This window comes from Shewanella sp. SM74 (genome assembly GCF_025653725.1).
GTDB lineage: Bacteria > Pseudomonadota > Gammaproteobacteria > Enterobacterales > Shewanellaceae > Shewanella > Shewanella oncorhynchi.
In genome coordinates this window covers 230,686-288,356 of record NZ_JAKKRZ010000001.1, presented here as the reverse complement: position 1 = coordinate 288,356, position 57,671 = coordinate 230,686, and the positions used below count along the sequence as shown (strand labels likewise).

48 protein-coding genes and 1 tRNA gene (2 of these 49 only partly in view) are annotated in these 57,671 nt (G+C 45.5%); 12 read left to right on the top strand and 37 right to left on the bottom strand.

The window, feature by feature from the left end; translation table 11 throughout:
* Window positions 1-54 carry the beginning of a TIGR03503 family protein gene (locus L5M49_RS01270; RefSeq protein WP_263265300.1) on the bottom strand. It extends 1,320 nt beyond the left edge of the window, so the window shows 54 of its 1,374 coding nt (coding positions 1-54); the start codon lies at window positions 52-54; the stop codon falls past the left edge of the window.
* A 10-nt stretch (window positions 55-64) separates the two neighbouring features.
* Entirely contained in the window at window positions 65-793 is a 729-nt protein-coding gene (dnaQ, locus tag L5M49_RS01265; RefSeq protein WP_263181885.1) for a DNA polymerase III subunit epsilon, read from the bottom strand.
* A 70-nt stretch (window positions 794-863) separates the two neighbouring features.
* On the opposite strand from dnaQ, the gene rnhA reads away from it, so the two are divergent.
* Window positions 864-1,334 carry a ribonuclease HI gene (gene rnhA, locus L5M49_RS01260; RefSeq protein WP_006081489.1) on the top strand — a complete coding sequence of 157 codons (471 nt, stop codon included), beginning with the start codon at window positions 864-866 and terminating at the stop codon, window positions 1,332-1,334.
* A gap of 147 nt (window positions 1,335-1,481) precedes the next feature.
* Here rnhA and L5M49_RS01255 read toward each other — a convergent pair whose 3' ends face one another.
* Together L5M49_RS01255 and L5M49_RS01250 are read right to left on the bottom strand one after the other, a co-directional pair.
* On the bottom strand, window positions 1,482-2,390 hold the full coding sequence (locus L5M49_RS01255; RefSeq protein WP_105252337.1) for a LysR substrate-binding domain-containing protein: 909 nt from the start codon (window positions 2,388-2,390) through the stop codon (window positions 1,482-1,484).
* Window positions 2,391-2,423: 33 nt separating this feature from the next.
* On the bottom strand, window positions 2,424-3,161 hold the full coding sequence (locus L5M49_RS01250) for a class I SAM-dependent methyltransferase (RefSeq protein ID WP_263161009.1): 738 nt from the start codon (window positions 3,159-3,161) through the stop codon (window positions 2,424-2,426).
* Between the two features lie 154 nt (window positions 3,162-3,315).
* Between L5M49_RS01250 and gloB the strand changes: the two genes are divergently transcribed.
* Window positions 3,316-4,107, top strand: a complete 792-nt coding sequence (gloB, locus tag L5M49_RS01245; RefSeq protein ID WP_263171363.1) for a hydroxyacylglutathione hydrolase — start codon at window positions 3,316-3,318, stop codon at window positions 4,105-4,107.
* Between the two features lie 232 nt (window positions 4,108-4,339).
* Window positions 4,340-5,887 carry a LysM peptidoglycan-binding domain-containing protein gene (locus tag L5M49_RS01240; RefSeq protein WP_198573305.1) on the top strand — a complete coding sequence of 516 codons (1,548 nt, stop codon included), beginning with the start codon at window positions 4,340-4,342 and terminating at the stop codon, window positions 5,885-5,887.
* Window positions 5,888-6,011: 124 nt separating this feature from the next.
* Here the strand turns inward: L5M49_RS01240 and L5M49_RS01235 are convergent, their stop codons facing one another.
* The 3 genes from L5M49_RS01235 to L5M49_RS01225 are packed head-to-tail and all read right to left on the bottom strand — an operon-like array spanning window position 6,012 to window position 9,001.
* Window positions 6,012-6,632: a BsuPI-related putative proteinase inhibitor gene (locus L5M49_RS01235; RefSeq protein WP_113939588.1), complete on the bottom strand. Its 621-nt coding sequence runs from the start codon at window positions 6,630-6,632 to the stop codon at window positions 6,012-6,014.
* Window positions 6,632-8,449, bottom strand: coding sequence for an AsmA family protein (locus L5M49_RS01230; protein ID WP_263265299.1), 1,818 nt, complete (start codon window positions 8,447-8,449; stop codon window positions 6,632-6,634). The genes L5M49_RS01235 and L5M49_RS01230 overlap by 1 nt, the downstream gene beginning before the upstream one ends.
* Window positions 8,450-8,506: 57 nt before the next feature.
* Window positions 8,507-9,001, bottom strand: coding sequence for a putative 4-hydroxy-4-methyl-2-oxoglutarate aldolase (locus tag L5M49_RS01225; RefSeq protein WP_263265298.1), 495 nt, complete (start codon window positions 8,999-9,001; stop codon window positions 8,507-8,509).
* A gap of 220 nt (window positions 9,002-9,221) precedes the next feature.
* On the opposite strand from L5M49_RS01225, the gene L5M49_RS01220 reads away from it, so the two are divergent.
* Complete coding sequence (locus L5M49_RS01220; protein ID WP_263265297.1) at window positions 9,222-9,542, top strand: hypothetical protein; 321 nt, start codon at window positions 9,222-9,224, stop codon at window positions 9,540-9,542.
* 251 nt (window positions 9,543-9,793) lie between these two features.
* Here the strand turns inward: L5M49_RS01220 and L5M49_RS01215 are convergent, their stop codons facing one another.
* Window positions 9,794-11,566, bottom strand: a complete 1,773-nt coding sequence (locus L5M49_RS01215) for a DUF885 domain-containing protein (protein ID WP_263265296.1) — start codon at window positions 11,564-11,566, stop codon at window positions 9,794-9,796.
* Between the two features lie 309 nt (window positions 11,567-11,875).
* Here L5M49_RS01215 and L5M49_RS01210 point away from each other — a divergent pair, with 309 nt between their 5' ends.
* The 3 genes from L5M49_RS01210 (at window position 11,876) to L5M49_RS01200 (ending at window position 15,425) form a co-directional block, all read left to right on the top strand.
* A complete protein-coding gene (locus L5M49_RS01210) occupies window positions 11,876-13,279 on the top strand; it encodes a DEAD/DEAH box helicase (protein WP_263265295.1) in 1,404 nt (467 codons plus the stop codon).
* A gap of 61 nt (window positions 13,280-13,340) precedes the next feature.
* The gene (locus tag L5M49_RS01205) at window positions 13,341-13,841 is read left to right on the top strand and encodes a peptidylprolyl isomerase (protein WP_105252328.1); all 501 of its coding nucleotides are present in this window, start codon (window positions 13,341-13,343) and stop codon (window positions 13,839-13,841) included.
* 693 nt (window positions 13,842-14,534) lie between these two features.
* Window positions 14,535-15,425: a DMT family transporter gene (locus L5M49_RS01200; protein ID WP_263265294.1), complete on the top strand. Its 891-nt coding sequence runs from the start codon at window positions 14,535-14,537 to the stop codon at window positions 15,423-15,425.
* Window positions 15,426-15,570: 145 nt separating this feature from the next.
* Here L5M49_RS01200 and L5M49_RS01195 read toward each other — a convergent pair.
* From L5M49_RS01195 to L5M49_RS01185, 3 genes are all read right to left on the bottom strand, one after another.
* Window positions 15,571-15,658 (bottom strand) — tRNA-Ser (locus L5M49_RS01195).
* A 213-nt stretch (window positions 15,659-15,871) separates the two neighbouring features.
* Entirely contained in the window at window positions 15,872-17,866 is a 1,995-nt protein-coding gene (locus L5M49_RS01190; RefSeq protein ID WP_263265293.1) for a methyl-accepting chemotaxis protein, read from the bottom strand.
* Between the two features lie 281 nt (window positions 17,867-18,147).
* Window positions 18,148-18,780, bottom strand: coding sequence for a YchE family NAAT transporter (locus L5M49_RS01185; RefSeq protein WP_006081420.1), 633 nt, complete (start codon window positions 18,778-18,780; stop codon window positions 18,148-18,150).
* 318 nt (window positions 18,781-19,098) lie between these two features.
* Between L5M49_RS01185 and adhE the strand changes: the two genes are divergently transcribed.
* Entirely contained in the window at window positions 19,099-21,702 is a 2,604-nt protein-coding gene (gene adhE / locus L5M49_RS01180) for a bifunctional acetaldehyde-CoA/alcohol dehydrogenase (protein WP_263265292.1), read from the top strand.
* A 277-nt stretch (window positions 21,703-21,979) separates the two neighbouring features.
* Here adhE and L5M49_RS01175 read toward each other — a convergent pair whose 3' ends face one another.
* From L5M49_RS01175 to L5M49_RS01160, 4 genes are all read right to left on the bottom strand, one after another.
* The gene (locus tag L5M49_RS01175; protein ID WP_263265291.1) at window positions 21,980-22,915 is read right to left on the bottom strand and encodes a M14 family metallocarboxypeptidase; all 936 of its coding nucleotides are present in this window, start codon (window positions 22,913-22,915) and stop codon (window positions 21,980-21,982) included.
* 161 nt (window positions 22,916-23,076) lie between these two features.
* The gene (locus tag L5M49_RS01170; protein WP_263265290.1) at window positions 23,077-23,535 is read right to left on the bottom strand and encodes a GNAT family N-acetyltransferase; all 459 of its coding nucleotides are present in this window, start codon (window positions 23,533-23,535) and stop codon (window positions 23,077-23,079) included.
* Between the two features lie 224 nt (window positions 23,536-23,759).
* Window positions 23,760-25,811, bottom strand: a complete 2,052-nt coding sequence (locus L5M49_RS01165; RefSeq protein ID WP_263257045.1) for an alpha/beta hydrolase family protein — start codon at window positions 25,809-25,811, stop codon at window positions 23,760-23,762.
* Between the two features lie 316 nt (window positions 25,812-26,127).
* The gene (locus L5M49_RS01160) at window positions 26,128-27,672 is read right to left on the bottom strand and encodes a fumarate hydratase (RefSeq protein ID WP_263265289.1); all 1,545 of its coding nucleotides are present in this window, start codon (window positions 27,670-27,672) and stop codon (window positions 26,128-26,130) included.
* Window positions 27,673-27,791: 119 nt separating this feature from the next.
* On the opposite strand from L5M49_RS01160, the gene pabB reads away from it, so the two are divergent.
* Together pabB and L5M49_RS01150 are read left to right on the top strand one after the other, a co-directional pair.
* Entirely contained in the window at window positions 27,792-29,204 is a 1,413-nt protein-coding gene (pabB, locus tag L5M49_RS01155) for an aminodeoxychorismate synthase component I (RefSeq protein ID WP_263265288.1), read from the top strand.
* A gap of 31 nt (window positions 29,205-29,235) precedes the next feature.
* Window positions 29,236-29,823: a CoA pyrophosphatase gene (locus L5M49_RS01150; protein WP_219233693.1), complete on the top strand. Its 588-nt coding sequence runs from the start codon at window positions 29,236-29,238 to the stop codon at window positions 29,821-29,823.
* Between the two features lie 64 nt (window positions 29,824-29,887).
* Here the strand turns inward: L5M49_RS01150 and L5M49_RS01145 are convergent, their stop codons facing one another.
* Window positions 29,888-30,223: a hypothetical protein gene (locus L5M49_RS01145; RefSeq protein WP_113939548.1), complete on the bottom strand. Its 336-nt coding sequence runs from the start codon at window positions 30,221-30,223 to the stop codon at window positions 29,888-29,890.
* 150 nt (window positions 30,224-30,373) lie between these two features.
* Here L5M49_RS01145 and asnS point away from each other — a divergent pair, with 150 nt between their 5' ends.
* Window positions 30,374-31,774, top strand: a complete 1,401-nt coding sequence (asnS, locus tag L5M49_RS01140; RefSeq protein WP_105252305.1) for an asparagine--tRNA ligase — start codon at window positions 30,374-30,376, stop codon at window positions 31,772-31,774.
* Between the two features lie 124 nt (window positions 31,775-31,898).
* Here the strand turns inward: asnS and L5M49_RS01135 are convergent, their stop codons facing one another.
* The 8 genes from L5M49_RS01135 to L5M49_RS01100 form a co-directional block, all read right to left on the bottom strand.
* Window positions 31,899-32,342, bottom strand: coding sequence for a DUF1801 domain-containing protein (locus tag L5M49_RS01135; RefSeq protein ID WP_263202870.1), 444 nt, complete (start codon window positions 32,340-32,342; stop codon window positions 31,899-31,901).
* Window positions 32,343-32,474: 132 nt separating this feature from the next.
* On the bottom strand, window positions 32,475-33,062 hold the full coding sequence (locus L5M49_RS01130) for a cytochrome c3 family protein (protein WP_028760143.1): 588 nt from the start codon (window positions 33,060-33,062) through the stop codon (window positions 32,475-32,477).
* Between the two features lie 8 nt (window positions 33,063-33,070).
* Window positions 33,071-33,556, bottom strand: coding sequence for a nitrate reductase cytochrome c-type subunit (locus tag L5M49_RS01125; RefSeq protein WP_263265287.1), 486 nt, complete (start codon window positions 33,554-33,556; stop codon window positions 33,071-33,073).
* A 10-nt stretch (window positions 33,557-33,566) separates the two neighbouring features.
* Window positions 33,567-36,056, bottom strand: a complete 2,490-nt coding sequence (gene napA / locus L5M49_RS01120; RefSeq protein WP_028760145.1) for a nitrate reductase catalytic subunit NapA — start codon at window positions 36,054-36,056, stop codon at window positions 33,567-33,569.
* 2 nt (window positions 36,057-36,058) lie between these two features.
* Entirely contained in the window at window positions 36,059-36,316 is a 258-nt protein-coding gene (locus L5M49_RS01115) for a chaperone NapD (protein WP_263265286.1), read from the bottom strand.
* Between the two features lie 43 nt (window positions 36,317-36,359).
* Window positions 36,360-36,518 carry a nitrate reductase gene (locus L5M49_RS01110; protein WP_028760147.1) on the bottom strand — a complete coding sequence of 53 codons (159 nt, stop codon included), beginning with the start codon at window positions 36,516-36,518 and terminating at the stop codon, window positions 36,360-36,362.
* A 791-nt stretch (window positions 36,519-37,309) separates the two neighbouring features.
* A complete protein-coding gene (gene hrpA / locus L5M49_RS01105) occupies window positions 37,310-41,185 on the bottom strand; it encodes an ATP-dependent RNA helicase HrpA (protein ID WP_411569092.1) in 3,876 nt (1,291 codons plus the stop codon).
* A gap of 122 nt (window positions 41,186-41,307) precedes the next feature.
* A complete protein-coding gene (locus tag L5M49_RS01100) occupies window positions 41,308-41,724 on the bottom strand; it encodes a CBS domain-containing protein (RefSeq protein ID WP_006081403.1) in 417 nt (138 codons plus the stop codon).
* 215 nt (window positions 41,725-41,939) lie between these two features.
* On the opposite strand from L5M49_RS01100, the gene L5M49_RS01095 reads away from it, so the two are divergent.
* On the top strand, window positions 41,940-42,119 hold the full coding sequence (locus L5M49_RS01095) for a hypothetical protein (RefSeq protein WP_263185144.1): 180 nt from the start codon (window positions 41,940-41,942) through the stop codon (window positions 42,117-42,119).
* Between the two features lie 160 nt (window positions 42,120-42,279).
* Here the strand turns inward: L5M49_RS01095 and L5M49_RS01090 are convergent, their stop codons facing one another.
* The 13 genes from L5M49_RS01090 to L5M49_RS01040 form a co-directional block, all read right to left on the bottom strand.
* Window positions 42,280-42,963 carry a response regulator gene (locus L5M49_RS01090; RefSeq protein WP_028760150.1) on the bottom strand — a complete coding sequence of 228 codons (684 nt, stop codon included), beginning with the start codon at window positions 42,961-42,963 and terminating at the stop codon, window positions 42,280-42,282.
* 49 nt (window positions 42,964-43,012) lie between these two features.
* A complete protein-coding gene (locus L5M49_RS01085) occupies window positions 43,013-45,673 on the bottom strand; it encodes a sensor histidine kinase (RefSeq protein ID WP_263265284.1) in 2,661 nt (886 codons plus the stop codon).
* Window positions 45,674-45,675: 2 nt separating this feature from the next.
* Window positions 45,676-46,437: a TorF family putative porin gene (locus tag L5M49_RS01080; RefSeq protein ID WP_263265283.1), complete on the bottom strand. Its 762-nt coding sequence runs from the start codon at window positions 46,435-46,437 to the stop codon at window positions 45,676-45,678.
* Window positions 46,438-46,471: 34 nt separating this feature from the next.
* Window positions 46,472-47,071, bottom strand: a complete 600-nt coding sequence (kdpC, locus tag L5M49_RS01075) for a potassium-transporting ATPase subunit KdpC (protein ID WP_263265282.1) — start codon at window positions 47,069-47,071, stop codon at window positions 46,472-46,474.
* A gap of 9 nt (window positions 47,072-47,080) precedes the next feature.
* Window positions 47,081-49,099 carry a potassium-transporting ATPase subunit KdpB gene (kdpB, locus tag L5M49_RS01070; protein WP_169459007.1) on the bottom strand — a complete coding sequence of 673 codons (2,019 nt, stop codon included), beginning with the start codon at window positions 49,097-49,099 and terminating at the stop codon, window positions 47,081-47,083.
* A 2-nt stretch (window positions 49,100-49,101) separates the two neighbouring features.
* A complete protein-coding gene (kdpA, locus tag L5M49_RS01065; RefSeq protein ID WP_263166414.1) occupies window positions 49,102-50,826 on the bottom strand; it encodes a potassium-transporting ATPase subunit KdpA in 1,725 nt (574 codons plus the stop codon).
* An 8-nt stretch (window positions 50,827-50,834) separates the two neighbouring features.
* The gene (locus L5M49_RS25320; RefSeq protein WP_105252297.1) at window positions 50,835-50,915 is read right to left on the bottom strand and encodes a potassium-transporting ATPase subunit F; all 81 of its coding nucleotides are present in this window, start codon (window positions 50,913-50,915) and stop codon (window positions 50,835-50,837) included.
* A 225-nt stretch (window positions 50,916-51,140) separates the two neighbouring features.
* Entirely contained in the window at window positions 51,141-52,139 is a 999-nt protein-coding gene (locus tag L5M49_RS01060) for an FAD:protein FMN transferase (protein ID WP_263265281.1), read from the bottom strand.
* A gap of 52 nt (window positions 52,140-52,191) precedes the next feature.
* On the bottom strand, window positions 52,192-53,673 hold the full coding sequence (locus L5M49_RS01055; RefSeq protein WP_049821715.1) for a TrkH family potassium uptake protein: 1,482 nt from the start codon (window positions 53,671-53,673) through the stop codon (window positions 52,192-52,194).
* A 12-nt stretch (window positions 53,674-53,685) separates the two neighbouring features.
* The gene (locus tag L5M49_RS25315) at window positions 53,686-54,045 is read right to left on the bottom strand and encodes a DUF4118 domain-containing protein (RefSeq protein WP_411569095.1); all 360 of its coding nucleotides are present in this window, start codon (window positions 54,043-54,045) and stop codon (window positions 53,686-53,688) included.
* A 287-nt stretch (window positions 54,046-54,332) separates the two neighbouring features.
* Window positions 54,333-55,493 (bottom strand): trans-sulfuration enzyme family protein, encoded by a 1,161-nt coding sequence (locus L5M49_RS01050; RefSeq protein WP_263265280.1) that lies wholly within the window; start codon window positions 55,491-55,493, stop codon window positions 54,333-54,335.
* Between the two features lie 18 nt (window positions 55,494-55,511).
* Window positions 55,512-56,516 (bottom strand): isopenicillin N synthase family dioxygenase, encoded by a 1,005-nt coding sequence (locus L5M49_RS01045; protein ID WP_263176353.1) that lies wholly within the window; start codon window positions 56,514-56,516, stop codon window positions 55,512-55,514.
* A 387-nt stretch (window positions 56,517-56,903) separates the two neighbouring features.
* A protein-coding gene (locus L5M49_RS01040; RefSeq protein WP_168824061.1) for an isoaspartyl peptidase/L-asparaginase family protein crosses the window boundary here: on the bottom strand, window positions 56,904-57,671 show its 3' portion. 264 nt of this gene lie beyond the right edge of the window; the window shows 768 of its 1,032 coding nt (coding positions 265-1,032); the start codon falls outside the window, past its right edge — the gene reads right to left on this strand; it ends in the stop codon at window positions 56,904-56,906.

Genomic DNA, 57,671 nt, shown 5'->3' with positions numbered 1-57,671 from the left:
CGTAGTGGCAAGCAGGCAAAAAGCTAAAATGGGTTTATGGCGCGACATCGGCATAGTAATTCTTCTATCCTCTCCAGAGGCATTTACCTGATTTTGCGACTAAATCAAGGCGTTGTTCATGCATTGTCAGTTCATCGGCCGATGCGCCAATCACTTTAAGATTAAGTGATTGCGGATCAAAACGTTGAATCCCCCCCGCTTCCTGCCCCGCTTCTTCGTTAGACAAATTAAACTTTGTCTGTCCGCCAGTCATGATCAGATAAACATCAGCGAGGATCTCGGCATCGAGTAATGCGCCGTGGTACTCGCGGCGAGAGGTATCGACGCCGTAACGCTTACAGAGGGCATCAAGGTTGTTTTTCTGACCGGGATGTAAAAACTTAGCAATCTCTAAGGTATCGAGGATCTGACAAATATCAGCGGTTTTCGGACCACGCGGCTGCAGCAGTGAAAACTCATGATCCATGAAGTTCACGTCGAAGCTCGCGTTATGGGCGACGATTTCAGCACCGTCGATAAAGTTGATAAACTCTTGAGCAACTTGATGAAAACGCGGCTCTTTGGAAACGCGTTCATCGGTAATACCGTGAACGGCGATGGCTTCGGGATCGATTGCTTGACCTGGATTGATATATTGGTGGTAATAACGTCCCGTCAAACGACGGTTCACCACTTCCACACAACCTATCTCGATGATCCTATGGCCTAAATAGATGGCGCCGCTGCCTTGGTTCATACCTGTGGTTTCGGTATCTAAAATAACCTGACGGCTAGCATTAGAGATAATATTCATGTTTTTATGCGCTTCTTATGACAATTTTTAGTTATACTCGGCCGAAATTCCCGGCTATGGTAACAATTTGATGACTGAACTAAAACTGATCCACATCTTCACCGACGGCTCTTGCTTAGGCAATCCCGGTCCTGGCGGCTATGGCATTGTAATGAATTATAAAGGTCATACAAAGGAGATGTCCGACGGTTTTGCGCTCACGACCAATAATCGCATGGAATTGTTAGCCCCAATCATAGCGTTAGAAAGCTTGAAAGAGCCTTGCCAAGTCGTGCTCACCAGCGACAGCCAATATATGCGCCAAGGCATAATGACATGGATCCATGGCTGGAAGAAAAAAGGTTGGATGACATCAAACCGTACCCCAGTCAAAAACGTTGACCTATGGAAACGATTAGATAAAGCCTCACAGATGCACACTATCGACTGGCAATGGGTTAAAGGTCACGCAGGACACGCCGAAAACGAACGTTGCGATGTGTTAGCTCGCACCGCAGCAGAATCTAAACCAACCCAACCCGATTTAGGCTACCAGCCTTAACCCTGTGCCACTCAGTGTAAACTCGCTAAGTGCGAAAAAGTAAGTTCGATGCCATCACGCCTAAGTTAAGCACTTGGGCGTGATGATTTATTTCACTACTCATCTCACTGTCAGCTCACTATTTATGAGCCATTGCTATCAAACGGTTTATTTCAGTTCCACACCTGCAATATTGAAAAAATTCTCACAAAACAGCACAAAAGCTTGACCTAGTGATGTCGCCTGACGGCTCTTATGGGTGATGCGATAAAACTGCCGCTCGAGTACGAGTCCCTCAATCGTGACTAACGCCAATTCTTTACGACTGATTTCTTTCTCCAGCGCCAGCTCAGATAACACCCCAAGCCCAGCACCTTGTTTCACAGCCAATTTAATCGCATCCGGCGTAGTAAAGCAGAATTTAGCCTCTGGCTGCATATCCAACTCATTGGCGGCATTTACAAAATATTCGCGAGTGCCCGATCCTTCCTCACGTAGCACCCAAGACAGGCCTTTAACCGCCGCAGGTTTAACCACTTTCCCCGCCAGAGGATGCGCCGGATGACAAAACACCAGCAGCCTATCCTTATGCCATGCCTCGACACTCAAACGATTGTCAGTGCAATGGCCTTCAATAAAACCCATTTCAGAGCGGAACTGAGCAACCGCTTGGATCACATCTTGAGTATTAGTAATCGCCACATCCACATGGGTTTGAGTATGTTGCTGACAAAATGCCACTGCGGCTTTCGCCATCAGATAATTGCCAATTGTCGAACTGGCACTGATGCTTAAACGCCCAACCAGATCACCACCATGATAAGTAAATGCCTGCTCAATTTGTTCAACACGGTGTAATAGATCCGTTGCCAATGGCAGCAGTAAATTACCCTGCGAGTTAAGCTGTAATCGATTGCCAATACGTTCAAATAGGCGGGCATTTAGCTGCTTTTCTAATTCAGCCAAGGCCATAGATGTCGCCGGTGGTGATAAATTCACTTGTTCAGCCGCCTTCGCGACTTGGCCGCTACGTGCCACGGCCTCAAATACTGCCAGTTGTCTTAAGGTGATCCGCATATAAAAACCTGTACTAAAAATGGAAATGGCTTATCAGTTTTCCGAATGCTCTGATAAATGCCCCGAACGACCCGCAGTCGGTGCCGTGGTCCAATTTGTCTGCCGCACCTTACGTTTATCGCGAATAGGTGTGAGTGGCGACTCGAGTTTACGTGCCACAATCAAATACAAACTGCCCGCGCTAGGAAGCCATGACGCTAAACTCTGTTGAAAAAATCTACCTTGGGTAAACTCGCCCATTAATGGGTGGTAGACCAAACGCTCATCCCCCACCACTTGATAACCTAATAAACCTAACCAATCTCGCACCCTCGAAGGCATAAAAAAACGGCCATTCCAAGGAAGACAATCCTGATATTTAGGCCATAACTTACCCAAAAATACCGGACTCAAGGGATTAAAACCGACGATAAAAAGATAGCCTCCAGCGATGAGTACCCTATCGGTTTCGCGAAGAATACGGTAAGGATCGGGTTCAAATTCGAGCAATAAACTCATCACCACCGCATCTATCGCCGCATTCTGCAGGGGTAGATGGCAAAAATCGCCTTCAATAGAGGTGCCTTTAGATGGCGAGAGTGAAAAATGATGGGCGACTGGCGATGCCATGCTCGACAATTCGGCACTCAAAGGCCCTAACTTTAATAAATGATAACCAAAGACTCTTGGCCACCAATCTTCAAGCTGTTTAGCGACGGCTTGCTGTAGTGCCTCACCATTGGGTAGGTCACTCCATTGTTCGGGCTTGAGCTCAGTACTAAAATGCGACACAGAGTTCCTCCGTTAGCTGGGTAGACAAGTATCCAATGGGGTCAAAGATGACCAACATTCTGCCACAGGGCAAAAGCGGCAAAGGTCGCCAAGGGCCGTTCACTCATGGATAATACCTTTATCTTCAAATTGAAATACAGACATAGGCAGTTCTATGCTCACTATAACAGCGATCAAAGCCTTTAATGACAATTATATCTGGGTGTTACAACAACAGCCCCATACTCAGGTTTATGTTGTCGATCCCGGCGATGCAAGTGTGGTCATTGACTACCTGCAAGCCAATCAACTCACGCTAGCGGGTATTTTACTGACCCACCACCACAATGACCATACGGGTGGCGTAGCAGCGCTTCAAGCCTATAGTCATAATAGACTCACGGTTTATGGCCCAGATAATGAGAAGATCGAAGGCATAACACATCCACTGCACGCAAAATCCAAGCCCAAATTCACACTGGAGTATCTCAGCGCTGATCTGCAAGTCTTAGATGTACCAGGCCACACAGCTGGACATATAGCCTACGTTGTTGAAGATGCCTTATTTTGCGGTGACACCCTGTTTAGCGGCGGCTGCGGACGCTTATTTGAAGGCACGCCAGCGCAAATGCTCAACTCACTACAGCAACTTGCCCAGCTTCCCGCCGACACTCGGGTTTATTGTGCCCATGAGTACACACTTTCAAACCTCAAATTTGCCCTCGCGGTCAATCCCAACAATCGCGAGCTCCAAGACTATAACGAACGCGCGATGCAGTTACGTCGCCAAGACAAAGCGACTGTTCCCTCCACCATCGCTTTAGAGCGTGCCATCAATCCCTTTTTACGCCCAAGCGACACTGAAATTGTCGATAACATAAAACAGCATTTTAGCGATCTAAATCACGCAAATTTAGACGAACTCAGCGGTTTTACCTTACTCAGACAGTGGAAAGATAATTTTTGATCACAAAAGCAATATTATAGATTGAAATTCAAACAGTTTTTCTCATTTTTGATGATGTAAGTCAAAAATGGCCTTACATTATGTACGATAATTAAGGGACAAGATCGAAAAGATCCCATAGAATGGCTCGTTTTGCGTGAAAACTTTGCGCGCTGCGTCGTCTTTATCTTCATATAAAACATACTGTTACTATAAAGAAAAGCGATGCACTAACAGAGGACTACCGTTTTCAATGAGAGTATCACTTTATGTTGTTGTAGGGGGATTTGCCCTACTCACAGGCTGTCAAACATTAGACAACTATGGCGTTAACCAAACAGAAGTTGAAGCCGTCACAACCGAAAATACAGTCCCAGAATATTACCTCGCAACCGAGGCTCCATCGGCGCAAATTACCGATGTGTGGGAGCGAATTCGTCAAGGCATGCAGTTACCGGTTCCAGATCAAAAATTGGTGAATCAATACCGTGATTGGTACATCAAAAATCCACAGCATCTGGCGATCATCTCGGAACGTGCTGCACCTTATATGTACATGATTGTTGAAGAACTTGAAAAGCGTCATCTTCCTATAGAGATAGCTTTGTTACCCATAATTGAAAGCGCCTTTGATCCATCCGCATCATCGACTGGCGCGGCATCGGGTCTGTGGCAATTTACCACACCTATGGCCAGTCATTTCGGTTTAGAAATGAACTGGTGGTATGACGGTCGCCGTGATGTCCCCGCATCAACGACTGCGGCGCTCGATATGCTGGAATACCTCTACGATAAAACCAATAACAATTGGCTTTATGCTATTGCTGCCTATAACTCGGGTGAATCACGGGTGCTCAATGCAATCAAACGTAACGAGAAAAAAGGCTTAAAAACGGATTTTTGGTCATTGGATTTGCCCAGAGAGACAGAACGCTATGTGCCGCAACTGCTCGCACTGGCAGAAGTCATTAAACACGCTGATGAATATGGCATATCTTTAGCGCCAATCGACAACAATCCCACTATTGAAGTGGTTGATATTGATAGCCAAATTGATTTAGCCATGGCGGCAGGTTTTGCTAATATGACCACGCTTGAGTTACAAAAACTCAACCCAGGTTATAACCGCTGGGCTACATCGCCACTTGGTCCGCACACCTTAGTGCTACCAATTGATAAATCGGAAGAATTTAAAAAAGCGCTTGCTGAAACAGAAACCGAAGATAGGATCAGCTGGTTACGTTACACGATCAAATCTGGCGATAGCATTGGCAAGATTGCTACGCAGCACCATACGACCGTTGCCGCTATTCGCGCCGCCAACGGCATGAAAAGCAACACGATCGTCGCAGGCAAGCATTTGATTATTCCTGTCGATGCGCAAGACAAGCAGCTTTATGCCCTGTCAACTAAGCAGCAATTGCCGAAAAAATCACATGCTGCAGTTGAATCAACAAAAATTGCTTATCAGGTTAAGTCAGGAGACACACTCTCAGAAATAGCCCAAGCCCATAAAGTGACGGTGAAACAACTCAGCACTTGGAACAAATTGGCTAAGAATAGCAAGCTACAAAACGGTCAGAAGTTAGTGATCTTAGCACCAAAGGAGCTTGAGCAAACCGCACAAATTCGTACTGTTAGTTACAAGGTAAAATCCGGTGATTCACTTGCCCGTATCGCCAATAAATTTAACGTAACTGTTGCCGAGCTACTCGAGTGGAATAGCCTAGCGCAATCACAGTATTTACAACCAGGCCAAGTGATCAAATTAGTGGTTGATGAAACTAAGTTGAGTGCGTAGGGACTACACTGGCACATAGTTCGAACGGATTAGTGCTATAAATCCTAAGCAAAATTGAGCCATAGATAACAAAAAGGCAGCAACCCTATCGGATTGCTGCCTTTTTCTATTATGAGAGGCGACGTTATTCCATCGTCAATAATAAAACAACAGGCGCCATAACAACGGCATCAGACTCTAATGCTTTAGCGGCAAAATGCGCTTCTAAGCGAGCACCGTCTGCAGGTATTCCTGCAAATGCTTTGGGCGGAATACTAAATGAAGTCGTGATCACTTTCCCTGCCGCCAATTGGCTATCACGTAATGCTTGGGTAAACATCATATCATCCGACCAAGCCCACAGACGTTTGCCCTCTTGCGTTACCAACCACAAATCCGCCGTCATCCCAGAGTTATAACGTAGGCCGACAGCATAGGTTTGTGGATTTGTCACAGTCAATGTCGCCTTAACCGACTGCTTAAAATCGATAAAAGGTTCTAAAGTTAATTCACCGCGAAGCAGGCCTTGTGCCTTTTCTGCCATCACAGGTTCAGCCTTTAATGTCGGAGTGCTTTTAAGCCCAGAAACATCGAGCGCCAGATCGGCAGCGCGAATAATCTCAGGCTGAACGGCCGCGGCTGTTGTAGTCTCACCCTTGGTTGACTGACTCGTGTCAGCGGCTTCAGGCGCCGAGCACCCAACAAGTTGCCCGCCGACAAAAGCACTCGCGCAAACAAGTAATGCGTAACGCGTTGAAGCAACCATTAAAAACCGCCTAGTTTTTTCAATAAGGAGTCTTTTAATTTTTCCTTAGCTTTGTCGGTTTCTTCCTTAAGCTGATTATTCAGTAAGGCTTTAGTATCCAAAGCATATTCAGGTTTTTGGAAAGTGCCGGTAATGGCGAGCGGAATGTCAACTCCAGCCAGCGCATCTTTGTCGCTACCACCCTGACCCTTCAATGAATTCACTAGGCTAGCGGTTAGTCTGTAGTCCAAGGCTTCAGTCAATAAATTCGCAGTGCCTTTACCATCCAAACGCAGTAAAGGCGAAGACAAGGCAAGATCTGGATTCGTGGCAACGCCATTATCCAACGAGAAACTGCCCGTCAGACTCGAGAAGTCAGTTTTGCGCTCCGCCTTCGTTTCTGGCGATAAGTCGCCCTTTAACTTAGCTTGGGCGCTGCGGATCATCTGTGGAATATTTACCCCGTACAGAGCACCGTCATTAATATCAAAATGACCATTCGCTAACAGGTTTTTCTTTAACTGCTCAGGGATCAAACTCTTACCTTTCCCCTTCACATCAAAGTTGGCTGTACCCGCCAGTAAATCCACATCCGCTGCATCTTTGAGCAAAGGACGAATTTGTACGCCCGTCACTTTTTTATCAAATTGATAACTCGCCACTGCTTGACGAGCATCAACCTGAGCGCTCACCAGCAACTGACCTTGATATAAATCCGCATTCAATTTCGTCAGATCTAACACGCCATTTTTAATGCCCACATCCATTAACCAATTTTGAGTCGACAGATTCGCGACCTTAATAGACTTAACAGTCAACTTGAGTTTTACATCAAGCTGCTTAAGGGCTGAGAGATCAGGCTCAACTGCCTGAGGGTTTGCTGCTGGCGCTTGTTCAGCGGTGGCCTCTGTTTTAGGTAACAGTGTATCTAAATCAATATCGCCAACTTGAAAATCAGCATTAATTTGTGGAATTTTCGTACCATAATTAACACCCACTTTACCCGCAGCGGTAATGCTCGCCGCGGTAAGCTGCGCAATATCGACGGACAATTGCTGTTTATCAAGGGCGATTTGAGTTGCTAAGCTGACAGATGTTTCGAGTTTCTTGTTCGGAATACTCTCACCTTCCACCACAGTATCAATTTTCAGCCCATTGATAACGAGTTGTTTAAAGTCTCGACTGAGTTTTAGTTCACCTTTAGCTTCGCTACTTATCGTCATATCCGGCATAGTTGCACTGAATTCAAAGGCGATAGGCGCAAATGTATCTAAAGTAAACTCACCTAAGGTGAAGCTTTTTAAGCTAAAGACTTGAGTTTGCTTTTTCGCTTCATCAATCATATTAATTTGAGTATTGGTGATTGAAACACCGCCAATATTAATATCGTTCAGTTTAGCATTTGAGGACGTTTCGGTCGGTGGAGTTGCGGCTTGTTTGCTATTATCACCACTTAATCCATCAAAACTGCTAGTGCCATTCTTGCGAGTCACTAAATTAATGGTTGCGCCATCGAGACTCAATTCTGCAATTTCAATTTTCTGACTAAACAACGGCATTAGCGCCACTTCAGCAACGGCTTTTTTGACTTCTAACATAGCCTTAGGCGTAAAACCTTCAGGGTTAGATAAAGACACTCCCCCTAAATTAATACCTATAACAGGGAAAAATGTCCAAGATAAATCGTCAGTAATGACTAATTCACGACCCGTTTGTTTTTTTACGGCATCGACTATTTCAGGTTTAAAATCATTAGGGTCGAAAAAGACGGTGAGATAAACGGTGACTAAAAGAATGAGCGTCACCATTAAGGCTAAGAGCAACTTAATGAATTTCATATAAATATCCTTATCAAAAACAACTTGAATTTATAGCAACTAATGCATTTAGAAATGTTAATTTAAAAATGCAAAGTTCAACATTTCATCACTTACTGCAATACCATTTTCATCGGCATAGAGCATCATACCGGGCTTAACCGTCACGCCCCCCATATCGACAGCCACATTAATTTGGCCTTGACCTAACTTTTCGGTTTTTATCGGCATAGCCCATAAAGCAAAGACACCTAAACTGAAAGTATTTAATCTCGCCACATCGCGAACACAACCATTAATCACTATCCCTTGCCAACCATTATCTAAGGCGCTCTGCGCAATGAGATCCCCTAACAATGCGCGGCGCAGAGAACCACCGCCATCGACAACGAGCACTTTTCCATGCCCATCCTGTGCAAGTATCTCTTTTACCTTTGAATTATCCTCAAAGCACTTTACTGTGACTATCTCACCCCAGAAGAGCCGTTTACCACCAAAGGGTTTAAATGCAAGGGGAAGTAACTGTAATTTAGACGGATAGTGGTCGAATAAATCTGGTAGTAGATCAAGCATTTGAATCTCCATGATAGTCTATAACTTTAGACTACTCATAATTGTAGACCCCGACAAGGTCAAAGCAAAAATCAGCGGAATTTTTTATTTCATTTTAACGTGCAAAGGCTTGGTGTATATTGGCATAAGCATTATAATCTGCGATAGTTAACGTCCTATGACACTCTTTAAAGTTTCATACATTTGTTCCCACACCTCTTTGTTATAAAGCGAAAACCAAATGACAACTGATCTTGATTTACAGAGCGCAATCGCAGCTCTTGATGAGTATGGATATGATAAGAAAGTCTCAACGGATCTTGAGCAAGCACGTAACAAGCAACAAATGGGTAAATATATTAAATCTCTCGACTATAGTTTACGTCGATTATTGATATTACAAGAAACCGTTAATGAGTTAGTTGAAGAAAAGAAACATCAATTAGCCCAGCAAGAGAATATTCAAACCTTCAAAACAAAAATCATTAACTTGTCGAGAGAATTTAACATTTCTTACGATGAAGTATTAGCGCTGATGGCATCATCTAAATCTAAGAAGTGAATTTATCGCTATTGTGCTCTATCACCTCGCAGTTAAATTGTTTGATTAACATCTGCATAAGCCATATAACGAAATATATACTTTTTCGGTTATATGGCAGAATTTTCGGCTTTTCATTATTCGCACAGTGTTAACGATTTCATTTCATAAGTAACAATGCCAACTTATGTTAAGCTCACACTATACCTGTCTAGCGATTTGGCATAAAAAAGCAGAGCCTAAGCTCTGCTGATTTATATCAATATGCGAACTTATTTGCTCTGCATTAATTGGCGAATATATTTCACTGGTGCACTACCATAACTCAAGAATGTTTCGTGGAAAGTTTTAAGGTCAAAATCTTTACCTTGCGATTTTTTGTATTCTTCACGGAAATCATAGATTTCTCGATAACCAGAATAGTAACTCGTCAGTTGTACTTGACTAAGAGTCGCACGGCGCCACTTGCCTTCGGCTTCAGCTTGCTGTTGGAACGCTTCATTCATCATCAGGGCAATAGCTTGGTCTTCGGTCATGCCTTTCACATGAATACTGTAATCTAAAATAGTGTTAGAGATAACACGTAAATTCCACTTGTAGTACATCAACCACATTTCAGGCTCAAAATTGCCATAGCCTTCTTCTAACATCATACGCTCGGTATAAACCGCCCAACCTTCGACCATAGCACCATTACCAAATAAACTTTTCACTAAACTCGGAGATTGATTAGAGTAAACGAGTTGAGTGTAGTGCCCTGGGATGGCTTCATGAATATTGAGGATTTGCAGGATCCAGTGATTATATTCACGTAAGTAACTCTCGGCAGACTCATCACTCATGCCATCGAGTGGCGTCACGTTATAATAAGTATTACCTGACTTCTCATAGGGTCCAGGCGCACTAATTGATGCACCGGCATAACCACGCATATATTCGGGCGTTTCACGGACAACGAGTGGCTTTTTAGGATCCAATGTGACTAGTTTTTTCTTATTTACAAATTCAATCAGCTCTGGAATTTGCTTACGCACTTCATTCACGAATTCATCGCGCTGAACATGCTGAGTCGATAATTTATCGATTAATTGGCGAATGGCGAGCTTACTGTCAGCAGGCTTTGGCGTAGTAAAATATTTAGGCCATAACTTATCGGTAATTTTGGCCATTTCTCCTTGAACACGCTCTTTATCGGCTACGGCTTTTTGATATAGCTGTTTCGCCGTCATCCCCGCTTGGATATCAAAGGCAAATTTTTGCTCATATAACGCCTCGCCAATTCTAAAACTACGTGCTCCATCTTTTTTAAGTTGAACCACTAATTTGTCTAACCAAGCAATATGGCCGTTAATCGCGGCAGTTGCTGCATCGAAACGCGTTTTAAATAACGCTTTTTCCGCATCAGTCAGACCTGAGTCGGCGACCTGTTTTAATAAGTCATCGGAAAAAACCGAAAATGCACCTTGATTCTGCAGCACAGCTAACTCAGTGTGCTCCAATGTTGGTTTGCTAATGTTCGCCTGCGCGGCAGCATAATAAGCTGGCACATTTTCTAAACGCGCTAATACCGAACGTAATCTGTCATCTAATGGAGCAAAATTTTCATTGATGATTTGGGCAAAACCGCCCGATACGTTGTAGCTTGAAGGATCCCACTGCCAGGATTTAAAACTGTCAATTTCCCATGCCATGCTACCGAGTAAATTGTCGATCAGATGGTAATCAATCAGCTCATTCGGCGTTAGCGACTTTTGCTCGAACTGAGTCAATTGCGCTTGCTGAGCTTTCACAAACGCTAAGGTCTTTGCTCGACCTGCTGCATCGGGGATTTCAAGGTAACCATCGCTAACATGCTTGCCACTGTATAAGGCCCAAGTCGGTGATAATTCCCACAATGAATCAATAAAGGATGCTGAAAATTGCTCAAATGAGTGGGCTTTAACTTCAGGTGCGACTACGGGCGCGGTTTGACTCGTATGGGATTGACAGCCAGCAAGGCTGGCCAGCGATAGCACTATCGCAAGGGAAATAGCGTTTTTTTTCATTATTATGGGTCCTTTGTTAAGATTTATCAGGCATACAAAAATTACCTCAGTTAATCATATTGCCCCAATAATTGCAGCTATGTTAGCCATGAATACATGCGCGGTTACAAAATTGTAAGTTCTCAATATTTGCCGCCTATCATTCGCCTATTCGACGTATAAGCCCCTCTTTACCAAACACACACAAATAATGATAATCGCCTATTCTGTTTCACCTCCTGCTATAATATCGCCCTGATCTACTGTTCATGCTTTAGCGTAACAGTTTGCTTATACATTATTGACCTGACCCTTTACCTGAGACATTCAATGCCATTTTCCAAACTTGGATTAAGCGATCCGATTTTAAGAGCCATCACTGAGCTCGGCTATTCACAACCTACTCCGATCCAAGAAAAAGCCATTCCGGTGATCTTGAAAGGCAAAAATCTGCTTGCTGGCGCGCAAACAGGTACAGGTAAAACCGCCAGTTTTGTGTTGCCAATACTGCAAATGTTCGCCGACATGCCGAAAATCCGTGCTAAACGCGTTCGTGCATTAATCTTAACGCCAACCCGCGAATTGGCCGTTCAGGTAGAAGACAATATTGCCAAGTACGCAAAATACCTGCCGCTGACGTCTATGGCCATGTATGGTGGCGTGGATTCCGCACCGCAGAAACAACGTCTTATTGAAGGCGTCGATATTCTGGTGGCAACACCCGGTAGATTGCTCGATATGTACACCCAAAGAGCGATTCATTTCGATGAAATCTCGGTATTAGTCCTAGATGAAGCCGATAGAATGCTCGATATGGGATTTATCGAAGACATCAATAAGATCATCGAACGTCTGCCAACAGAACGCCAAAATCTGTTGTTTTCGGCAACCTTATCTAAGCAAGTGCGCTTTTTAGCGAAAACAGCGGTTGAAAACCCAGTCGAAATTGAAATTGCCCGCGACAGCGCAAACGCACCGCAAATCGACCAATGGTTGATCACTGTCGATAAAGATAAAAAGTCGGCACTGTTAAGCAAACTCATCACTGAACAAGCGTGGGAACAGGCACTGATCTTTATCCAGACGAAACAAGGCGCCGCCAAACTGGTTAGTCAACTCGAAAAACGTGGCATTGCCGCCGAAGCCATTCACAGCGGTCGCAGCCAAGCGGTACGCGAGCAATTATTAGTGGATTTTAAATCTGGCAAACTACGCTTTTTAGTCGCGACTGGCGTTGCTTCCCGCGGTATCGATATCGATGCCCTCACCCGTGTGGTCAATTATGATTTGCCCGATGAAGCCGATGATTATATTCACCGTATCGGCCGAACCGGTCGTGCTGGCGCCTGCGGCGAAGCCATCTCTTTTGTTTCTAAAGATGATTTTAGGAATCTATGTGCTATCGAGCGCCGTCTAGGTCACCTCATAGTGCGTAAAGAAATTGAAGGCTTTGTGCCAAACAAAGAAGTGCCTGTGTCTATTCTCGATTTTGTGCCCAAAAATACTACGCCAAAAACCTTTAAAGCTCGGGCACCTGAGGCCAGATCCTCGCGCCCCGCGAAAGAAGGCTCCTTTGAAACCGCCCATGCGAAAAAGCATCGCAGCGCGAAATCAAAACCAGAGGTTAAAGCTAATATAACACGGCCGCAATCTATTCAGACTGACAACGGTAACGAGACAACGGGTCGCAGCGCGCCCTTTAATCCGTGGAATAGCGGCCCTAAAACCAAGTAATGACTCAGTACAAGTCGTGACTTATTAGATATAAAAACTCATTAAGATAGAAGATATTAGCATGATTACATTTAGCACCAATCTAGGCGACATCACTATAGAACTCGATTTTGAACATGCGCCTGTCAGTTCAAAAAACTTTGTCCGCTATTGTGAAGAAGGCTTCTTTGAACACACGATTTTTCACCGAGTGATCAAAGGCTTTATGATCCAAGGCGGCGGGTTTACCGCAAAAATGAAGGAAAAACCGACCCACGAGCCTATCGTTAACGAAGCCAACAAAGGCCTAAGTAACACCATAGGCACAATCGCTATGGCTCGCACCGATGCACCTCACTCGGCCACCGCGCAATTCTTCATTAACACAGCCAATAATGACTTTTTAGACCATACCGCCACCACCAATAACGGTTGGGGCTACGCGGTATTTGGTAAGGTTACGGCGGGAATGGACATTATTCAGCAGATTGAGAAAGTCAAAACCACCACGGTCGCTGGCCACGAAGACGTGCCCCGTGAACCTATCGTCATCGAGAAAGTAACGATTAATATCCAAAGTTAATTTTTAAAACAATAAGACTTTTTCGTTAATATGATTAATCGCGCATTTTTAATTGAGCGATTAATCATTTCCTCAAAGTTATTTAGTGAACTGTCCTGTACAATTCAACGCAAATTCATTTTATATAAACCTAAAAACACTAAATCCCCAATACAAAATCACTTAGTATAAAATCAACTGATGGATTATTTAAGCGTTTCCATTATTTTACTTAAGACTACTACACATCAAATTAACCTCACAATATAGGCTTCTTTCAAACAATATAGACCTCTTTCAAACAATGTTATTCATCATAAAAGCTGAAAAACAGCAGCACATCCCTGACATCAATATCTTAGACTAGCCGCACAATTTGATAATATTAAAATGATACACCAACCATAATCCTCATTGTAAAAAGAGGCTTAACTTGCCATCTGATATAGATAAAAAAACCATTTCTGTATCTATTATCGTTTCTTGCTAATGCTTATTATCCCTATTTATTTTTAAGCCAGAATCATTGTTAACTTAAGCTACGAACCCTATTCAGATAAGCAGAGAAAGCTTGCTATAGTGATCAGAAAATGATGTTTCTATTGGATTCTAATAAGCTATATCGTAACTTCTGTGTCTTTGTTGATGAAACCAGAACTCTCATGACAAAACTTTTTGACTAGAGATAGCGTCTAAGCATTTAGGGAATTTATTTTGAATAATAGAAAAGGTAGTCTGTTTATGGTTGCTGCGATGGCAGCATTTTCTATTGAAGACATGCTGATCAAATCCGCAGCAGAAACCACCTCTATCGGCCTCATTTTAGCGTTATTTGGCCTAGGTGGAATGTTGATTTTTATACTGTTAACCTGGCGAAAGGGTGAAACTGTGCTTCATCCTGCAGTCTTGTCTACCCCCATATTAGTACGTGCACTATGTGAAATCGTCGGCCGATTCTGTTTTGCTTTAGCCATCACGTTAACACCACTCTCAAGTGCATCCGCTATTTTGCAAGCCACACCTTTAATCGCCATGCTTGGCGCGGCATTGTTGTTCGGTGAACAAGTGGATCACAAGAGATGGCTTGCAGTATTGATTGGTTTTATGGGCGTGCTGATGATCATTCGTCCAGGACTTGATGGTTTTGAGGCCACATCTTTATTCGCCGTTATCGCTACCTTAGGTTTTGCAGGACGCGATTTAGCAACACGCGCAGCCTCTCCCGTATTATCTAATATGCAGCTTGGAGTGTATGGTTTTTTTGTGTTGATTCCTACTGGCTTAGCAATACTGATGTACCAAAATGAAGCTATACAGTTTAGTGCAAACGCAGCGATACAGATAATTGGAGCAATCATCTTTGGTGTAATGGCCTATAATGCGCTGACAATCGCCATGCGCACTGGAGATGTATCGGTGGTAAGCCCCTTTCGTTATACGCGTTTACTCTTTGCCTTAGCTTTAGGAATATTTATATTTGGAGAATCCCCAGATTTGCTGACTATTCTGGGAAGCCTACTCATAGTATTAAGTGGCGGCTATACCTTAGTTCAAGCGCGTAAAAGAATGAAGACGAATAACATACCTAATGCGGCAAAAACCTAAGGACTCGCAAAAAATAGCTAATCGAGTGTCAGAAATGCTTGGTTTTACCAAGGACACAAAAGGAGAAAAAACGGCAATTTTGCCCCGTTTTTGCCCCAAAGCAACAAAGGGAACCAGTAAGATACTTATTCCCTTTGCTTTAATTTGGCGGTGAGAGAGGGAGTCGAACCCTCGATACGTTACCGTATACACACTTTCCAGGCGTGCTCCTTCGGCCACTCGGACACCTCACCATATGTCGATTTATGTTAGCGTGGTTAATCTTTCACGTTCAAGAATCACTAACGATTTCGTATAGCCTTGCCGACAGGCTTTCATCGTTAACGGAGCGGTACTGTACGCAAAAGCCTAAAGGGGGTCAAGTAAAAAAGACTCAGTTTCAGGCGGTTGCACAATTGCTAAACAAACCAGCGTCATTTCCTGAATCTTTTCACCGTTTTATGCCGTTAATTGACGGTAAATTTGTGTACTTCTTTTGACATTAAATTTGCGTCAAACGTTAGGGCTTTGGTCAGTTCCCTAAGCTCATCGGAGATCCTTTGGGTATTAAGGTAAATCTCACTGATCTTCAGTGCATTACGATTTACGTCTTCGGATACCGCCGATTGCTCGTGGGTTGCGGTGGCAATTTGCTCGTTCATTCGATCAATGATGTCGACTTGCTCTACAATACGTTTCAGTTCGATACCCGCTTTCTCAGCTTCATGAACGCTGTTGTTTGCCTGTGCCAAGCCCCTTTCCATGGCTTTTACTGCAATGCTCGCCCCCGTTTTTAATCTGTCGGTCATATTTTTAATATCGGAAGTAGAAGTTTGCGAGCGCTGCGCTAAACTGCGGACTTCATCAGCGACAACGGCAAAACCGCGGCCCATTTCCCCTGCTCGTGCCGCTTCAATCGCAGCATTGAGCGCCAGTAGATTGGTTTGCTCAGCAATACTGCTGATCACATCGAGCACAACGACTATACCGTGGATCTCTTTATCCAATTCATTTATCGCTTGAGATGCACCACTAATATCATCTGCCAAAGCCTTAATTGATATACCTGTACGGCCAACTTCAACGTTACCTGACTTTGCCTCACGATTAGCGGCCGAGGACGCTTCGGATGCCTGTACGGCATTGCTGGCAATTTCGGTCACTGTCGCGCTCATTTCTGTCATAGCTGAGGCTACTTGCTCTGCCTCGCTGTGACCCGCCATCACATCTTGCTCCATGGCGTGGGTACAAAGGTCCATTTGGGCTACCGCTTGCTGTAGTTTCGCGCCGCTAGCACGCACATGTAGGATAACCTTTTCAAAATCACTCATCATGTCGTTAAAGGCAATGGCAAGTTCACCAAACTCATCCGAGCTTGTTTGAGTCAAACGCACACTCAAATCATAATTTTTACGGGCTTGTGTAATAGTCGAATACAAATGATGCACACTGTCGTGCAAGTAGCGGATCACAGATAAACTCAGTATCAAGACTATCGCTAATACTGAGATTAAGGTCGTGAGCACTAAGAACATTTTCTCATTTGCTGAGGATAATCTCTCATGGGTGATCTTGAGTAAATCAGCTGAAACCTGTTGCTCATACTCACGTAATAACTCAATCCGCGCGGTTGATTTACTAAACCAATCTTCTGGGCTTTGTTGTTGAATTTTTTGATTATCTTGCTCAAACGCAATTTGACGTAACAGTTCAACGTCATGCATTGCAGCTGAACTCTGTAAACGGTTAAATGCAGCGGATAAATCCATTGAGGCTAAGGCTAAAAACCTTTCTTGGTAGGTATTTTGCTCCGAGACTAAAGTGATAAATTTTGCATAAACCTTAGGCTTAAATCCGGCTTGACCAAAGGTTGAGCTGAGTACCGCCCTTTCAATCCCCGCCCTCTCCTTCAATTGCAAAAAGGCACTAAAGGCTGCGGCTTTGATAGCGATTTCTTGGTTGGCACCCGTTTTTGCGGTTTCATCGACTATCGCCAGTAATATCTTATTTAATTCTGTGTAATAGGCGACTTCGTCGGCAACGCTGATACTTAAACTGTCCACCTGTGAGCGAATTGAATTTAATCGACCTAACTGTGAATTAAGTTCCTTAAGCTTAGGAGCAAATATCGCTGGTAGCTGATTTTGGGTGATAAATTGCTGGTAGAGATTCAGCTGTGTATCCGTAAGCTGTCTTTGACTAGGGATTTTCGCGGCAAAGGCTTTTCCCGCAGAGCCAAGAAATCCAGCGCTCATTCCGCGCTCTTTTTGTAATTCGTGCACTAAATTACTGTTTGTCACAGCCAACTCACTCAATTGTACCACTAAGGTTAAATCCTGCTTATATTCATACTTTTCAATGAGGTAAAGGGAGCCGCAGAGGAAACAAGCTAATAAGGGAGGCAAAACGACCATTAATAATTTTTGTTTTAGACTGAGATTACCAATCCATTGCCATTTCATAGAAATTTCCTTTTAAACGAATTTTTAACTAAATTAGCGAACACTAGGTATAGCATAAGATTATGCATAGGACGACTAAGGTTTGTAGAAAAGTAGTCGCTAATATACTGATAAACGGCGACTTCATGCCTTTCTTTAAAGGTGAAAAAAAGCGCTGACTTATCAAGTGCACTCAGGGTAAACCGATAAAATTCAAAAAAATTAGCGTACAAATAAAAACGCACAGGAATAATACCTGTGCGTTTATTGATAAAAGTACGATGAATCCTGCGGAGTAATTCTTAGCTAAAGAGTTGCGGAAATAATCCCTTAACACCTGCCGCAATCACTTCAATACCTATGGATAGCATTAATAGCCCCATAAGACGGGTAATCACGTTAATCCCCGTCTTACCCAAAATTTTATAAATGATGGATGCCATTCTAAACAGGCCAAAACTGACTAAACCAAACACAATCACAGTGATGAACATGGCAATAATGTTCGACAATGAATTATGCTCGGCGGCAAAGACAATTACTGAACTGATAGCACCAGGTCCCGCCATCAGTGGCAAGGCCAAAGGCACCACCGCCACCGATTCCATTGCCGAGGATTCTCGGTCTTCTTCTTGGTTGCGTTTCACTTCGCCTAATTTACCTTGCAACATCGACATCGCAATAATGGCAATCAAGCTGCCACCCGCGATCCTAAAGGCTGATAACGAAATGCTGAACATATTCAGAATGTGCTGCCCCGCCACAATTGTGACTAAGAGGATCACCACAACCGCAAAGTTGGCCACTTTACCCGTGTGATTCCGCTCAGCCTCCGTTTGATGGCTGGTTAAGCTCACAAACACAGGCAACAAACCAACCGGATTGATGATAGCAACGAGGCCAAGAAAAAATTTAACGTAAAGAGTTAACTCCAAGGGACTATCCTTATGTGCGTGTCACGCCGTCTTCATCAAAATATGCTTGAGGGCAAGTATAGTATCTCAAGCGCTATTGACTGAAAAATGAGATTTTTGAGGTTAAATCACAACTTCGAATAATATTTAGTTATCGAAGCCGATGCATTTTCAGCGCAATTTTAAACAAACAAGTTACCCTAAGTGTAGTTTTATTACATAAAAGCCCGATATTGTCGGTAATATCACACTTTCAACGCGGTTTTAGGTGTAATTTTCTACCATAAAGAGGATTTAGTGAATGACTTGATTCACTAAATCTTTTTAGGAGTATTAATCATGACAGTGACCAATGCACAAGAACTGGATCTCATGGTCGAGCGTGTGGCAAAAGCACAAGCCGAGTATGCGACGTTCAGCCAAGCGCAAGTCGATAACATTTTCCGCGCAGCCGCCCTTGCCGCTGCCGATGCGCGTATCTCGCTGGCGAAAATGGCAGCCGCAGAAACCCGCATGGGTGTCGTTGAAGACAAAGTGATCAAAAACCACTTTGCCTCTGAGTACATTTACAATAAATACAAAGATGAAAAAACCTGTGGAATTTTATCTGAAGATGTCACCTTCGGTACTATCACCATTGCTGAACCCGTCGGCATCATCTGTGGCATAGTGCCCACCACTAACCCCACATCGACAGCGATATTTAAGGCTTTAATCAGCCTTAAAACCCGTAACGCGATCATCTTCTCGCCCCATCCTAGAGCCAAAACATCTACCACAACGGCAGCAAAATTAGTGCTTGATGCAGCCATTGCTGCTGGCGCGCCCAAAGACATTATTGGCTGGATTGATGAACCCAGCGTCGCACTGTCAAATCAATTGATGACACACCCAAGGATCAATTTAATTCTCGCAACCGGTGGCCCAGGCATGGTAAAAGCCGCCTACTCTTCCGGTAAACCTGCTATTGGCGTCGGTGCGGGTAACACGCCTATTGTTATCGATGAAACCGCCGACATAAAACGCGCAGTCAGTTCGATTCTCATGTCGAAAACCTTTGATAACGGTGTGGTTTGTGCGTCAGAACAAGCGGTAATTGTGGTTGATAGTATTTACGAGCAAGTCAAAGAGCGTTTCGCGACTCACGGCGGCTATATGCTATCGAAGGATGAAACCGCGGCGATGCAGCAGGTCATTTTAAAAAATGGTGGCTTAAATGCCGATATCGTTGGCCAAAGCGCCGCCAGTATCGCGCAAATGGCGGGCTTTGAAGTGCCGCACTGGACCAAAGTGTTGATCGGTGAAGTCACCGACATTTGCGACAGTGAGGCCTTCGCCCATGAAAAATTATCACCACTGCTTGGTATGTACCGCGCCAGCGACTTTAACGATGCCATGGATAAAGCCGAAGCCTTAGTCGCGCTTGGCGGCATTGGCCACACATCAGGGCTTTATACCGACCAAGATACCCAAACAGAACGTGTGCATGCCTTTGGTTTTAGAATGAAAACGGCGCGTATTTTGATCAACACCCCAGCTTCACAGGGCGGCATTGGCGATCTGTACAACTTCAAACTGGCACCGTCACTCACTTTAGGCTGTGGTTCTTGGGGCGGCAACTCGATTTCAGAAAACGTTGGCCCGAGTCATCTGATCAATAAAAAAACCGTCGCTAAGAGGGCCGAAAACATGTTGTGGCATAAACTTCCTGCATCTATCTATTTCCGCCGCGGCAGTTTACCCATCGCGCTCGAAGAACTGAACGATAAAAAACGCGCGCTGATCATCACAGACAGATTTTTGTTCAACCACGGTTATTGCGACGAAACCATGCGGATTTTAAAGGCACAAGGCCTTGAAACCGAAATCTTTTACGATGTTGAAGCCGATCCCACTCTAGCCATAGTCCGTCAAGGCGCTAAGGTCGCTCAAAGCTTTAAACCCGATGTGATAATTGCGCTCGGCGGCGGCTCACCAATGGATGCGGCTAAGATTATTTGGGTAATGTACGAGCATCCAGATGTGGATTTTGCCGATCTCGCACTGCGCTTTATGGACATTCGTAAACGTATCTACAAATTCCCCAAAATGGGCACCAAAGCCATGATGGTGGCAATTCCAACTACCTCAGGTACAGGTTCAGAAGTCACGCCTTTTGCGGTAGTGACAGACGAAATTACCGGTAAAAAATACCCGATTGCCGACTATCAACTCACGCCCAATATGGCGATTGTTGATCCAAATCTTGTGATGGACATGCCTAAATCCCTCACCGCCTTTGGTGGCATAGATGCGGTGACCCATGCATTAGAAGCCTATGTCAGCGTGATGGCGAATGAGTACAGCGATGGCCAAGCGCTACAAGCCCTCGACTTACTGTGCAAATATTTACCCGATGCCTACAACTTGGGTTCACAATCACCTGTCGCCCGTGAAAAGGTCCACAATGGCGCCACTATTGCGGGTATCGCCTTTGCTAACGCTTTCCTTGGGATTTGCCACTCAATGGCACACAAACTGGGCGCCGAGTTCCATCTCGCCCATGGCCTAGCCAATGCGCTGCTGATCAACAACGTAATACGCTTTAACGCAACGGATCTGCCCACTAAGCAAGCGGCCTTTAGCCAATACGACAGGCCAAAAGCCCTGTGCCGTTATGCTGCCATCGCAGATCACTTGAAACTAGGCGGAAAGACGGATGAAGAAAAAGTCGAAAAATTGCTTGAGAAAATCACACACCTCAAGAAGACGATTGGCATTCCTGCTTCTATCCAAGAAGCCGGTGTCAACGAAGCCGACTTCCTTGCCAAGTTAGATGAATTAGCCGAAGATGCGTTCGATGATCAATGTACCGGTGCCAACCCACGTTACCCCTTGATTAACGAGCTGAAACAACTATTCCTCGATAGCTACTATGGCCGTAACTATAGCGACAACTACTAGGTATCGCCTACCGATGCTAGGCACGAGCTTAATAAAAGCCGCGCGACAACAACTAGGTTATCGCCTGCCAATGCTAGGCTCGTGCTTAATAAAAGCCGCGCGACATAAATGAAGAAGCCCTCGAATGAGGGTTTTTTATTGCGTGATGTTCCGTGAATGACCTAATTAAGGAGTCGATGCGTTAATCGATCGCACGCAAAATGACTTCACTAGCAGCTAACTCAACTGGGCATCACTCACTTACGATCACTAAGCTGAACATCACAACAAACTGTGACTAACGCTGTGCCAGTACATAATCAATGGCGCTGGTGATGGCTGCAACCTGCGCCAGATTACATTCGGCAGGCGTGGCCGTTGGGCTATCTGGGTACACTTCTGTCGTTGTGTTATAGATACAGCCAGTGACACTGCTGCAAAGCCCTAATGACTTAAGCGGATAGTTAATCACCCCGTGCTGCACCACAGTCGAGCCAATGATCTCGCCTTTCTCATCGGCAGGAGCAATGTGCGTCACTTTACTCACACCATCAATAATGGCTTTCTGAAAGGCATCCATTGAGTTTTCGGTATCACCCACAGCATAAAAACCATCTGGGATAGTTCCTTTGACGTACTCTTTTCCATCACGGGCGCAAAGTGCTGGACGAAATTCTAATTCATCGGAATCCGTGGTTTCATGTAAGTCCACATGCACATCAAAATCTTGCTCTACGGATGCGACTAAGGCCATCAAGGCCGCCGATTCTTCCGCTGGACTGTTGGCATAAAATGAACGATTAGGATCGATAGCCTTAGGGTTCCAACGATTGATGGTTTCGTAACCCCAAGGACTCACGCACACGGCGATCACAAGATTGACGCGATCAACATAATGAGCCGCCTTATCCGCTAAAAATGCCAGGGCACCATGAACACCGCTGGTTTCGTAACCGTGCACGCCACCAGTCACGAGCACGGTTGGCTTTTGTGGATCAAACTGCTGGCTTTTTACCGCAAATAATGGGTAACGATCGGCATTAATCGATAAGGCGCCATATTGCACAACGGTAAGCCCAAGTGCCAAGAGTGCAGCTTCCATCGCCTTGAGTGGCGTCACGACATCGTCCTGATACGAACGCTTGATTTGGGTGCTCGCCAGCCATGCGGCTTTTTCAGACTCGCCCCATTTTTCACCAGCGGTGCCGATGGGATAAAAGGTTAAATTTGCCATAATTCCTCTATTTTTAGTTCTATTCGGTAAAGTTCTTTTTATTCAAGTTATTTGCACTCTAGTGCTTTCGTTCAAACTCTTTTCGCTCAAGCTTTTTCGTTGAATTACTATTCAGTCGAATAATAGTGCTCGTGTTTGGATGATAAATGAGTACAGTCAACCTAAAGCACTAGCTGCATGGGAATATCACGGATCCCGCCGCGTTCTCGCTCGGGTCCAAGGGGCACAAAGCCAAAGCCTAAGTACACAGCCTGCGCATTCAGCGCCGAGTTCACGGTAAATATGCCCGAATTGCCTTGGGCTAAACATTGAGCTTTGGCATGTTCCCACAACATTCGCGCCACGCCTTGCCCCTGCGCATGGGAGGCGACAAAGAGATGGTATAAGTGACTATTCGTCTTCATCCCCACTACACCTGCGAGTTGGCCCGAGTCCGTTATGGCAACATGGTACTGATAACCCATAGCAAAGTAGCTACCAATCGCTTCTATCGACATGGCATTAACTAAGATTGCAGCGCCCTCTGCAGTGCAAGTTGGGGCGATAAATTCTTGGGTTAATTGAGTGAGTAATACGCTTATTTCAGGGATGTCAGTTAAGGTTGCGGCTCGAATGTTCATCTTAACTCCTTGATTAAAAACATTTCATGACATAATAAAAAGCCAGAACAGAGTTCTGGCTTTGTTAAAACGCTGAACAAAGTGCACTTAATTGAAAACGCTTAGCTTATTTAAAGCGCTCCGCTTAAAACACTCTAATAGCCAACTCGCCGATGATAACCCTATCGGACGAGCCTTGCTTCTATGGGCTTTCGTCGGTGCAAAGCCCATAAACGCACGGGTCGTTATTGCTTAGTCCAGCGGTCCATCCAACCGAAGACATTAGCATACCATTGCTCTAAGTTTTCAGGTTTTAAGATCCAATGGTTTTCATCAGGGAAAATCAATAACTCAGATGGGATCCCTTTGCGCTGCATAAAACTGAATGCCGCTAAACCTTGACCATATGGGACGCGGAAGTCCTTCTCACCGTGGATAACCAGCATGGGTGTTTTCCAGTTTTCAACATAATTCACTGGGTTAAACTTCTCATATAAGGCTTTGTTATCTGAATAAGTGCCGCCAAACTCATGCTCTGCGAACCACACTTCTTCAGTCACGTAATACATAGAACGCATATCGAACAGACCCGCGTGGTTAACTAAGCACTTGAAACCGTCGTTCCAGTTACCTTGGATCCAGTTCATCATGTAGCCGCCGTAAGAACCGCCGAGCGCACAGGTGTTTTGCGGATCGAGCCATTTTTGTTGCTGGCTCACCGCCGCTAGACCTTTTTGCAGATCTTCTAATGGCTTACCACCCCAATCTTGGCTGATTGAATCCGTAAAGGCTTGGCCGTAACCGGTAGAGCCGTGGAAATCTACCATAACGACGCCATAACCCGCACCCGCCCATAATTGGGCATTCCAACGACCACTGAAGGCATTACCAAATGAACCTTGCGGCCCACCGTGAACGAGATAGGCAATTGGGTATTTTTTCCCTTCTTGGTAGTTCGCCGGTTTGATCCAGTAACCGTAAACGTCTTCATTATTCCAACCTTTAAAGCTGAACTGTTCAAACTTACCAAACTTGATCTCGGCCAATTTGTCTTTATTCACTTCGGTCAGACGTTTAAGCCCTTCACCTTCAGTCGTAATGCTATAGAGATCGCCCGGTTCAACTAAGGTTTTGCTATCGAAAATCAGTTGTTCGTTAGTGACCGCAATTAAACTGTTCGTGCCATCACTGTAGACAGAACGCACATCGCCAAATTGGGTATTCACTTGGAAAATAGAGACTTGACCTAGGTCTTGTGCCGTCACATACAAGGTACGATTGTCAGGAGCAAACATCAGTGAGCTTGGGCTGCGATCCCATAATGGCGCAACTTCTTTGGTTTGGCCTGTGCTAGTATCGCGCAGCATAATGCCGTAACGATCTGCTTCAAAACCCGGTTTTTTCATTGCTAAATAGGCCATGTAACGACCATCGCTCGAAAATGTTGGCTGCGCATCCCATGCAAGATTGTCTTTGGTTAAGTTGGTTGCGGTGCCGCCTGTCACTGGCACTTGCCACAAATCATAGTTAGTGGTCCAAGCTTGATCTTTGCTAGGGGCTTTCGCGCTATAAACCACAAACTTACCGTCTGGGGTGAAAGTTACTTCTTCCATACCCGAGAAAGGTTTTGGCGGCGTTTCAGTATCTAAACCTTGAGTCACATCCACTACTTTAGTCAGTTTTTCACCGTTTACAGCGCCAACAAATAAGTGGTTACGGGCGTGGTCTTCCCACGTATCCCAATGGCGAACCATTAACTGCTTGTATTCACGGCCAGTCGATTTACGCTCAGCTTCGGCGGTAAATTTATCCTTTGAGCAGGCTAAGTCCTTACACTCGGGGAATACACGCATGCTGAGTACAACTTGTTTACCGTCGTTTGATAATTTGTAGCCATCAATATCCAAAGGTAAATCAGAAACTTGTACCGCTTCACCGCCCGTTAATGGCAGTTGAAATAACTGGCTTGAACCACTGCGACTGGCAAGGAAATAAATCGACTTGTCGTCATTGGCGAAGCTCACATCGTGCTCAGTGCCCGTGGCAGAGGTCAATTGCAGTGGTTTCGCCTTCGTGTCTATCAAATCTAATAGATACAGATCCGAGCTGGCCTCTCCCTTATCGTTTACCGTTTTAAGACCATAAACTAATTTAGTGCCATCATGGGACACAGTCGCAGAGTGCATCTTATTGAGTTTAATGAGTTGTTGCACAGTAAAAGGCGTTGGATCGGCCGCTTGGGCTGATAACGCCAGTCCCGCAGCGCCGAGCGCCAATAGGAGAGGAGCTATTTTCATTGTTATGTCCGTCTTTGGTTAAACTGGTTCGATAGTTGCGTCAATCATTGCAAGGGTTCTATTGAAATTGCAATAGTTCTACTGAGTTGCAACCGCACGAATGTTAAAAACGATCTGAGATCGTATCTTTCGAAGATAAGCTTGCCACACTATCGAAACAAAAACGCTCAGGCAAGCCAAATGGCGAACCTGAGCGTATTTTTTTGTGACAAAATGTCAGTGGCGCAACGTTTTACCTCAAGAACAGATATCAGAACTCAAACTTAAGCTATTTTGCTTAAAAAGCCATCAAGTTCAATCCGCTGCATCCTCACCTTTACGCTTTCGCGTTGGCAATATTCACTTTCCAAATTGCTGGGCCAGTTTCATGGGCGTTCACACCATGCGAATCCACAGCCACAGTCACTGGCATATCTTGCACATCAAACTCGTAAATCGCTTCCATGCCCAAATCAGCAAAGGCCACGACGCGAGAATGTTTAATCGCTTTAGACACTAAATACGCAGCGCCGCCAACGGCCATTAGATATACCGCTTTGTGTTTTTTGATCGATTCAACCGTCGCTGGGCCGCGCTCAGCTTTACCTATCATGCCCATCAAGCCCGTTTTCTCTAACATTAAGTCAGTAAATTTATCCATACGAGTTGCTGTGGTTGGGCCCGCAGGACCGACAACTTCAGTACCGACTGGATCAACGGGGCCAACGTAGTAAATAAACTTACCGGTAAAATCCACGCCTTCTGGCAGACCTTCACCGCTTTCAATCAGGCTTTGAATGCGCTTATGGGCAGCATCACGACCTGTGAGCATTTTACCGCTCAGCAGAATGGTTTCACCGCTCTGCCACTGCTCGATATCCGCTTGAGTCACAGTATCTAAGTTAACGCGGCGCACATCATCACCCACTTCACGGGTGATTTCTGGCCAATCAGACAATGATGGTGGCGTCAATTCCGCAGGACCTGAGCCATCTAAATGGAAATGCACGTGGCGTGTAGCCGCGCAGTTAGGGATCATCACCACTGGCTTTGACGCCGCATGGGTGGGCGCCGATTTGATTTTAACGTCTAACACTGTGGTTAACCCGCCAAGACCTTGGGCACCTATGCCTAAGCTATTCGCGCGCTCAAAAATGTCTAACCGCAGCTTTTCTTCGGTCGTTTGCGCGCCACGGGCCATCAACTCATGGATATCCACGCTTTCCATCAGCGCTTCTTTGGCTAATACGGCCGCTTTTTCTGCTGTGCCGCCAATGCCTATACCCAGCATACCCGGTGGACACCAGCCCGCGCCCATGGTCGGTAGCGTTTTTTCTACCCAAGCGGCGATATCGTCAGATGGATTTAACATCACCATCTTAGCTTTGTTTTCACTGCCGCCACCTTTAGCCGCAATCGCCACTTCGATATGGTTGCCTGGCACCATGTCGATATGCACCACAGATGGCGTGTTATCTTTGGTATTTTTACGGCTGCCCGCAGGATCTGACACTATTGATGCGCGCAGTGGGTTATCAGGATTGGTATAGGCACGACGAACACCTTCGTCGACCATTTCCTGAATCGTCATATCGGTTTTGTCCCATTGGACACCCATGCCCACTTTCACGAAAGTGGTCACAATCCCAGTGTCTTGACACAGAGGACGCTTACCTTCGGCCGACATACGCGAGTTAATTAAGATCTGGGCAATCGCATCCTTCGCCGCCGCACTTTGTTCACGCTCATAAGCTTGGCTCATGGCATCAACAAAATCCTTCGGGTGGTAATAAGAAATGTATTGCAAAGCATCCGCCACACTTTCAATAAAGTCGGCTTGTTTAATCACAGAAGTTTCAGACATTTTATGGTGAGATGACATAGTAGGAGCGCTCCAGCAGCCTTTGCGGCCTAACTTGTTTTTGTTTAATTCTTTCTGGGCCAATATGATACTCTTTCACATCTTTTTGGGCTACATCACATTTTGAATAGGGTTAATCGATGGCAATTAGGGCGTCAAAACAGCTTGCATCACGCCAACTTGACTGGACATTAAGTACCGCAGCACTGTTCGAACACTTTGCAAATGACACTTGGGCAATTCTGTTAGATTCGGCGAACGCGCCGCATCAAGACGCCAGATTCGACATCATTTGCGCCAATCCTATCGCAACGTTAGTGACTCAGGGCGAGCGTAGCGATATAAAGCTCATCGATACGAGCTTGAGCTTACCCGAGGCAATAGACCCAAACCGTGATCCCTTCGAGTTACTCAACACTTTATTAACCCATTGGTATTCAAAATCTTTTGATTGTGATTTGCCCTTTAGTGGTGGCGCAATGGGCAGTTTTAGCTACGATTTAGGCCGCAGAATTGAATCCCTGCCGATAACGGCCAAGCAAGATATACAACTGCCAGAGATGAACATCGGCTTTTACGACTGGGCGTTAGTTTTTGATTACCAAGCCCAGTGTTGGCATTTATTGCACTATTTAGGTGAAGCGGCACTCGACATTGAGTTGAATAAAATTCAAGATAAAATCACTAAAAAGCCAAATTCCGCCGCATTCATGCTCACTAGCCCATGGGCAGCACAAATAGACAAAGCTCAATACACGGCCAAATTTGCAGCAGTTCAAGCCTATTTGCACAGCGGTGATTGCTATCAAATAAATTTAACCCAAAGATTCGAAGCCCATTATCAAGGCGATGAGTGGTCGGCCTATAGCCAACTGAGCAATGCCAATAAAGCGCCCTTCTCGGCCTTTATGCGTCTGCCGCAAAACACGATTTTGTCGATTTCACCCGAGCGCTTTATTCAGCTTCGCGGTGACGATATTCAAACCAAACCCATCAAAGGCACACTGCCGCGTCATACCGATCCCGCATTGGATGTGAAAGCCGCCAATACACTGGCAAACTCACCAAAGGATCGCGCCGAAAATGTCATGATTGTCGATTTACTGCGTAATGATATCGGCAAAGTGGCGGCAGCAGGCTCAGTACGTGTACCGCATCTATTTGAGATTGAAAGTTTTCCTGCGGTGCATCACTTAGTCAGTACGGTGACTGCCAAGCTTGATAGCCGATTCACGGCGAGTGATTTGCTGCATGCAGCGTTTCCCGGCGGCTCAATTACCGGCGCACCGAAAATTCGCGCCATGGAAATTATTGAAGAGCTCGAACCTTCACGGCGCAGCCTTTATTGTGGATCTATGGGTTATATCAGCCAAGACGGTCAAATGGATACCAGTATCACCATTCGCACTATTGTGGCAGAACAGGGCAAACTCTATTGCTGGGCTGGCGGCGGCATAGTGGCGGATTCAGAAGTGAATGCTGAGTACCAAGAAACCTTTGATAAGATCAGCCGTATTTTACCTTTGCTTGGCGCTGCGTCACAAAAGCCGTAAGCTTTAATACTAAACAGTCACGAGAACGTCGATGGATCAAGCGGAATTTAGACTCAGATTTAATCTGCACCCTTTAGCGCGGCAAGATCCAGCGGCATTTCCTCACCTTGGACTGCGCAAAGCCGCGGTGTTGATCCCACTGCTGGAGATTAACGGTGAGCTGAATCTGATTTTAACCCAAAGACCGATGCATCTGCGCGCCCATCCGGGGCAGATCAGTTTCCCTGGCGGTAAAATTGAGCCCTATGATATTGATGCGATTGCGGCCGCGTTAAGGGAAGCAGAAGAGGAAATTGGACTCTCAAGGCATAACGTCGACGTGGTGGGCACGTTTCCAGCCCACAATACCTTCACAGGGTTTGAAATCACTCCTGTGATAGGCATTATCAAGCAGGCATTTGATTTAAAACTCGATCCCGGTGAGGTAGCCGATTGCTTTACCGTGCCATTAAGCTTTTTTATTGAACCGAATAATCGCCACCAAAAACGCTTTTTACGCCAAGGGCGCTATTACAGCGTGCATTTTATTCCCTATCAACAACGGTTTATCTGGGGTGCGACTGCCGCGATTATCGACCATCTGTGCCGCCAATTAAGTATTCCTGCCGATATCCTCTGACTTCACTTGCCATTGCTAAACCGTTAAAAAGCCAAACTGTTAAATTAGCCAAACAATGGCTAGCTTAAACCACCAAATGGATATACAAACCGGCGACAATCGACGTTAGCAGCAACATGGGAATATTAAACCAATAACCCATACGACTGTGATGGGCGACATAATAGTTAAACGCTAAACTGACCAAACTAATACCGCCACAAACCCAAATCAAATACTGCAATAATTGGGTTTCATGTGGATCCCAATGGACTCTAAATGTCGCGCCACGGGTCAAATAGGCCCCAACTTCACGGTCTGGCCTTGCATCACTAAACACTAATAGCGCATAGACGGCTATTGCCCAGCCTAAAATGGATAAGGTCGCAAGGATAATTTGAAATATTCTAGTCTTGCTCATACCGCCTCCCGCCGTTTAACTCACTATATCGCTCAATATCGATATTATTAACCTCAGGATACCTTTTTCAGCTTGAGAAAAGCCACCAGCAAGGTAATATAAACCTCCAAAATTTTCATATAAAACGTTTCGTTGGAGAATTAAGCAACAATGAGCATTGCATCTGTCGCATCTGTATTTAAAGGTGAGCACGCCGTCGGTTCTAAAGTCACAGTGCGTGGCTGGGTCAGAACCCGTCGTGACTCTAAAGCCGGCATCTCTTTTTTAGCTGTTTACGACGGCTCTTGCTTTAATCCTATCCAAGGTGTCGTGCCCAATAGCTTAGATAATTACGACAACGAAGTGTTAAAGCTGACTGCGGGTTGTTCTGTTGTGATGACAGGCGACGTGGTGGAATCTCCTGGTGCAGGCCAAGCATTTGAGCTGCAAGTGACTGAACTTGAAGTCGCTGGCTGGGTTGATGATCCAGACACTTACCCAATGGCCGCTAAGCGTCATTCAATTGAACATTTACGCGAATTAGCGCACTTACGCCCACGTACTAACATTATTGGTGCCGTTGCCCGCGTGCGTAACTGTCTATCCCAAGCGATTCATCGCTTCTACCACGAAGAAGGCTTTATTTGGGTATCGACCCCACTTATCACAGCATCAGATTGCGAAGGCGCCGGTGAAATGTTCCGCGTATCGACCTTAGATATGGAAAACCTGCCGCGTACTGAAGCGGGTAAAGTCGATTACGATAAAGATTTCTTCGGTAAAGAAGCTTTCCTGACCGTATCAGGCCAGTTGAATGCTGAAACCTACGCCTGTGCACTTTCAAAAGTGTATACCTTTGGCCCGACTTTCCGTGCTGAAAACTCAAACACTAGCCGCCACTTAGCGGAATTCTGGATGGTTGAGCCTGAAGTCGCCTTCGCTAACTTAAACGACATAGCTGGCCTTGCCGAAGCTATGTTGAAATACGCGTTCAATGCCGTATTGACTGAGCGTATGGACGATTTAACCTTCTTCGCCCAACACGTTGATAAGACTGTGATCGACCGTCTGCAATCTTTCGTTTCAAGCGATTTTGCTCAAGTAGATTACACGGATGCGGTTGAAATTCTGCAAAACTGTGGCAGAACCTTCGAGTTCCCTGTGTCTTGGGGTATCGATTTATCTTCTGAGCATGAGCGTTACTTAGCCGAAGAACACTTCAAAGCCCCTGTGGTAGTGAAGAACTATCCAAAAGATATCAAGGCCTTCTACATGCGCTTAAACGATGACGGTAAAACCGTTGCCGCGATGGACGTGTTAGCCCCAGGTATTGGTGAGATCATCGGTGGCTCTCAACGTGAAGAGCGTTTAGACGTGCTAGATATGCGTCTAGCCGAAATGGATCTGAACCAAGAAGATTACTGGTGGTACCGTGATATGCGCCGTTATGGCACAGTGCCACATGCAGGTTTTGGTCTAGGGTTTGAGCGTTTAGTATCTTACGTGACGGGCGTGAACAACATTCGTGATGTTATCCCTTTCCCACGTGCACCGCGCACTGCGAACTTCTAATCTCCCTTAACTTGGGACTGCATAGCTAAGACATCTCTATTAAGCCTTAGCAAAACGAAAGGAGCTGAATATTCAGCTCCTTTTTTGTTCGTCCGTTTTAGTCACATCACGCGGCAAACAACCATTAATCCGCCAGACTCAACGCCTGCGCAATATATTCCGCGACTCGCTTGGCAGCAATATCATCGATTGACACCAACTTAATATGGCGACGAAATTTGCCACTGCCTTCGAGTACCTGATGAGGATCGCTAAGATTCGCGCCTAAGCTAAACTCCAATGAAACATGCTGTTTATAGGCAAACACACCACCAAAACTGGCTTTGGTGCTAAAGAGTATACCGCCGTATTTAACGGCTTCAGTAATGGCCCGCGACGATGTGGTAGCGGCAGTTTTGACCTCCTGTCGCACCCCCTGCACTATTTCAAACAGACTAGGGCTGGTACATAAAATATCTTCTAACAGTTTTTCAAGTTGCGGTTGCTCTTCCATCATGATCTCTTCACCTCTCATACAAGCAAGACTATCCCAGCCCGATTGTAGCGCGCTAATCGGACTGAATAACACCCAGTTGAAGCATCCATCCAAGAAATAAGTGGCGTGCAAATAAAAAGGCCAAGCGTGGAGTACGCTTGACCTTTTGCTGGAGTTGTCCAACTTAGCAAGGCTAAGTCACACGGATAAACACTGCGCCCTAGATTAAAACCCCTTCACACCGGCCATATCAGGGAGATGATGAGCAATCCCCTTGTGGCAGTCGATACAGGTCTTTTCGCCGCTTGCCAGTGACGTTGAGTGCATCTGCGCCGCTCTGGGTGATTGGCGAGTAAAGTCCATGTAAGTGAAGTTATGGCAGTTACGACACTCGAGCGAATCATTGGCCTTTAACCTTGCCCACTCATGTTCTGCCAGTTCACGACGCTTATCTTCAAACTTCTCACGGGTATTAATTGTCCCAAAAACCTTACCCCACACTTCCTTAGATGCCTGCATCTTACGGGCAATTTTATCGGTCCAGTTATGCGGTACGTGGCAATCAGGACACGTCGCACGCACGCCACTGCGGTTAGTAAAATGAATCGTCGTCTGTAACTCTTGATAGACGTTATTTTCCATCTCATGGCAACCGATACAGAAAGCTTCTTGGTTGGTCACTTCTAGGGCAGTGTTAAATCCGCCCCAGAAAATCACCCCAGCCACAAAACCACCTAAGGTCAAAAAACCTAAACTGTAATGCACACTCGGACGATTGAGTACCTGCCAGATTTTTTTCAGTTTATCTAACATGCTAACTCCTAGTGTTTTTTCTGCTCAGTGTTGGCTTTGATCAGATGTTCCATATCCACAAAGTCGTTTTCGACCAGTAACTTGGCATCTAACTGCGTCACATGACACTGAGTGCAGAAATAGCGGCGCGGCGATAACTCGGCTAAGAAGTTATTGTCCCTGTCCATAAAATGCGTGACGCTGACCATAGGCGCTTGCGAATCCCCAATGCGGCTACGAGCATGGCAAGCCATACACTTGTTCACTTTAAGATCAAGCTGATAGCCGTCGATCTTGTGTGGGATCACCGGTGGTTGCATGGGATAGCTGCGCACTTCCTTCACATCGGTATTACGCACACTTTGCATCGCAGGTGGCGTAGGCTCGACATTGATAGGCGCTTGGCGCAGGGTATCAATTTTATCTTCGGGAATACTGGCGGCAGACACACTGGTCATGATGAATGAGCCAAATACCAATAAACCGATCGCTGAGACTAATTTTAGGGTTTTCATCGTGTTCTCCTTAAACCTTGACGATCTTCACCGCACACTTTTTAAAGTCAGTTTGTTTTGACAAGGGATCTGTCGCATCTAAAGTGACTTTATTAATGAGCTGGCTAGCATCAAACCAAGGCACGAACACTAAACCCACGGGCGGTTTATTGCGGCCACGGGTTTCAACTCGGGTCTTAATTTCACCGCGACGGGACACAACGCGAATTTCATCGCCACGGCGCAGACCGCGTTTTTTCGCATCTTCAGGGTGCATAAAACATACGGCATCGGGGAAGGCACGATATAACTCAGGCACACGTTGGGTCATAGAACCCGAATGCCAGTGTTCCAGCACTCGCCCCGTCGACAACCAGATATCATATTCTTCATCGGGCGCTTCTGCGGCAGGTTCATAGGGCAAAGCGAAAATCACCGCACGACCATCGGGATGACCGTAAAACTCAAAGCCCTTACCTGCTTTAACATAAGGATCTGTGCCTTCACGAAAGCGCCACTTGGTTTCTTTACCATCGACCACAGGCCAACGCAGACCATGAGCCTCATGGTAAACATCAAATGGGGCGAGATCGTGGCCATGGCCGCGGCCAAAGGTCGCATATTCCTCGAATAAGCCTTTTTGGACATAGAAGCCAAAGTGTTTAGCCTCATCGTTCAAATATTTAGGATCGGCATCCGCCAGCGGGAACTTATCAACATTACCGTTCTGATACAGGACTTCGAATAGGGTTTTGCCTTTAAACTCAGGGTTCGCCGCTAATACATCCTTAGGCCAGACTTCGTCTGTGGTGAAACGCTTCGCAAACTCCATCAATTGCCACAGATCCGAATGGGACTCACCCGGTGCCTGCACCATTTGATGCCAAAACTGAGTACGGCGCTCGGCGTTACCGTAGGCGCCCTCTTTTTCCACCCACATAGCGGTGGGCAAAATCAAATCGGCAGCTTGAGTCGTCACCGTCGGATAGGCATCGGACACCACGATAAAGTTGGCAGGGTTACGGTAACCCGGTAAACCTTCTTCATTGATGTTTGGGCCCGCCTGCATATTGTTGTTCACTTGCACCCAGTAACAATTTAAGTCGCCATCTTTTAGACGACGGTTTTGCTCGACAGCGTGATAACCGGGTTTAGGTGGAATAATGCCGCTTGGGATCTTCCAAATGTCTTCGGCATGCTTTCTGTGTTCAGGATTGGTCACGACCATATCGGCGGGTAAACGGTGGGAAAACGTCCCTACTTCACGAGCAGTGCCGCAGGCTGATGGTTGACCCGTCAAAGAGAATGGACTGTTACCTGGCGTTGAAATTTTACCCATCAAGAGATGAATGTTATAAATCAGGTTGTTACACCACACACCTCGGGTATGTTGGTTAAAACCCATGGTCCAAAATGAGGTCACTTTGATGTCGGGATCGGCATACAGCTTGGCCAGCGCAATCAGTTTATCCTCGGGTACGCCCGACAACTTACTGACTTTTTCGACGCTATAATCCGCCACGAAGGCTTTAAATGTCTCAAAATCAATTGGGGTTGAATCCCCCGCCGTTTTAACATTTTTCGCTTTTTTCTCAAGGGGATGTGTCGGGCGTAAACCATAACCAATATCTGTTGTGCCCTGACGGAAGTTAACGTGTTTCTTCACGAAGTCCCAGTTCACTTTATCATTCTGAATGATGTAGTTAGCTATGTAGTTCAAAATGGCTAAATCGGTTTGTGGGGTGAACACGATCGGCAAGTCGGCCAAATCGAAGGATCTGTGTTCAAACGTCGACAACACGGCCACTTTTACATGGCTGGCACTGAGACGTCTGTCAGTCACTCGACTCCAGAGGATCGGGTGCATCTCCGCCATATTCGAGCCCCAAAGGACGAAGGCATCGGCGGCTTCCATATCGTCATAGCAACCCATAGGTTCGTCGATACCGAAGGTGCGCATAAACCCGACCACGGCTGACGCCATGCAGTGACGCGCATTCGGATCGATATTATTCGATCCAAACCCCGCTTTCATCAACTTAACGGCAGCATAACCTTCCCACACAGTCCATTGGCCCGAGCCAAACATGCCCACAGCAGTTGGCCCTTTGGCTTTGATGGTCTCTTTCCATTTTTGCGCCATGATGTCGAAGGCACTGTCCCAACTGATGGGCGAAAACTCACCGTGCTTGTCGTATTTGCCATCTGTCATCCGCAGCATAGGCGTGGTTAAGCGATCGCTGCCATACATGATTTTCGACAGGAAATAGCCCTTGATACAGTTGAGCCCACGGTTCACTTCACTGTTGGCATCGCCATGGGTGGCAACCACTTTGCCGTCGCGAGTTGCGACAATCACAGAGCAGCCCGTGCCGCAAAAACGGCATGGGGCTTTATTCCACTCTAATTTAGTTTGTTCTGAGCTGGTAATTAAGTTGCTTGCGCCTGCGGGCAAGGCTAAACCAGCGGCGCCTGCAGCGGCAATCACCGCATTGGCCTTGATAAAGTCACGTCTGTTCATATTCATTCTTCACCCTCTTCGAGCACTTCACTCTGGTGGTAAACCATAGTGGCTGATAACACGCCCGGAATGGCATTGATCGCTTCGATACTGTCCATCAAGGCGCGTTGCGTCTCGCCTTCGATCAAGACGACCAATTTCACTTCGTTGTTGACGGAAAGTTCGGCATTTTCAATGGTCATTATCTGTTGTCTAACATCTGCCATTTTCTGCGGTAAGACCTGCACCACTAAACTGGTGATATGGAGTTCTTTGCTCATCCGACATTCCACTCTTATTTTTAACTATTTTATGATGTTACGTTTAACCAGCGCCCGGTGGACCCGTCAAAATTTGGCTGAACCAAATAGCAAAGCCCAGACCACTGACCAGTAGTACGGACAATAACGGTGCGAGAAACACGGTTAAAAAGATAAAGATTTTCAGTTCTAAGGATTTTTCTTCTGCGGTGCTAGCACTCATGCATCCTCCAAGAGGTGTGTTCCTGCCACTTTGAATGCGCTGCAAAAAATCGCCAGCGGCAGGTTTTATGTATATCTATTGCATCTTTGGATCACGAAGCGATCATACCTTTTAGTTGTTAACAAAATGTATACCTCCAAATTGGTAAAGCGGATGATGCTTGATCCAGATCATCAATTTGATGTGAGTATTAGTCAGATCTCAGTTTTTAAACGTTTTTTGCTATTACAAATTAGATTATTGAATTTATTTTATGATTAATAAGCGACTGAAATGGATAAATCACTGCAAGAAAACAACAGAAAACCCGCCAAAAAAACCTGAGTATTCATAAAGGAGTAGGCAATAGAAAGGTGTTAAAACATGTGAGATAACGACTTGATCCCAAAAGAAAGATATTCGGCATAAAAGCATCGCTGCCACCCAGAAAAAGCGCTCATTTTATGTGCCGAGCAGTATCTCTCATAGTTGATCACTTGGTTTTATCTGAGGTGATCACTTTCAGCCATTGAAGAATGATAACTCTAGAATAAGTAGATAACTTTGGTGTGAGTAAATAACTTTGGTACTAGTAAATAACTAGGACATGAATAACATGAGTAGATATAACGTTAAAGAAGGCCCGTTTCATGGCGCACCACTGGAGGTATATCGCGTGAGAAGCGTAAGCATAGGGAAAATAAAAAACCGAGAAAATGGTTAGTTTTCTCGGTTTGTTTAGTCATTTCTTGATCGCGTTATTGTTACATCAATCGGACAAAGGCGCTCAGCTCGACCTTTAAATCAGTCTATTAAACCTGTTGAATATGATTCAAAATGCGCTTTTCAGATATCGGATATGCCGTGCCTAACACCTGTGCAAAACAAGAGACACGGTACTCTTCAATCATCCAGCGTGCCTCGATTAACGCGGGCGGTGTCGGCATAGAACGTGGCACTTTCGCCAGTTGTGCGTTCAATGCTTCCTGTACCTTGTTGATGCTCTGCATATGCAAACGGTCACGGGTCGGATCAACGGGCAACTTCTCGACACGGATTTCAATCGCTTTTAAGTAACGCGCCACATCAGCTAAACGATTCCAACCACAGGATTCGACAAACCCTTTAAACACTAACTTGTCTAATTGGCTTTGAATATCACTCATAGCAAAGGCAATATCTAAGCTAATTTTACCCTTAAGACGCTTTTTAATGCTCTGATACAAGGTCAAAATCTGCTCAACCTTCAAGGCAATTTGCTCAGCGGTCGGGTTGAGTTCTTGGCGAACCCAATCCTTTGCCTGCTCAAATTGTGCTTGATTACGCACATCGAGGGCTTTTTCATCCAACAATTGCTGCACAGCGGCGGCAATAATGTCATCAATCAAGATTTGCACTTGACCGAAGGGATTGAAATACATCGCCAATTTCGCCTTATTCGGCAAAGCTTGCTGTAAGTGTTTCACTGGTGATGGAATGTTTAACAGCAATAACCGTCGCAAACCTTGGCGATGGGCATCTAAGGCTTCAAATTCATCATCAAATAATTTGATCGCAACACTGTCTTTTTTATCGATCAGCGCCGGAAACGCCCGCACTTGGTAATTGCCTTTTTGCTGCTGATATTGCTGCGGCAAATCGCCAAAGGACCACTCAGTTAACGCTTCTTGCTCTATACCTTTATCCGCCACCTGACGAATGGCCTTAGCCACCACGCCTTGTAACTCGGCTTTTAAGGTATCGAGCACCCGACCTTCGGCCACTAAGTTGTTTTTATCATCTTCGATTTTAAAGTTCATCTGCAAATGCGCAGGCAGTTGCGTTAAATCAAAATCTTCCGGCGATATACGCGTGCCACTCATGCGCAATAATTGCTTGCACATGGCCTCAAGCAAACTGGCACTAAAAGGCACCATGGCCTGCACACAAGCGCGGGCATAGTCAGGCGCGGGCACAAAGTTACGTCGTAAACTCTTAGGCAAAGATTTGATCAGCGCGATACACTTTTCTTCCCTTAGCCCTGCCACTAGCCAATCAAAATCGCTATCGTCGATTTGATTAAGCAGCGCCACCGGTATGTGAACCGACACACCATCATCCGCCGCCGCAGGTTCAAAGTGATAACTCAGCTGCAGGCGCAAATTGCCCTTGTGCCACGTATCGGGGAAATCCAAGGTCGAAATATGGTCGGCATTGCGCTGCATTAACAGTGCTTTGCTGAAATCGAGTAAATCCGGTTGCTCGCGCTTTGCCTTCTTCCACCAGCCAAAAAACAGCTGGGCGTTGTAAATCCCTTCCGGGATCCGCGGCTCGTAAAAGTCCACCAACACTTGCTCGTCCACCAAAATATCGCGGCGACGGGATTTATGCTCGAGGGATTCAATGTCTTCGAGCAGCTTTTGGTTAGCGACAAAAAATGCTTCTTGGGTCTGTAACTGCCCTTCTACCAAAGCGCTGCGGATAAAAATCTCACGCGCTTCAACGGGATCGATGGGGCCGTATTGCACTTTACGACGGTGCACAACCGTCAAGCCGTAGAGCACTTGATTCTCAAGGGCGATAACGCTGCCAGGTTTTGCCTCAAAATGGGGCTCCACATAGCTTTTCTTGATCAAATGCGCCGCTAAGGGCTCTAGCCATTCGGGTTCGATTTTGGCGCAGCAGCGAGCGAATAGGCGCGATGTTTCGGTAAGCTCAGCCGCCATGATCCACTTAGGGCCTTTTTTGGCCAGTGGCGAACCGGGAAACACAAAGAATTTACGATTACGGGCACCTAAGTACTCGTTATTGTTATCTTTAAAACCAACATGACTCAATAAGCCCGATAAGAGCGCGCGGTGCAAGCTGTCATAATTAGCTGGCGTATCGTTTAAGCGCCACTTTAAATCGTGCACGGCTTGCTTAAGCTGGGCGTATAAATCCTGCCACTCGCGAACGCGCAAATAGGCCAAATATTCATCGCGGCACTTTTTACGGAACTGACTAGCAGATAACTCTTTTTGTTGATCTTTTAAGTGCTGCCACAGGTTTATCCAGCTAACGAAATCGGAACTGGGATCGGCAAAACGGCGATGGGCTTCATCACTGGCTTGCTTCTTCTCCATCGGACGTTCGCGGGGATCTTGAATCGATAAGCCCGCGGCAATCACTAGCACTTCGTTCAAACAACCTAACTGCTGACTCTCGACCACCATACGCGCCAAACGCGGATCCACAGGAATTTGCGCCAAGTTGCGCCCAAGTGGTGTCAGCACTAGCTTGCCGTGTTTACTCTCAACCGCTTGTAATTCTTCGAGCAACAGGAAACCATCGCGGATATGGCGTGGATCGGGTGGCTCGATAAAAGGGAAACCGGCGATATCACCCAAACCGATGGCGAGCATCTGCAAAATGACCGAGGCCAAGTTAGTGCGCAAGATTTCAGGATCGGTAAAGGCCGGACGATTATTAAAATCCGCCTCATCGTACAAACGAATACAAATACCCGGCCCCACCCGACCACAACGGCCTTGACGCTGATTGGCGCTCGCCTGCGAGATAGGTTCAATCGGTAAACGCTGCACCTTAGTGCGATAGCTATAGCGGCTGATACGCGCCGTACCTGGGTCGATAACGTAGCGAATGCCCGGCACAGTCAGCGAGGTTTCCGCCACGTTGGTCGCTAATACAATCCGCCGACCTCTGTGACTACTGAAGACTTTAGACTGCTCACCGTAAGATAAACGTGCGTACAACGGCAAAATTTCGGTATCGCGGTAATTACGCCGACTTAATTGTTCGGCCGTATCGCGAATTTCCCGCTCGCCGTTCATAAAGATCAGAATATCGCCCAGACCCTCGGCCACCAGCTCATCGACCGCGGCAAAAATGCCTTCGATTTGATCTAAATCGGCATCGCTATCTTGCACCAATGGACGATAACGGGTTTCGACCGGAAAGGTACGGCCCGACACTTCGATAATAGGTGCATTGTTGAAATGCTTAGAAAAACGCTCAACATCTATGGTCGCCGACGTGATAATAACTTTGAGATCGGAGCGTCTTTTGAGAATTTGTTTGAGGTAGCCCAGAATAAAATCGATGTTGAGGCTGCGCTCGTGGGCCTCATCTATGATGATGGTATCGTATTGATCTAGATTGCGATCGGAGGTCAATTCCGCCAGTAAAATACCGTCGGTCATCAACTTGATATAAGAGTCACTCTTAAGCGCATCGGCAAAACGCACTTTAAAGCCAACCACTTCACCGAGCGGACTTTGTAATTCTTCTGCGACTCGGCTCGCCACACTGCGGGCTGCTAAACGTCGTGGCTGGGTGTGGCCTATCATGCCACGGCAACCTAGGCCTAATTCCAAACAGATTTTAGGTAACTGGGTTGTTTTGCCCGAGCCCGTTTCACCGGCGATGATCACCACTTGATTGCCCGCAATCGCGCGTGCAATATCATCGCGCATCAAGGAAACAGGCAGGTTTTCAGGATAGTGGATTTTAGGGCGAGCGTTACGGCGCTGCTCAACCTTCTCAAACGCCGCCTGCGCTTGCTCGCTCAGCTGAGCTAAGACTTGGGTCTTTTTATCTGAGTCGGCTTCTTTATTGAGCTTAAATAAACGACGACGGATCCGCGACGCGTCGCTCTGATAACAAAGATTAAGAAAGGCGTTCGATAGCGGATGTTTGTCTGAGTTCAAATCCAAATTCCATTGCTAGCATCAAAAACGGCGATCCTAGCAAGGAAAGTGGCGTAATGGTATTGCTAATTTACTCTGCACTCAGTATATGGCGTGTCAGTTTCGCACTGGCTCGACTTAGATTAAACCGGTGACAGATAACATTGTTGCATATAGATATTCATGGCTTTGAGCACATTGGTGCGATTAATCGTGCCAATCACTTTGCCATGTTCAACCACTGGATACACTTTAGGTTTAGGCCCTAGCATTTGTTCGGCGAGCTGCAAAATACTGTCATCTGGCCCAACGAACAGCACTTCAGTGCGCATGCAATCCTTCACCACTGAGGTCATATCACAGTGATAGCTGCTTTTAATCATCACAGCCAAACAATCCTGCTGGGATAAAAAGCCCACCAAATCGCCCGCATCATCAACCACTGCTGCGCCCATTTTATTATTATCTAACAACTTTTCGACCGCAGTCGCGAGCGACATATTAGCGCGCAGCAACACGGGCTGACGATCCATATGGTCGCGGATTTTAATTAAGTCCATAGTCTTTCCCTCGAATTAACCCTACGTTTGTAGTCTAGTCAAAATATCGGCAAGAATGTGCGATTTATATCGATTGGGCTTATCTAGTGCATAATACCAATCAAATTAAATATCTAATCAGTTCAGAGCCTCACAGGTATTTCAATCCAAGGTGCATTGACGCAGAAATGGTTATTCCCTTTTAAGTCAATGCAACACCGGAGTGGGATGCCTGTGTGACTCCCGAAGGGCGGGTTTCAACGCGCTTTATACTGCGTTTAAGGCTTTCGACAGAGCACCACTATGCCTTCAAGCCTTCGCCTTGTCTAAAGCGCGTTGAACTCCCGCTGAATGAACAGATATTTAATACGATTGGTATAATCCTATGTCAACAAGAGCTAACAGGACAAAAATAGCGTCAACAAAGGCAGCCAGAAATAGCGACTTAGAGTTAACTGAAGTGAACGCTAGAAACTGAAATCAGACAAGTATCTGATTGAGGAAGGTAATACCATCCGTCTTCGGTGATCATTTTACTTGTCATTCCAACGCGTTTTAATTCGCTATTGATACAAGCTATAAGTCGATATAAAAGCGATAGCCTACACCGGGCTCAGTCCGCACATACTGAGGTTCACTCGGGGAGTCGCCTAATTTTTGTCTTAAGTGACTGACCACAATTCGTAGATAATGTGTGTCTTCTGTATGAGCGGGTCCCCAAATTTCTTTGAGCAACTGAGTCTGAGTGACAACGCAGTTAGGTGACGACGCCAATTTAGACAATACTGCGTATTCCTTGGGTGTGAGTTCGACAATTTGATGATCAACTTTAACCAGCCTGCGACTTAAATCAATCTGTAACTTGCCGTCATCTAATATGGGTAATTTTTCAGGTTTGATATGGTCCCTTAAAATCGCCCGCACCCTTGCCAGTAACTCTTCCACGCTAAAGGGCTTTGTCACATAATCCTGCGCGCCTGCATCTAATGCTGCGACTTTTTCTTTATCTTGATTGCGAACCGACAATACAATCACAGCAACATCGGACCATCCCCGTAACTCCTGTAGCACTTGATGGCCTTCCATATCCGGCAAGCCTAAATCCAAAATAACTAATTCAGGTTGCTGTCGAGCGACAGCTGCGAGCCCTTGCTGACCATTTTCAGCTTCGGTAACGTCATAGCCCTCACTGGTGAGTGCAATCCGCAGCATGCGGCGTATTTGGGTCTCATCATCGATAACCACGATTTTTATTGCCACGTCTCTAGTCCATTCTGTGGTTTATTAAGGATATTTTGGCTAAAAATGATTAGCCTGGAACGGGATAGTCTAACGGCAATTCAACTTCAAAACGAGTGCCTTGCCCCTGTAGGCAATCGGTAACGCGAACACTACCGCCGTGTGCAGCTATCATACCTTTACAAATAGCCAGCCCCATACCTGTATTCTGTTTTTTCTGATCGCCATCGGCAACCACATAAAACATATCGAAAATTTGATCCCTATGACTTGCAGGGATCCCCGGCCCTCTGTCTTCTATTGCAATACAACAGCGATGATTTGAGATGGATAATTCAATACTAATAGGCTCTTCTGGTGGTGAAAATCGAACAGCATTTTCAAGAATGTTAAATAGTCCTTGTTCGATCAGTGCCGCATGCACAAAGAGGAGTGGGGGTTCTTTTTCTCTGTGATATTCAACGATTGCATTAGGGAAATAGCGTTTAAGCCTGCCAAGTACGCTGCCAATAATATCATCTGCCGAAACCCAATCACGCTCTATGCTCAAAGTGCCATGACCCAGGCGTGTCATATCGAGTAGATTTTGGATATAGCTGTCCAAACGCCGGCTTTCTTGCAAAATAGTATCAAGTAGCTCGTTACGGTCGGCCTCTAGTAATTGTTTATTCAATAGTTTTAAGCTCTCCGCCGCCCCCATCATGGCTGAGAGTGGTGATTTTAGATCGTGAGACACTGACGATAATAATGCGGAACGTAACTGCTCAATTTCTGTTTTCACCCGTGCTGATTCAAGATCTGACACTAACTGAATACGCCGCCATGTATTAGCGCCTTGCTGTAACATGGCCAGAATAAGCTCTCTATCAAACGGACTGAGTTCATTGACCGTAGGTTGCCAATCTAAAATCGCCGCGCCAATCGTCGTACCTTCAAGTTCAATGGGGAACACACTCACACCAGATGCGCTCAAGGTATCGCTCAAACGCCCCGCCGCTTGCCCATGGCGCAAGGTCCAATCGATTGCGGCTAAATCAAGGTCGTTAAATGGCGTATTCAGCAGCGGTAAATAGGATCGCTTACCATCTTTACGCTGCAAAACAATATAACAATCGGCATTCACTGAACCAGCAATCTTGCGCCCTATCGTTTGCCAAAGGGCTTTTTCATCATCGGCAACCGATAATTCTTGGGCAACATCTTTTAAGGTTTCAGCATAACGATTAGACTCGCGCAGTAAAATAAACTGATTTCGGATCCGAGATGCCGCAGGGCCACTGATAAGCCCTATACACATCAAAAAGATTAAAGTGGCAATATCATCCTGACTATTTACATTCATAGTAAATTTGGGATCAGTAAGAAAGAAATTAAAGCTGAAAAAAGACCACACCGCAGTTGCCATGGCAGGCCTAGCGCCATAGGTTAAACCAATGCTGACAATCAAGAAAACATATAACAACACCAGATTGCCATTACTGAGCCAAGTATCTAAAAATGCCACCAGCGGAAAAATAACCACCACGCCAATCAGCCCAAGAATATGGCCTCGAAGATCACCAAAACTGGCTTTAGGCGTAATGGGATCTCGTACTTGCATTTGGTTTTCGGGTGCGTGGTAGACACTCACCTCAACGGGTAAACCAGACTCAATCAAGCGTTGATACAGCCTTTTACGCCACCAAGGATAGGTGCGTTTCACACCCGCGCCGACTAATACTGTGTTAATTCGATGCAGGGCTATGTAAGGTAAAATGGCCTGATAACTGCTCGTGTCGCGTAATACTTCGGTCTGCGCGCCAAGTTCCTTCGCTAAGGCAAAGGCCTCATTTAACCTTTTCCGCTGATAAAGGCCCAGCGCTTTGCCGGTATCGACCCAAAGCACTAACCAAGGAATTTGCCGCCGCTCGGCAATCTGCCGACCTATGCGGATCAAATACTGATGATCACTGCTGTTACTCACTAAAACCAACAATCTGTCTTTGAGAACAAAATCTGTTCCCTGTGCTTTGGCATCGAGTTCACAAATCAGTTTTGCATCGACTCGCTCTATGACTTTTTTCATTGCCAATTCGCGCAGTGCCGTCAAGTTCGAGACCGAAAAAAAAGCATCTAAAGCCGAACGAGCATACTCTGGCAGATAAACTTTGCCTTGCTGTAAGCGTTCGATGAGTGTTGATGGCGGTAAATCGACAAATATAATTTCATGGGCTTCATCAAGGAAGCGATCGGGGACGGTTTCCCGTACCCGCACTTGAGTAATTTGCAACACTAGATCATTCAAACTGACCAAATGTTGGATATTGACTGTGGTATAGACATCAATGCCCGCAGCCAATAATTCTGCGACGTCTTGATAGCGCCGTTTATGGCGACTACCGGGGACATTCGTGTGGGCCAACTCATCGACTAAGATAAGCTTAGGCCGACGAAGCAGCGCCGCATCCAAATCGAATTCTGTTAAACGATTATGATGATAATCAATGGGTTTACGTGCCAATACCTCAAAACCCGCTACCATGGCCTCGGTATCGGCACGCCCATGGGTTTCCACCAGTCCAACCAGCAAATCGACACCTTGCTGGGCCATTTCCCTTGCCGCACTGAGCATTGCATAGGTCTTGCCCACGCCAGGTGCCGCCCCAAGAAAAACCGTCAGTTTACCTTTATCATTTTGCTGTATCTGACTTAAGAGCGCATTGGCTTGCTGTGTTTGACTGATTGGTACCACGATTAGAAACTCCTTGAAAGACTCACTATCCAGCGCGCATCACACAGGGACTGGCACTGACTCTGCGATAAATCCGTATCGACATAACCGACACTCAACACATCCTGCTCAGTCATATTGAGGTTCAGCCCAACTCGCCAATCTAAATAGTGGCTATTGCTTGCGGCCATAGAACCTAAAAACAGTGCCATATCTTGCTTAGAAGCAAAAAAATTGCTCCCAAGATGCAGTACTAGACTTACATTAGAGAACAGTTGCGGCTCATAACTGGCATAAACATACTGAAAATCGTCCACATTCTCGCCAAAATAATCAGGAGAATAAACCAGCCCTAACTTAGCATCGGCGTAGCTTACCACAGCATAAATTTCGTTATAACTCAGGTCGGTATCGTCCTGAGAGTATTGGTAACGTATCACGCCTAGGTCCGTTGTTAAGCCATTATCCCAATCTTTAGCCCAGCCAGCGGACAAGTCGAGTTCTAAACTTCCATCCCCAAATTCGATGTTACTGCCCCAAAGCGAGCCATACCAGCCAGAATCATGGCTTAGGGTATACCCTGCTTGAACTGCAGGTCCTTCATCAGTTTGAGAAATACCGCGAAACGCATAATCACTGATGAGCATCACACTCCCTTGGCTCTGCCAAGAGGCATTGCCCCCATGAGTCTCAGTGCTGGCAAGCGCACCCATAGAGAGTGAAGATAATGCCATCATCACACCCGCACAGAGGCGTGAACAAGGAGCAGACTTAATCGGTAACATAAAAATTTATCCTTAAATTCAGTAGAATATTGTTTTATTGAGCGTGTTTAGCAATCTGGTCGAGAGCGAGGTTGAGCTTGAGCACATTGACGCGCGCTTGCCCAAAAATGCCCCACTGCGGTGGTTCGATAAATTGCGCCACTAAGGTCAACACTTGTGGTTCGGCTAACTGTCGAGCCTGAGCCACGCGCGCGACTTGCAGTTTGGCTGCTGCGGGTGAAATATGAGGATCCAGTCCCGCCCCCGATGTGGCGAGTAAATCCACTGGAATATCAGCGGCCTGAACAGATTCTCTGGCTTGAATTTCTTGGCTCGTTGCCATCACACGTTCACGTAACGCCGGGTTACTCGGCGCAAGGTTACTACCACCTGTCCCCATTGGATCGTAACCGACAGCGCTCGGCCGACTATAAAAATAGGCTGGATTAACAAAGGTCTGAGCGATGAACTCAGAACCCATCGCGACATTATCCCTGTGGATCACACTGCCCTTAGCTTGTACGGGAAATAAAGCGCCACCGAGCTGAGTCACAGTGCCGGTGTAAACAACACCGCACACAAATAATAGGGCGAGACTGGCTCTCAATCCCATAACAACATGTTGGGTTTTAGTGGGATATACGATTGAATTCATTACTGTCTCCTAGAGCATAAGTGCAATGATTGAGTCGAGCGCTTTAATGCCGACAAAGGGTAAAATCACCCCACCCAAGCCATAAATCAGCATGTTATTTCGCAGTAATTTTTCTGCACTTATAGGTCTGAGCTTGATGCCTTTTAATGCCAATGGAATTAAGGCGGGAATGATAAGAGCGTTGAATACGAGCGCTGCGAGTACGGCTGAGGTTGGGCTGTGAAGCTGCATCAGATCCAGTGCGCCAATCGCAGGCAAAGCCCCCGCAAATACCGCAGGAATAATGGCAAAATACTTAGCCACATCATTGGAAAGGGAAAATGTAGTCAAGGCGCCGCGGGTGATCAGCAATTGTTTACCGACTTCAACGATAGCCAGTAATTTAGTGGGATCTGAATCCAAATCCACCATATTGCCAGCTTCTTTAGCGGCTTGGGTACCTGAGTTCATCGCAAGACCCACATCGGCCTGCGCTAATGCTGGCGCATCGTTAGTGCCATCCCCCACCATAGCCACTAATCGACCTTTGGCCTGCTCTGCGCGAATAAGGGCAAGTTTATCCTCAGGTTTAGCTTCAGCGACAAAATCATCGACCCCAGCTTCGGCGGCAATCACGCCAGCCGTTAGCGGATTATCCCCTGTCACCATGATGGTCCTTACACCGAGCGCCCTTAAACGGGCAAACCGCTCCGCAACGCCAGGCTTAATCACGTCACTTAAGGCTATAACCCCTAAAATGTGCGTGCCACTGGCGACGACTAAGGGAGTTCCCCCCTGCAAAGCCACTTTACGGATAAGCGCATTAACAGATTCAGGCCATTGCATTTGATGCTGCTGCGCCCAAAACTGCATCGCATCGCCCGCGCCTTTTATGCCTTGAATACCATCCTTTAAAATCACCCCAGAAACCCGAGTCTCTGGCGTAAAAGGAATAAAAGTCGCATCCGTAGGCTTAACAGGTAATACCGCTCCCAAATCAACAGCCAATTTGAGTACAGATTTCCCTTCAGGGGTGGGGTCATCTAGCGAGGAAAGCACTGCCGCATCACGCAGCATCTCAGGTGCAATGCCTTTCACGGGTAAAAACGCAGTTGCTTGGCGATCACCAAAAGTGATAGTGCCCGTTTTATCTAGCAGTAACGTATCGATATCCCCCGCAACTTCCACGGCTTTACCCGATTTAGCGACCACATTGGCGGCTAAGGCGCGGTTCATGCCTGCAATACCAATGGCAGGTAACAAGCCACCAATCGTGGTTGGGATCAAACACACTAATAGTGCAATTAACATAGTGTAATCAAGGCTTGCACCGACAAAACTTGCTAGCGGCGGCAAAGTAACCACCACGAGTAGGAAAACCGCAGTCAATGACGCAAGTAGTACGGTTAATGCCGTTTCGTTCGGTGTCTTTTGACGTTTAGCCCCTTCGACGAGCCCTATCATTCGGTCTAAAAAGCTATTACCGGGATCATTAGCAACCAGTACGGTAATTTCACCCGTAAGTACCTTAGTGCCGCCAATCACACCGGAATGGTCTGTGCCAGCTTCGCGCAGCACAGCCGCAGATTCACCGGTAATCGCCGATTCGTTGATAGTGGCTATCCCTTCGATGATTTCACCATCGGCAGGAATATAGTCACCCTGTAAAACCTTCACCTTATCGCCTTTAGCAAGCTGAGTGGCGGATATTAACTCCAACTCACCATGGCGTATTCGCCTAGCTTGTAATGCCTCTTTTGCAGACTTTAAACTGGCCGCTTGCCCGCGACCTTTTGCCTCTGCCACAGATTCAGCAAAGTTAGAAAACCACACAGTAAGCAAAAGGATAAGGGTCGTGGCTAACTCAAATCCGACGGTATCTCCGTTAAGGAACCTTTGCACGGTGATCAGTCCAGCGAGCAAAGCACCAACGAGGACCACAAACATCACTGGGTTACCAGCCATGCTCACTAAGGACATTTTTTTTACAGCACCAAAGGCAGCTTGCTTCACGCCGGCGCTATCTAATATTTGAGCAGGTTTATGCATGACTATTTCTCCAGACTCATAGTGGCAAGTTCTAAAGCTTCGCCAATAGGCCCTAATACCGCCGCAGGTAAGAAAGACAGGAAGTTAATGATTAAAATCACAGCAATAAGGGTGAAACAAAAGGTGGGACTCTCGAGCTTCAAGCTCGCGTTACTGTCGGGACTCACTCTTTTACTCGACATCATCCCCGCAATCGCCAGCGGTAAAAACAGCGGCAGGTATCGACCGAGCAGTAAGGCGATAACGCAACTGATATTCCACCAAGGCGTGTTATCACCTAAGCCTTCAAAACCCGAACCGTTATTAGCAAAAGCGGAGGTATATTCGTAAAAGACTTGCGAAATCCCATGAAAGCCGGGGTTACTGTTGCCCGTAATACTCGGGATAGCCACAGTGATCGCCGTCAAACCTAAGACGCACAAGGTAGGTAAAACTAATAGACTTCCCAAAAGAGTGATTTCACGGGTTTCGAGCTTACGACCAAATATCTCTGGCGTACGGCCAATCATCAATCCCGATAAGAACACAGCAATCCACACATAAACGATAAAGTTAACAAAACCGCAGCCAATACCGCCCCATATCGCATTGAGTAACATGCCTGATCGCGTCATCAATCCCCCTATTGGATTGAAGGAATCGTGCATGGCATTGACCGAACCGTTAGAGGTTTGTGTGGTAAAAGAAGCCCATAGCGCCGATAGCTCAGGTCCAAAACGAACTTCTTTACCTTCCATATTAGGCCCTTGGGCGCTTAACCCCGCAAAGGCAGCGTTGGGTTGCAACTCGCTGTACACAGTTGCCCCAAGAAAACTGACGCTCAATAGACCCATAGCCACCAAAGCCATCAAGGTAAATTTTTTGCGTCTTAGCATTCCGCCAGCCATAAACACGACGGCCATAGGGATCAGCACTAAGGCAATGGTCTCGATTGCATTACTGACTGGCGTTGGGTTTTCTAGCGGGTTACTGCTGTTGGGGCCATACCAGCCTCCGCCATTAGTACCTAACTGCTTAATGGCCACCATAGATGCTACGGGGCCGATCGGAACGACCTGCTCAGAGATAGGTGATGCAGAATCTAAGGTGTTCACTTTTTGCGCACCGTCAAAACTACTCGGTACGCCTTGCCAAGTCAGTAACAGCGCAACAATAGCGGCTAATGGCAGCATAAGTCTGAGTACACCGCGCACTAGGTCAACATAATAGTTACCCAGATTTCGAGCCTCGCCCTCTTTGGCGCTGTCATTATTCAACCCGCCTAACATTCCCCGCAAAATCGCCACACAAACCGCCAGCGCCATGGCTGGAGTGACAAATTGCAGCGTGACAATGACAAATCCTTGGGATAAATAACTGAGCTGAGCCTGCCCGGAATAGTGCTGTTGATTGGTATTGGTGAGGAATGACACCGCAGTGTGTAAAGCCAGATCCCAAGATAATGGTCCTATGCCATCGGGGTTAAGCGGTAACACATGTTGGAATTTAAGGATAAGAAACGCCAAAATGCCAAGTACCAAGTTGCTGATAAGAAACGCCGCACCATAGGATTTCCATGTCATCCCCGAATGGGCATTTACGCCTATAGCCCGATAAATCCACTTTTCAATGGGATTAAATAAACGATCTGAAAAATGGGACTGACCAGAGAAAACTCCTGTCATATAGGATCCCAACAGCCATGCGAGCCCAAGCGCAGTAGTAAAAATAAGGGTAATTTCAAACATAACGACTCCTAAAACTTATTAGGGGCAAACATTGCCACTGCTAAGTAGATGAAAAGTGCTATGGAAAGTATTAGAAATATCCAGTCCATATAATTTGTCCTTAAGAAAGTGAGTAACAGGACAAATATATGAATTAACCGCGTAAAGTCTCTAGAGTTCAAATGACTAATCCCGTAAAGAATACGTAAAAGTCATCATAATCAGTGGTAAATAAGGCCACAATAAACCATGGCATTAGCTATAAAAGTAAAATAAAAATGCCAGCTAGAAATACTAACTGGCATTAACACATGACCAAGCGATGATATTGTAGATTAATTAAGCTCTATATTTTTCATTTTATTATAGCTATCAGTCTTAATTTCTTTAAGTACACCTTTATTGTCATCAATAAATAATGCTTTTATATCATTCTGATTAGCGACGACTAATCCTTCTTGACTTCCTAAACATAATAGCGCTGTAGACCAAGCATCTGCTCTAGCCGGATCCGTTGCCAATACAGTTACAGATACTGTGTTATGGGTTACGGGTTTACCGGTTCGCGCATCAATAATATGTGAATAACGCTGCCCTAAATGATCAAAATAATGACGATATGTACCCGATGTCATGATCGCTTGAGGGAAATCAATAAGCAGAACCTTTTGCATTGTTCGCTGTTCGGGCAGCGGTTTTTCAATCGCGATTTTCCAAGCAGAACCGTCGAGCTTACTGCCGTGTACGACCATTTCGCCGCCAATCTCTACCAAATAATTATCGATATTGTATCGCTTTAGCACATCTGCAACTTTGCCTACGCTATATCCCTGTCCAATCGAAGATAAATCAAGATGTACCTCTGGCAAATCTTTAGTTAACATTTGATTATCAATACTTAAATGATGTAAGCCAACATAGGTTAATGTCTGTTGAAGTGCACTTTCTGTAGGAATAGTTAATTGATTATGGGTAAATCCCCACAAATCGAATAATGGTTTAATGGTCAAATCATAACAACCCTCCGTTTTTGAAGTGACCTCCTTGGCTATCCCTATGAGCGCTAAAATATCATCCCCGACCGCCATAGCTAAGTGCATACTGTTAAAACGAGAAATCACCGAATCTGAACGATAAGTAGACATATGAAGATCTATTTCTGCCAATTGCCGCTCAATCTCGCGGTTTATCTCTGTACTATTTATCTTGTCTTTACTCCAAAATGTCACATGCCAACTCGTTCCCTGCGCAAGGCCTTCTAACTTGGTATACACTGGCGATTTCTGACACCCTACTAGCATAATGAGTAATATACATCTCAATAACCATTTCATTTACTGACCCTCCCAGTCAATTCGACAAATTAACCATAAAATACACTTAAAATTAAAATCGCCAGAATGCCCGTGAGAAAATGATGAGTACAGGAAATATTTCTAATCGCCCAAAAAGCATAGCGACACACATCAGCCATTTAGCCGCATCTTTTAACGTGCCAAATCCAGATGCAGTGTCACCATAACCAATCCCCATATTATTAATGCACGCGGCGACGGTTCCAAAGGCGGTGGCAAAATCATGTCCAATGGCGACCAATCCCCATACAAAAACGCAAGTAAAAAATATGTACAGGAAAAATAATCCCCATACTGAACGAATGACTCTGTCTGAAACAACTTGGCCACTGATCTTTGTCGTTAAAATGGCATTAGGATGAACCAATTGATGAATTTCTCGGATCCCTTGACGGTACAAAAGTAAAAATCTGACAGCTTTAATACCGCCACAAGTAGAACCAAAGCATCCACCAAAAAAGCTCGCGCCTAATAATAAAAGCACAATATGACTGGGCCAATTAGGATAACCTGCAGAGCCTAATCCATTGTCCGTCATAACTGAAACTGTTTGAAAAAATCCATGTACTAATGAATCTTTAATATCAAAAGTTTGAGTACGATTCAGCTCTAAACAAGCGATCCCAACAACGATAGATAATATGAGAATAAAAAATCGAACCTCCGCATTATACCAAATAGGCTTGAAGCTTCGCCGAACTAACACTATGTAGTATAAGGCGAAATTGATTGCTGCCAGTATTGAAAACACACCACCCACAAGCTCAATTGCAGCACTGTTATAATATCCTAAGCTGTCACTATGTGTGGAAAATCCACCCAATGAAACGGTAGATAGACTATGACATATGGCATTAAACCAATTCATTCCTGCAAGTTTATAAGCAACTGCACAACCTAAGGCAAGTACGCTATAAAGCCCCCATAAATTTCGAGCCGTATCCGCAAGGCGGGGCGTCATCTTTTCCTCTTTCATGGGACCTGGCATCTCAGACTGATATAATTTTGCGCCACCAATACCAAGAAATGGCATAATTGCAACGGCCAAAACAATTATCCCTAACCCACCGAGGAAATTAAGCTGTGCTCGATAAAATAAAATCGATTTGGGTAGTTCATCAATATCTGAAAAAATCGAGGCTCCAGTCGTCGTAATGCCAGACACACCTTCAAACATGGCATCGGTTAAACTCAAGTCCAATCGTCTATCAAGAAGAAAAGGTAATGCACTCATTAAGGAAAATATCAGCCAAAATAAACAAGCGACCATGAAGCCATCACGTTTTTGCAGATTTTTATTTTCCTCACTTGTCATCTTCCAACCGACCACACCAATAAAAAGGGAAAGGAGGAATGTGATTAAAAATGGAGTGATATATCCATCTTTATAAAATAATGCAACAGCGATAGGCATCAACATGGTGAAGCTATATATGACAATCAAAAAGCTACATAGATGAATTATGGTATGAAATCGAGAGCTAGATTTCTGTATTCCACTGACTGCAATCATTCCAACTCACCTTTAGATATTTATCGTGAAAGACTTAATGAATAATTTATTAGGTATCATAAAATACAAGCGCTCACGTCCTGTTCTAAAATCATATGCAATCGATAACAGAGTTATGTTAGGAAATAGATCTTCCCCTAATACTCTTTGTTGTCGTCTAAGGTGGATTGCAAGTTGACTTATCGTCTCGACAATGGCTATGACAATAAAAGCGATTAGATTGATAAAAACAGCCACATCTATCATTGGGAGGGAATAATAAGGAGCGTTAAATAAAAAATTAACACGAATAGCTTCAAAAAATGCAGCCATATACGCATATTTAAAACAACATTGAAGTGTAATCATAACGACAACGAGTTGGAGTACAATAATAATGCTTTAGATGACACCCTCCAAGAGGGTAAATACAAGCAAATAGCGAGTAAGCACTCAGAAATAAAGCTCAACCTAACAGAGAGTTTAAAAACACTTAGTTTTTCCATCAAAATGTAAGTCGTTATGCCATACAGATTTTCACTTTAACAGACGAAAACAATTCTGACGCGTAAAAAAAACGTAAAAAATTACGGGAATTAACTTTATATAGACGAAATTAATAACATTATACTTTTGAAATCCCCAATCAATTTAACTGGGGATGGCTAGTATCAATATGCTTAAATGGCTAAGGCTTGCTCAAGATCGGCAATCAAATCTTGAGGATCTTCGACGCCAATGCTCAATCTAATCAGGTTGTCATTCACCCCTGAAGCTAGCCGACTCGCAGCATCCATAGCGGCATGAGTGGTACTAGCGGGGTGGCAGGCAAGGCTCTCTAAGTCGCCTAAACTGACCGCTTGAGTAAACAAGTTCAAATGATCTAAAAACTGCGCAGCTCGATTAAAACCGCCTTCGAGCTCAATACTCACCATACCGCCAAAAGCGTTGATGGTTTCACTCAGAACTTGATGACCTTGATCCTCTGCTAGCCCTGGGTAATAAACTTTTGCAACGCTCGGATGGGTTGCAAGAAAAGCGGCGACCTTAGACGCGCCCGCAAGATGTGCATCCATTCTAAGTGCTAAGGTACGTAAGCCTCGCTGTAATAAATAGGCTTCCTGTGGCCCAATCGCAGCGCCGATATGTTTAAGTGCTATAGTGCGGATAGGTTGCATTAATGCCTTAGGTCCAGCGACAACACCTGCGATTAAATCGCCATGACCGCTTAAATACTTAGTGGCACTGTGCATCACAATATCAATGCCATGTTCCAGCGGTTTGAATAAATACGGGGTTAAAAACGTATTATCACAAATGGTTATAGCGCCCACTTTTTCGGCGGCAAGCTTAACCTTACGGTAGTCACTGACTTTTAAGGTCGGATTAGTGATGGGCTCAAATAAAATCATTTTTGTTTCGGCGGTAATCTCTGCCAATAAATGATCATCATCTTGATAACGGCGCACAGTAATACCCGCGCGGGTTAACGTTTGGATTAAAAATGCCGCAGTGCCACCGTATACGGGGTCGATAAATGCGATTTCATCGCATTGACTCGCTAAGGCATAGAAAATACTGCTGATTGCCGCCATCCCACTCGCAACAACGAGTGCTTCATCAGCCCCTTCCAGTTGTGCTAATTGATATTCAAGCGCCTGCACTGTCGGATTCGCCATGCGACTGTAGATAAAGCCCGGTTGCTCACCTGCAAAACGGGCTCGACCATCCTCGGCACTACCGTAGGCGAAGGTGCTACTTTGATAGATAGGAGTTGTAAGAGCGCCCGTCGAGTTATCAGCGGCATAATGGGTGTGAAGTAATTTAGTTTTAAATTGCATAATAGATCCTAATAACCATTAAATGGCATGAGCGAATGAGGCGTAATGTGCTTGAGCAACGTCGGGATGAGAGCGCAAACGCCCTTTTAATACGTTCTGGCCCACTTGGTGGAAAAGAGGATTTAATGGATCGCTTGCCGGTCCTTGAGCTTGGTTCGCCAGATGCTTTGGCAAAGGTAACAAAGGAACTGTCGCATTCAACTGCGCCGCCATAAAAAAGGCACACGAGTAGCGCTCGACCCCAGCAGGCGGGCTAGTCACCCTATGGTTGGTTGCCTTTAAATACCCATTAGAAGCCAACTCAAGTAATTCACCTATATTCACCACAAAGGCGTCTTCTAATGGCGGTATGCTTAACCAACCGTTGTCAGTCTGAACCTCTAAACCGGATTGCTTATCTTGCAGCACTAAGGTCAAATAGCCAGGATCTTTGTGTGCCCCTACACCTTGGCCTGAAGTCTGTCCATCCGCGCTGGGATAGCGAATAAGCTTCATATGCTGATAAGGACCCGCTTCGATCGTGGCATCAAAGGCGCTTTCTGGCTGCTCTAGCGCAACAGCTAAAGCCCTCAATAGTGTGACACTGGTATCGGCTAAATCCTGTTGCCATGCCAATAAAGTCGATTTCATCTGTGGTAATTGTGACGGCCATTGATTAGGCCCCTGTAGCTGCCACCATATAGGCACATCAGACTGCTGAGGGTTAGCCACTTCTTCTTGCATGATATCAAACTGTTCCCGCAAGTCCGGTTTCCCTAAGGTCAATTCACCTTGCAAACGGGTATAACCGCGAAAATGCGGTGTATTAGCCATTTTCACCGCAAGTTTATCTACGACGGGCAGCGCAAAGAAATCTGCCGCTAACTTAAGTACGTGCTGCTGTCTAGCAAGCTCAATGCCGTGGCCGGTGAGATAGAAAAACCCTATTCTTCTGGCTGCATCGGCAAGCTTAGTAATAAAAGCGTTACGACGTTGTCCACCGGCATGCCAATCACTTAAATTCAATATCGGTAATTGTTCCATCAATGACTCCCATTTAATGCATTGTCTGAGCCGAATTCTATGCCTTTATGGGTCGATGGATAATGAATTAATAACTATTTGATATATTAAATGGTAATAATAGATCATTTGGATATATATACATCTAGGCTTCTATACTGCTAGATTTGAATTTCAAAGCGTAAAACAGCGCTAATTATTAGGCCAACTCAAACTGCACCACTCAGATAAACATCATAAGCCATACTGCTTAATGATATTTATCTGGTTACTTTTCAAGATATTAGTAAAATTAAGATATAAAAATAAAAGCGAGCCCACTTTTGCGGCACTCGCTTTTTAAGGTTTTTAAGTTTTAACGTTTCTAAGTCAAGTCAGTTATAAACCTAGATGCTTCTACAAATGACATTATTGATCATGCCAAATCAGCACTTGGGCTGGCTCACCATTACTACGGGTAGCGCGGTACATACCTTCGGTATTAAATGGCGTAGCAATATTGCCACGCTGATCGACTGCAATCACACCACCTGAACCGCCAGCAGTGATAAGACGTTGATTAATAACTTCATCTGCAGCCTGAATGATGGATTTTTGCTGATATTTCACCTTGGCACAAATATCCCCCGCGACGAGGTAACGGATAAAGAATTCACCATGACCCGTTGCCGATACGGCACAAACACCGTTTTCAGCATAAGTGCCAGCACCGATGACAGGAGAGTCACCAATACGACCAAAGCGTTTTGCCGTCATACCACCGGTCGATGTACCTGCAGCTAAGTTACCCTTTTTATCTAAGGCGACAGCACCAACGGTACCAAATTTGTAATCGAGGTCCTTCATCTCAACATTAGCAACTTGTTCAGATTTAGCCGCAGCTTGCAGTTTTTGCCGTGCATCGAGTAATTGCTGATAACGCTCGTCAGTATCAAAATGATGATTTGGCACTAAAGTAAAACCTTGAGTCAGTGCAAATTCTTCTGCTCCTGCGCCCGAGAGCATCACGTGCTCAGATTTATTCATCACGGCCAAGGCTAAGTCAATTGGATTGGCAATATGACGCACTCCAGCGACAGCACCGGCATTCATCGTTTTGCCATCCATAATGGAGGCATCTAATTCATGTCCGCCGTCATAGGTGTAAACCGCGCCTATACCAGCATTAAACAGAGC

Coding starts and splice junctions, on each gene's coding strand:
- kdpA (WP_263166414.1), bottom strand. CDS start 50,826: ATGTTTGAAATTACCCTTATTTTTACTACTGCGCTTGGGCTCGCATGG.
- L5M49_RS01220 (WP_263265297.1), top strand. CDS start 9,222: ATGACAACTGATCTTGATTTACAGAGCGCAATCGCAGCTCTTGATGAG.
- L5M49_RS25320 (WP_105252297.1), bottom strand. CDS start 50,915: ATGGACTGGATATTTCTAATACTTTCCATAGCACTTTTCATCTACTTA.
- L5M49_RS01210 (WP_263265295.1), top strand. CDS start 11,876: ATGCCATTTTCCAAACTTGGATTAAGCGATCCGATTTTAAGAGCCATC.
- asnS (WP_105252305.1), top strand. CDS start 30,374: ATGAGCATTGCATCTGTCGCATCTGTATTTAAAGGTGAGCACGCCGTC.
- L5M49_RS01045 (WP_263176353.1), bottom strand. CDS start 56,516: ATGGAACAATTACCGATATTGAATTTAAGTGATTGGCATGCCGGTGGA.
- L5M49_RS01050 (WP_263265280.1), bottom strand. CDS start 55,493: ATGCAATTTAAAACTAAATTACTTCACACCCATTATGCCGCTGATAAC.
- L5M49_RS01110 (WP_028760147.1), bottom strand. CDS start 36,518: ATGAGTGCTAGCACCGCAGAAGAAAAATCCTTAGAACTGAAAATCTTT.
- L5M49_RS01170 (WP_263265290.1), bottom strand. CDS start 23,535: ATGAACATTCGAGCCGCAACCTTAACTGACATCCCTGAAATAAGCGTA.
- L5M49_RS01240 (WP_198573305.1), top strand. CDS start 4,340: ATGAGAGTATCACTTTATGTTGTTGTAGGGGGATTTGCCCTACTCACA.
- kdpB (WP_169459007.1), bottom strand. CDS start 49,099: ATGCATAAACCTGCTCAAATATTAGATAGCGCCGGCGTGAAGCAAGCT.
- L5M49_RS01175 (WP_263265291.1), bottom strand. CDS start 22,915: ATGGCAAATTTAACCTTTTATCCCATCGGCACCGCTGGTGAAAAATGG.
- L5M49_RS01190 (WP_263265293.1), bottom strand. CDS start 17,866: ATGAAATGGCAATGGATTGGTAATCTCAGTCTAAAACAAAAATTATTA.
- dnaQ (WP_263181885.1), bottom strand. CDS start 793: ATGAATATTATCTCTAATGCTAGCCGTCAGGTTATTTTAGATACCGAA.
- L5M49_RS01080 (WP_263265283.1), bottom strand. CDS start 46,437: ATGTTACCGATTAAGTCTGCTCCTTGTTCACGCCTCTGTGCGGGTGTG.
- rnhA (WP_006081489.1), top strand. CDS start 864: ATGACTGAACTAAAACTGATCCACATCTTCACCGACGGCTCTTGCTTA.
- L5M49_RS01060 (WP_263265281.1), bottom strand. CDS start 52,139: ATGAAATGGTTATTGAGATGTATATTACTCATTATGCTAGTAGGGTGT.
- L5M49_RS01100 (WP_006081403.1), bottom strand. CDS start 41,724: ATGGACTTAATTAAAATCCGCGACCATATGGATCGTCAGCCCGTGTTG.
- pabB (WP_263265288.1), top strand. CDS start 27,792: ATGGCAATTAGGGCGTCAAAACAGCTTGCATCACGCCAACTTGACTGG.
- adhE (WP_263265292.1), top strand. CDS start 19,099: ATGACAGTGACCAATGCACAAGAACTGGATCTCATGGTCGAGCGTGTG.
- L5M49_RS01165 (WP_263257045.1), bottom strand. CDS start 25,811: ATGAAAATAGCTCCTCTCCTATTGGCGCTCGGCGCTGCGGGACTGGCG.
- L5M49_RS01205 (WP_105252328.1), top strand. CDS start 13,341: ATGATTACATTTAGCACCAATCTAGGCGACATCACTATAGAACTCGAT.
- L5M49_RS01130 (WP_028760143.1), bottom strand. CDS start 33,062: ATGTTAGATAAACTGAAAAAAATCTGGCAGGTACTCAATCGTCCGAGT.
- L5M49_RS01215 (WP_263265296.1), bottom strand. CDS start 11,566: ATGAAAAAAAACGCTATTTCCCTTGCGATAGTGCTATCGCTGGCCAGC.
- napA (WP_028760145.1), bottom strand. CDS start 36,056: ATGAACAGACGTGACTTTATCAAGGCCAATGCGGTGATTGCCGCTGCA.
- kdpC (WP_263265282.1), bottom strand. CDS start 47,071: ATGAATTCAATCGTATATCCCACTAAAACCCAACATGTTGTTATGGGA.
- L5M49_RS01055 (WP_049821715.1), bottom strand. CDS start 53,673: ATGATTGCAGTCAGTGGAATACAGAAATCTAGCTCTCGATTTCATACC.
- L5M49_RS01145 (WP_113939548.1), bottom strand. CDS start 30,223: ATGAGCAAGACTAGAATATTTCAAATTATCCTTGCGACCTTATCCATT.
- L5M49_RS01255 (WP_105252337.1), bottom strand. CDS start 2,390: ATGCGGATCACCTTAAGACAACTGGCAGTATTTGAGGCCGTGGCACGT.
- L5M49_RS01235 (WP_113939588.1), bottom strand. CDS start 6,632: ATGGTTGCTTCAACGCGTTACGCATTACTTGTTTGCGCGAGTGCTTTT.
- L5M49_RS01115 (WP_263265286.1), bottom strand. CDS start 36,316: ATGAGCAAAGAACTCCATATCACCAGTTTAGTGGTGCAGGTCTTACCG.
- L5M49_RS01230 (WP_263265299.1), bottom strand. CDS start 8,449: ATGAAATTCATTAAGTTGCTCTTAGCCTTAATGGTGACGCTCATTCTT.
- gloB (WP_263171363.1), top strand. CDS start 3,316: ATGCTCACTATAACAGCGATCAAAGCCTTTAATGACAATTATATCTGG.
- L5M49_RS01160 (WP_263265289.1), bottom strand. CDS start 27,672: ATGTCATCTCACCATAAAATGTCTGAAACTTCTGTGATTAAACAAGCC.
- L5M49_RS01125 (WP_263265287.1), bottom strand. CDS start 33,556: ATGAAAACCCTAAAATTAGTCTCAGCGATCGGTTTATTGGTATTTGGC.
- L5M49_RS01150 (WP_219233693.1), top strand. CDS start 29,236: ATGGATCAAGCGGAATTTAGACTCAGATTTAATCTGCACCCTTTAGCG.
- L5M49_RS01225 (WP_263265298.1), bottom strand. CDS start 9,001: ATGCTTGATCTACTACCAGATTTATTCGACCACTATCCGTCTAAATTA.